At 73.4% G+C, this 52,048-nt stretch carries 44 protein-coding genes and 1 riboswitch (1 of these 45 only partly in view); of the genes, 28 read left to right on the top strand and 16 right to left on the bottom strand.

Features of this window, described 5'->3' with window-relative positions; all coding sequences use genetic code 11:
• The 5 genes from ACFV2J_RS08130 to ACFV2J_RS08150 form a co-directional block, all read right to left on the bottom strand.
• Nucleotides 1-352: the 5' end (the start) of an LLM class flavin-dependent oxidoreductase gene (locus tag ACFV2J_RS08130; protein ID WP_385437740.1), read on the bottom strand. The gene continues 821 nt to the left of window position 1, outside the view; 352 of the gene's 1,173 nt are visible here — the first part of the coding sequence; the start codon lies at nucleotides 350-352; its stop codon lies off the left edge, out of view.
• A gap of 1 nt (nucleotide 353) precedes the next feature.
• A complete protein-coding gene (locus ACFV2J_RS08135) occupies nucleotides 354-1,382 on the bottom strand; it encodes an ABC transporter substrate-binding protein (protein ID WP_385081861.1) in 1,029 nt (342 codons plus the stop codon).
• Between the two features lie 94 nt (nucleotides 1,383-1,476).
• Complete coding sequence (locus tag ACFV2J_RS08140; protein ID WP_385081860.1) at nucleotides 1,477-2,394, bottom strand: ABC transporter ATP-binding protein; 918 nt, start codon at nucleotides 2,392-2,394, stop codon at nucleotides 1,477-1,479.
• The gene (locus ACFV2J_RS08145) at nucleotides 2,367-3,263 is read right to left on the bottom strand and encodes an ABC transporter permease (protein WP_385081859.1); all 897 of its coding nucleotides are present in this window, start codon (nucleotides 3,261-3,263) and stop codon (nucleotides 2,367-2,369) included. The genes ACFV2J_RS08140 and ACFV2J_RS08145 overlap by 28 nt, the downstream gene beginning before the upstream one ends.
• A gap of 151 nt (nucleotides 3,264-3,414) precedes the next feature.
• Complete coding sequence (locus tag ACFV2J_RS08150) at nucleotides 3,415-3,498, bottom strand: putative leader peptide (RefSeq protein ID WP_349817350.1); 84 nt, start codon at nucleotides 3,496-3,498, stop codon at nucleotides 3,415-3,417.
• A 123-nt stretch (nucleotides 3,499-3,621) separates the two neighbouring features.
• On the opposite strand from ACFV2J_RS08150, the gene ACFV2J_RS08155 reads away from it, so the two are divergent.
• Together ACFV2J_RS08155 and ACFV2J_RS08160 are read left to right on the top strand one after the other, a co-directional pair.
• Nucleotides 3,622-4,044, top strand: coding sequence for a secondary thiamine-phosphate synthase enzyme YjbQ (locus ACFV2J_RS08155; protein WP_385081858.1), 423 nt, complete (start codon nucleotides 3,622-3,624; stop codon nucleotides 4,042-4,044).
• Between the two features lie 212 nt (nucleotides 4,045-4,256).
• On the top strand, nucleotides 4,257-7,631 hold the full coding sequence (locus tag ACFV2J_RS08160; RefSeq protein WP_385437744.1) for a pyruvate carboxylase: 3,375 nt from the start codon (nucleotides 4,257-4,259) through the stop codon (nucleotides 7,629-7,631).
• Between the two features lie 204 nt (nucleotides 7,632-7,835).
• Here ACFV2J_RS08160 and ACFV2J_RS08165 read toward each other — a convergent pair whose 3' ends face one another.
• A complete protein-coding gene (locus ACFV2J_RS08165) occupies nucleotides 7,836-9,056 on the bottom strand; it encodes a saccharopine dehydrogenase family protein (RefSeq protein WP_385088791.1) in 1,221 nt (406 codons plus the stop codon).
• A 132-nt stretch (nucleotides 9,057-9,188) separates the two neighbouring features.
• Between ACFV2J_RS08165 and ACFV2J_RS08170 the strand changes: the two genes are divergently transcribed.
• From ACFV2J_RS08170 to ACFV2J_RS08190, 5 genes are all read left to right on the top strand, one after another.
• Nucleotides 9,189-9,899, top strand: coding sequence for a TetR/AcrR family transcriptional regulator (locus tag ACFV2J_RS08170; RefSeq protein WP_385088789.1), 711 nt, complete (start codon nucleotides 9,189-9,191; stop codon nucleotides 9,897-9,899).
• A 335-nt stretch (nucleotides 9,900-10,234) separates the two neighbouring features.
• Nucleotides 10,235-10,870: a GNAT family N-acetyltransferase gene (locus ACFV2J_RS08175; protein WP_385088787.1), complete on the top strand. Its 636-nt coding sequence runs from the start codon at nucleotides 10,235-10,237 to the stop codon at nucleotides 10,868-10,870.
• A gap of 236 nt (nucleotides 10,871-11,106) precedes the next feature.
• Entirely contained in the window at nucleotides 11,107-12,051 is a 945-nt protein-coding gene (locus tag ACFV2J_RS08180) for a hypothetical protein (protein WP_385088785.1), read from the top strand.
• 235 nt (nucleotides 12,052-12,286) lie between these two features.
• Nucleotides 12,287-12,462: riboswitch (cyclic di-AMP (ydaO/yuaA leader) on the top strand.
• 59 nt (nucleotides 12,463-12,521) lie between these two features.
• Nucleotides 12,522-14,252 carry a C40 family peptidase gene (locus ACFV2J_RS08185; RefSeq protein ID WP_385437747.1) on the top strand — a complete coding sequence of 577 codons (1,731 nt, stop codon included), beginning with the start codon at nucleotides 12,522-12,524 and terminating at the stop codon, nucleotides 14,250-14,252.
• Between the two features lie 609 nt (nucleotides 14,253-14,861).
• Nucleotides 14,862-16,265 (top strand): lamin tail domain-containing protein, encoded by a 1,404-nt coding sequence (locus ACFV2J_RS08190; protein ID WP_385093786.1) that lies wholly within the window; start codon nucleotides 14,862-14,864, stop codon nucleotides 16,263-16,265.
• 144 nt (nucleotides 16,266-16,409) lie between these two features.
• Here ACFV2J_RS08190 and ACFV2J_RS08195 read toward each other — a convergent pair whose 3' ends face one another.
• The gene (locus ACFV2J_RS08195) at nucleotides 16,410-17,780 is read right to left on the bottom strand and encodes a diacylglycerol/lipid kinase family protein (protein WP_385437750.1); all 1,371 of its coding nucleotides are present in this window, start codon (nucleotides 17,778-17,780) and stop codon (nucleotides 16,410-16,412) included.
• A 414-nt stretch (nucleotides 17,781-18,194) separates the two neighbouring features.
• On the opposite strand from ACFV2J_RS08195, the gene ACFV2J_RS08200 reads away from it, so the two are divergent.
• From ACFV2J_RS08200 to ACFV2J_RS08215, 4 genes are read left to right on the top strand one after another with little or no spacing between them, the layout of a single operon-like run.
• On the top strand, nucleotides 18,195-18,899 hold the full coding sequence (locus ACFV2J_RS08200; protein ID WP_385093781.1) for a response regulator transcription factor: 705 nt from the start codon (nucleotides 18,195-18,197) through the stop codon (nucleotides 18,897-18,899).
• Nucleotides 18,896-20,380: a sensor histidine kinase gene (locus ACFV2J_RS08205; RefSeq protein ID WP_385437752.1), complete on the top strand. Its 1,485-nt coding sequence runs from the start codon at nucleotides 18,896-18,898 to the stop codon at nucleotides 20,378-20,380. The genes ACFV2J_RS08200 and ACFV2J_RS08205 overlap by 4 nt, the downstream gene beginning before the upstream one ends.
• A gap of 47 nt (nucleotides 20,381-20,427) precedes the next feature.
• On the top strand, nucleotides 20,428-20,826 hold the full coding sequence (locus ACFV2J_RS08210) for a hypothetical protein (protein ID WP_385437754.1): 399 nt from the start codon (nucleotides 20,428-20,430) through the stop codon (nucleotides 20,824-20,826).
• On the top strand, nucleotides 20,823-21,029 hold the full coding sequence (locus ACFV2J_RS08215) for a hypothetical protein (RefSeq protein ID WP_385086712.1): 207 nt from the start codon (nucleotides 20,823-20,825) through the stop codon (nucleotides 21,027-21,029). The genes ACFV2J_RS08210 and ACFV2J_RS08215 overlap by 4 nt, the downstream gene beginning before the upstream one ends.
• A gap of 360 nt (nucleotides 21,030-21,389) precedes the next feature.
• Here ACFV2J_RS08215 and ACFV2J_RS08220 read toward each other — a convergent pair whose 3' ends face one another.
• Nucleotides 21,390-22,595: a PP2C family protein-serine/threonine phosphatase gene (locus ACFV2J_RS08220; RefSeq protein WP_385086754.1), complete on the bottom strand. Its 1,206-nt coding sequence runs from the start codon at nucleotides 22,593-22,595 to the stop codon at nucleotides 21,390-21,392.
• Nucleotides 22,596-22,841: 246 nt separating this feature from the next.
• Here ACFV2J_RS08220 and ACFV2J_RS08225 point away from each other — a divergent pair, with 246 nt between their 5' ends.
• Together ACFV2J_RS08225 and ACFV2J_RS08230 are read left to right on the top strand one after the other, a co-directional pair.
• Nucleotides 22,842-24,206, top strand: coding sequence for an FAD-dependent oxidoreductase (locus ACFV2J_RS08225; protein ID WP_385086715.1), 1,365 nt, complete (start codon nucleotides 22,842-22,844; stop codon nucleotides 24,204-24,206).
• Nucleotides 24,207-24,428: 222 nt separating this feature from the next.
• Nucleotides 24,429-25,058: a dihydrofolate reductase family protein gene (locus ACFV2J_RS08230; protein ID WP_385086718.1), complete on the top strand. Its 630-nt coding sequence runs from the start codon at nucleotides 24,429-24,431 to the stop codon at nucleotides 25,056-25,058.
• A 295-nt stretch (nucleotides 25,059-25,353) separates the two neighbouring features.
• Here ACFV2J_RS08230 and ACFV2J_RS08235 read toward each other — a convergent pair whose 3' ends face one another.
• The gene (locus ACFV2J_RS08235; RefSeq protein ID WP_385086721.1) at nucleotides 25,354-25,971 is read right to left on the bottom strand and encodes a TetR/AcrR family transcriptional regulator; all 618 of its coding nucleotides are present in this window, start codon (nucleotides 25,969-25,971) and stop codon (nucleotides 25,354-25,356) included.
• Between the two features lie 290 nt (nucleotides 25,972-26,261).
• Between ACFV2J_RS08235 and ACFV2J_RS08240 the strand changes: the two genes are divergently transcribed.
• Genes ACFV2J_RS08240 through ACFV2J_RS08255 form a run of 4 tightly spaced genes read left to right on the top strand, consistent with a single transcriptional unit; the run spans nucleotide 26,262 to nucleotide 31,213 of the window.
• Nucleotides 26,262-26,927: a (2Fe-2S)-binding protein gene (locus ACFV2J_RS08240; protein ID WP_385086724.1), complete on the top strand. Its 666-nt coding sequence runs from the start codon at nucleotides 26,262-26,264 to the stop codon at nucleotides 26,925-26,927.
• Nucleotides 26,924-27,916, top strand: coding sequence for an FAD binding domain-containing protein (locus tag ACFV2J_RS08245; protein ID WP_385437757.1), 993 nt, complete (start codon nucleotides 26,924-26,926; stop codon nucleotides 27,914-27,916). The genes ACFV2J_RS08240 and ACFV2J_RS08245 overlap by 4 nt, the downstream gene beginning before the upstream one ends.
• Nucleotides 27,913-30,048, top strand: a complete 2,136-nt coding sequence (locus ACFV2J_RS08250) for a xanthine dehydrogenase family protein molybdopterin-binding subunit (protein ID WP_385086727.1) — start codon at nucleotides 27,913-27,915, stop codon at nucleotides 30,046-30,048. The genes ACFV2J_RS08245 and ACFV2J_RS08250 overlap by 4 nt, the downstream gene beginning before the upstream one ends.
• Nucleotides 30,041-31,213, top strand: coding sequence for an XdhC family protein (locus ACFV2J_RS08255; protein ID WP_385086730.1), 1,173 nt, complete (start codon nucleotides 30,041-30,043; stop codon nucleotides 31,211-31,213). The genes ACFV2J_RS08250 and ACFV2J_RS08255 overlap by 8 nt, the downstream gene beginning before the upstream one ends.
• Before the next feature lie 185 nt (nucleotides 31,214-31,398).
• On the opposite strand, the gene ACFV2J_RS08260 is transcribed toward ACFV2J_RS08255, so the two are convergent.
• The 3 genes from ACFV2J_RS08260 to ACFV2J_RS08270 form a co-directional block, all read right to left on the bottom strand.
• Nucleotides 31,399-32,115, bottom strand: a complete 717-nt coding sequence (locus ACFV2J_RS08260) for an HAD family hydrolase (RefSeq protein ID WP_385437759.1) — start codon at nucleotides 32,113-32,115, stop codon at nucleotides 31,399-31,401.
• A 178-nt stretch (nucleotides 32,116-32,293) separates the two neighbouring features.
• A complete protein-coding gene (locus ACFV2J_RS08265; RefSeq protein ID WP_385437827.1) occupies nucleotides 32,294-32,770 on the bottom strand; it encodes an Lrp/AsnC family transcriptional regulator in 477 nt (158 codons plus the stop codon).
• A 131-nt stretch (nucleotides 32,771-32,901) separates the two neighbouring features.
• On the bottom strand, nucleotides 32,902-33,729 hold the full coding sequence (locus tag ACFV2J_RS08270) for an oxidoreductase (protein WP_385086739.1): 828 nt from the start codon (nucleotides 33,727-33,729) through the stop codon (nucleotides 32,902-32,904).
• A gap of 599 nt (nucleotides 33,730-34,328) precedes the next feature.
• Between ACFV2J_RS08270 and ACFV2J_RS08275 the strand changes: the two genes are divergently transcribed.
• Both ACFV2J_RS08275 and ACFV2J_RS08280 read left to right on the top strand, forming a co-directional pair.
• Entirely contained in the window at nucleotides 34,329-34,706 is a 378-nt protein-coding gene (locus ACFV2J_RS08275; protein ID WP_385086742.1) for a hypothetical protein, read from the top strand.
• A 5-nt stretch (nucleotides 34,707-34,711) separates the two neighbouring features.
• Complete coding sequence (locus ACFV2J_RS08280) at nucleotides 34,712-35,605, top strand: universal stress protein (RefSeq protein ID WP_385437762.1); 894 nt, start codon at nucleotides 34,712-34,714, stop codon at nucleotides 35,603-35,605.
• A gap of 5 nt (nucleotides 35,606-35,610) precedes the next feature.
• On the opposite strand, the gene ppk2 is transcribed toward ACFV2J_RS08280, so the two are convergent.
• On the bottom strand, nucleotides 35,611-36,414 hold the full coding sequence (gene ppk2 / locus ACFV2J_RS08285) for a polyphosphate kinase 2 (RefSeq protein ID WP_385086748.1): 804 nt from the start codon (nucleotides 36,412-36,414) through the stop codon (nucleotides 35,611-35,613).
• A 47-nt stretch (nucleotides 36,415-36,461) separates the two neighbouring features.
• Between ppk2 and ACFV2J_RS08290 the strand changes: the two genes are divergently transcribed.
• Both ACFV2J_RS08290 and ACFV2J_RS08295 read left to right on the top strand, forming a co-directional pair.
• Nucleotides 36,462-38,861, top strand: a complete 2,400-nt coding sequence (locus ACFV2J_RS08290) for a phosphoketolase (protein WP_385437764.1) — start codon at nucleotides 36,462-36,464, stop codon at nucleotides 38,859-38,861.
• Nucleotides 38,862-39,204: 343 nt separating this feature from the next.
• Nucleotides 39,205-40,965: a GAF domain-containing protein gene (locus tag ACFV2J_RS08295; RefSeq protein ID WP_385437766.1), complete on the top strand. Its 1,761-nt coding sequence runs from the start codon at nucleotides 39,205-39,207 to the stop codon at nucleotides 40,963-40,965.
• A 168-nt stretch (nucleotides 40,966-41,133) separates the two neighbouring features.
• On the opposite strand, the gene ACFV2J_RS08300 is transcribed toward ACFV2J_RS08295, so the two are convergent.
• Complete coding sequence (locus ACFV2J_RS08300; RefSeq protein ID WP_385094451.1) at nucleotides 41,134-41,835, bottom strand: response regulator; 702 nt, start codon at nucleotides 41,833-41,835, stop codon at nucleotides 41,134-41,136.
• Nucleotides 41,836-41,981: 146 nt separating this feature from the next.
• Nucleotides 41,982-42,446 carry a cyclic nucleotide-binding domain-containing protein gene (locus ACFV2J_RS08305; RefSeq protein ID WP_385094454.1) on the bottom strand — a complete coding sequence of 155 codons (465 nt, stop codon included), beginning with the start codon at nucleotides 42,444-42,446 and terminating at the stop codon, nucleotides 41,982-41,984.
• A 513-nt stretch (nucleotides 42,447-42,959) separates the two neighbouring features.
• On the opposite strand from ACFV2J_RS08305, the gene ACFV2J_RS08310 reads away from it, so the two are divergent.
• The 6 genes from ACFV2J_RS08310 to ACFV2J_RS08335 all read left to right on the top strand — a co-directional run bounded on the left by ACFV2J_RS08310 (nucleotide 42,960) and on the right by ACFV2J_RS08335 (nucleotide 49,967).
• Nucleotides 42,960-43,673, top strand: a complete 714-nt coding sequence (locus ACFV2J_RS08310) for a helix-turn-helix domain-containing protein (protein ID WP_385094457.1) — start codon at nucleotides 42,960-42,962, stop codon at nucleotides 43,671-43,673.
• Nucleotides 43,673-44,113 carry a pyridoxamine 5'-phosphate oxidase family protein gene (locus ACFV2J_RS08315; RefSeq protein ID WP_385094460.1) on the top strand — a complete coding sequence of 147 codons (441 nt, stop codon included), beginning with the start codon at nucleotides 43,673-43,675 and terminating at the stop codon, nucleotides 44,111-44,113. The genes ACFV2J_RS08310 and ACFV2J_RS08315 overlap by 1 nt, the downstream gene beginning before the upstream one ends.
• A 50-nt stretch (nucleotides 44,114-44,163) precedes the next feature.
• The gene (locus ACFV2J_RS08320) at nucleotides 44,164-45,087 is read left to right on the top strand and encodes a carbamate kinase (protein WP_385094463.1); all 924 of its coding nucleotides are present in this window, start codon (nucleotides 44,164-44,166) and stop codon (nucleotides 45,085-45,087) included.
• Between the two features lie 200 nt (nucleotides 45,088-45,287).
• Nucleotides 45,288-46,787, top strand: a complete 1,500-nt coding sequence (locus ACFV2J_RS08325; protein ID WP_385094465.1) for an FUSC family protein — start codon at nucleotides 45,288-45,290, stop codon at nucleotides 46,785-46,787.
• 961 nt (nucleotides 46,788-47,748) lie between these two features.
• Entirely contained in the window at nucleotides 47,749-48,858 is a 1,110-nt protein-coding gene (locus ACFV2J_RS08330; RefSeq protein ID WP_385097717.1) for a nitric oxide synthase oxygenase, read from the top strand.
• Between the two features lie 62 nt (nucleotides 48,859-48,920).
• Nucleotides 48,921-49,967, top strand: coding sequence for a lactonase family protein (locus ACFV2J_RS08335; RefSeq protein WP_385097715.1), 1,047 nt, complete (start codon nucleotides 48,921-48,923; stop codon nucleotides 49,965-49,967).
• 147 nt (nucleotides 49,968-50,114) lie between these two features.
• On the opposite strand, the gene ACFV2J_RS08340 is transcribed toward ACFV2J_RS08335, so the two are convergent.
• On the bottom strand, nucleotides 50,115-51,038 hold the full coding sequence (locus ACFV2J_RS08340; RefSeq protein WP_385085383.1) for a sirohydrochlorin chelatase: 924 nt from the start codon (nucleotides 51,036-51,038) through the stop codon (nucleotides 50,115-50,117).
• 228 nt (nucleotides 51,039-51,266) lie between these two features.
• Between ACFV2J_RS08340 and ACFV2J_RS08345 the strand changes: the two genes are divergently transcribed.
• A complete protein-coding gene (locus ACFV2J_RS08345; protein ID WP_385085381.1) occupies nucleotides 51,267-51,944 on the top strand; it encodes a uracil-DNA glycosylase in 678 nt (225 codons plus the stop codon).
• The last annotated feature ends 104 nt before the right edge of the window (nucleotides 51,945-52,048 follow it).

The raw sequence follows: 52,048 nt of genomic DNA on the forward strand, positions 1-52,048 counted from the left end.
GGAGCAGTCGTCCCCGGGTGATCCGCTGGTAGGTCGCGGCCATCTGCGCCGCGAGCGTCGGCGACACGACACCGGGCCGGAACGCCACCAGGAACTTCAGCCGTTGGGTGTGCTGGGCCAGCGCCACCGTCGTCAGCCACGCGTCCTCGCACCACGTGCCGGTGGGCGTGAGCACGGCCTCGAAGCCCAACTGCTCTGCGGCCTTGGCGATCTGGGCCAGGTACTCGATGTCGGGGGCCCGGACCCCGTCGGCCCGTCGGCGGCCGACGGCGTTGGACGCGTACGCGTGCCGGTCCACCAGGGTGCGGCCGTCGCCGCCGGTCGGCAGGAACCAGTGGAGATGGACGGTCATGTCACGACTCCTTGTAGACGCGGGGGGTGGTGGTGGACGGCGGCAGGCCGCCGTTGAAGCGCGGGTCGACGAACGCCGAGAAGTCGACCTCGTGTGGGATGAGCCCGAGGCCGGTGAAGGTGTCCGCGATCCGCTGCTCGGAGGCGATGAGGGGCTTGTCGACGGCGACCGCGACGCGGCTGGCGTTGGTGCGCTTCACCGAGGCGAGCGCCACCCCGTACGGCAGCCCGGTGTCCTTCGCCCACACCTTCGCCCAGGCCTCCGGGTGGTCGTAGACCCAGTCCTGGGCGCGCCGCAGCCGCGCCAGGTAGTCCCTGACCGCCGCCGCCTTCCGGCGGTCCTTGAGCGCACCGGGCGCGGCCACCTGGAAGCTGAGCCCGTTGACCACCCCGTCGCCGTCCGTCAGGATGCGGCCCTGCCCCGCCTCGACCACCTGCGAGGTGTACGGGTCCCACACCGCCCACGCGTCCACCTTGCCGCCGGTGAACGCGGCCAGCGCGTCGGCGGGCTGAAGGTACTTGACCTTCACGTCGCTCAGCTTCAGACCGGCCGCCTTGAGCGAGGCGATCAGCTGATAGTGCGCGGACGAACCCTGCGCCACGGCTATGGACCGGCCCTTCAGCTCCTCGGGGCGCTTCAGCGACGAGCCCTTCGGTACGAGGACGGCCTCGCCCTTGGACGTGCCGTGCCAGGCGGCCACCACCGAGATCTTCGAGCCGGCGCCGGCCGCGAAGACGGGCGGGGTGTTGCCGACGCCGCCGATGTCGACGGCCTTGGCGTTGACGGCTTCCAGGAGGGGCGGCCCGGAGGTGAAGGTCGACCATTTGATCTTGTAGTCGAGGTTCTTGAGCTCCCCGGCGGCCCGCAGCACCGCCTCCGAACCACCCTTCTGGTCACCGACGTCGAGCGTGAGGGAACCCTTGCCGTCGGTTCCGGCGCCCACGGCGGTGTCGGCGGCCGAGGTGGCGCCGCAGGCGGTGAGGAGCAGGGCCAGGGGGAGGAGAGCGGCGGGGGCGAGGTGTCGTCGCATGGCGTCTTTCCGTTCGGTCGGTCCGGGTGCGGAGGGTGGGTCCGGGTGTCGCGCGGCCCGGGGAGGCGGGGCAGGGTGCTGGGGCGTGCGGCGTTCAGGACGTGCCGTCGACGCCCAGGCGCTCCAGGAGCCCGGCACGCAGGCCGGCGAAACGGGGGTCGGCGATGTCGCGCGGGCGGTCCAGCTCGACCCGGGTCTCGTACGCGATCGCGCCCTCGTCCATGACCAGGACGCGGTCGGCGAGCAGCACCGCCTCCTCCACGTCGTGCGTCACCAGCAGGACCGCGCAGCCGCGCCGCCGCCACACCTCACCGACCAGGCGTTGCGCCGTGATCCGGGTGAGGGCGTCGAGCGCCCCGAACGGTTCGTCGAGCAGCAGCAGATCGGGCTCGCGTACCAACGCGCGTGCCAGCGAGGCACGTTGGGCCTCACCCCCGGACAGCGTCCTGGGCCAGGCGGCGGAGCGCTCGGTGAGACCTACCTCGGCCAACGCCCTTTCGGCGACGGGCCGTTCGGGCTTGCCGGGCAGTCCGAGCAGGACGTTGCGCCACACCCTCTTCCACGGCATCAGCCGCGGCGCCTGGAACGCGACGGCCTTGCGGCGCGGGACGAGGACGGAGCCCTCGATCTCCCGGTCGAGCCCGGCGAGGATGCGCAGCAGCGTGGACTTGCCGCAGCCGCTGCGGCCGAGCAGCGCCACGAACTCGCCCGGTCGCACGTCGAGATGGAGGTCGTCGATGACGGCGCGGCCGTCGAAGGCACGGGTGAGCCCCTGGACGCGTACGGCCGGGAGCGGTGCCGGTGCCTCCACCCGTGCCGGTGCCGGTGGCTGCGTCGGCGACGCCGTCCGCGTCCGGCCCTGTGTCTGATTCTCTGTCTGTGCCGCTGTCTCGGCCGTTGTCTGTGCGGCCGACCGCGCCGGTGTCTGTGCGGGCGTCCGTGTCCCCGCGGGTGTGGATGCCGCCGCCGCGGCCTTCTCCGCGGTCATCGGCCTGTGAACGTCGGTCGCCATTGCAGCAGCAGCCTTTCGAGGGAGCGGACGATGAAGTCGGCGAGCAGGCCGAGGAAGGCGTAGACGATCAGACAGACCACGATCACGTCGGTCCGCAGGAAGTCGCGGGCCTGCACCATGAGGAAGCCGATCCCGGCGTCCGCGTTGATCTGTTCGGCGAAGACCAGCGCGAGCCACGCGATGCCGAGGGAGTAGCGCAGCCCGGTCAGGGCGCCGGGCAGCGCGCCGGGCAGGACGACGTGCCGTACGAGCCCCCAGCGAGAGAGCCCGAGCGACTCCCCGGCCTCGATCAGCTGGGTGTCGACGCCGCGGATACCCGCGTACACGTTCAGGTAGAGCGGGAAGGAGACGCCCAGCGTGATGATGGCGATCTTCGGGGCCTCGCCGATCCCGAACCAGATGATGAACAGCGGGATCAGTCCGACGAAGGGCACGGTCCGCAGCATCTGCACGCTGGCGTCCACCAGGTCCTCGCCGACGCGGAAGAGCCCGGACACGAGGGCGAGACCGGTGCCGATGACCGTCCCCGACAGGAGCCCGAGGGCGACGCGTCGCAAGGAGACGCCCATCGCGTTCGGCAGCGATCCGTCGGTGATCAGCCCGGCGCCGACCCGCGCGATGGTGCCGGGCGAGGCGAGGACGCCGGGGGCCAGTACGCCCGTACCGCTGAGGAGTTGCCAGAGAGCCAGCAGCAGGAGGGGGCCGGAGGTGCGGCGCAGCCAGCGGGGGACGCGGGCACGACGCGTGGAGCTCGGGACGATCGGGACGAGTTCGGGCGGCACCGGTGGCAGCGCGGTGTGTTCGGCTGCCGCGGCTATACCGGGAATGTCGGACTCGGAAGGGCCGGGCGGGGCATGGCTGATGGTCATGGATGCTCCACGGGGAGGAGAGCGGCCGGAGAGGGGTACGCCGGAGCTCCGCCGCGTCAGGAACCGGGTGCGGGCTCGTGACGTGCGGGTGGAGCGGAGCGCGGGCGCGCCGGGAGGGGAGAAGGCCCTAGGGGCGGGGAGTGAAAGGGCGTCAGCAGCCGCGGCGACACGCGGCGGAGGCCACCCGCAGCAGGTCGATGTGACCGCGCGTGGTGAGCAGGGCTGAACGCAACATGCGGCAGAAAGTAGTCAGGTCGCCGACGCCCGGTCAATGGTGTCTCGCGGAATGGACCGCTCGTACCCCGGGACGACCGGCCGGTCGTAGGCACAGCCCGGCGCGCGGGTGAGAATCGGGGGCATGTCCGATGCCTTCACCACCCGAGTCCTGAACATCACCACCGGTTCCGCGGAGACGGTCGTCGACCTCACCCGTGACTGCGAGGCCTTCCTGCGGGAGGCGGCGGCCGGACGCGACGGCCTGCTGAACGTCTTCGTGCCGCACGCCACGGCCGGTGTCGCGATCATCGAGACGGGCGCCGGCAGCGACGACGACCTCCTCGCGGCCCTGCACTCCCTGCTCCCCTCCGACGACCGCTGGCAGCACCGCCACGGCAGCCCCGGTCACGGCCGGGACCACGTGCTTCCCGCCTTCGTCCCGCCCCACGCGACGCTGCCGGTGATCGGCGGGCGACTGGAGCTGGGGACCTGGCAGTCGGTGTGCCTGGTGGACACGAACATCTCCAACCCCGAACGCCGTGTGCGGTTGAGCTTTCTGGGCTGATCGTGCCCGCACCGGGAAGACCTCCGGACACGACGTCCGGCGGAGGACGCCCGGGCCGGCCGCCATACGAAGATGATCTTCACGATGCCGCGGATGAGCGACCGGCCGGTGGTGATTCGGCCCAGGCTGTTCTTGTCCGGGTGTAGACAGGGCAACAGTCACGAGGGCGCCCGTCGGGCGCGCCCGTCGCGAACGTCAGGAAGGGACTGTGCATGTTCCGGAAGGTACTTGTCGCGAACCGTGGTGAGATCGCCGTCCGCGCGTTCCGCGCCGCCTATGAACTGGGCGCGGGAACAGCGGCGGTGTTCCCCTACGAGGACCGCGGCTCGCTGCATCGTCTCAAGGCGGACGAGGCCTACGAGATCGGCCGGAGAGGGCACCCGGTGCGTGCCTACCTGTCGGTCGAGGAGATCGTGGGGGCGGCGCGCAGGGCCGGGGCGGACGCCGTCTACCCCGGGTACGGATTCCTGTCCGAGAACCCGGAGCTGGCCCAGGCCTGCGAAGAGGCCGGGATCACGTTCATCGGCCCCAGCGCCGACGTCCTGGAGCTGACCGGGAACAAGGCGCGGGCGGTCGCCGCGGCCCGCGCGGCGGGCGTACCGGTCCTCGGGTCGTCGCAGCCGTCGAACGACCTGGACGAGCTGACGGCCGCGGCGGGGGAGGTCGGCTTCCCGCTGTTCGTCAAGGCGGTCGCCGGCGGCGGCGGACGTGGCATGCGGCGCGTGGACGACCCGGCGCACCTGCGTGAGTCCATCGAGGCGGCGTCCCGCGAGGCCGAGTCCGCCTTCGGCGACGCCACGGTGTTCCTGGAGAAGGCCGTCGTCGACCCCCGCCACATCGAGGTGCAGATCCTCGCCGACGGCGACGGCAACGTCATCCACCTGTACGAGCGGGACTGTTCGGTGCAGCGGCGCCATCAGAAGGTCGTCGAACTGGCCCCGGCGCCCAACCTCGATCCCGCCCTCAGGGACCGCATCTGCGCCGACGCGGTCGCCTTCGCGCAGAGCATCGGCTACCGCAACGCCGGAACCGTCGAGTTCCTTCTCGACCGCGACGGCAACCACGTCTTCATCGAGATGAACCCGCGCATCCAGGTCGAGCACACGGTGACCGAGGAGGTCACCGACGTCGACCTGGTCCAGGCGCAACTGCGCATCGCCTCCGGTGAGACCCTCGCCGACCTCGGCCTCGCGCAGGACCGCATCCAGCTGCGGGGCGCGGCATTGCAGTGCCGGATCACCAGCGAGGACCCGGCCAACGGCTTCCGGCCCGACACCGGCACCATCAGCGCGTACCGCTCGCCCGGCGGTTCCGGGATCCGGCTGGACGGCGGCACCGCCTTCGTCGGCTCGGAGATCAGCGCCCACTTCGACTCCATGCTGGTGAAACTGACCTGCCGGGGCCGGGACTTCGCCACCGCGGTGCGGCGCGCCCGGCGTGCGGTGGCCGAGTTCCGCATCCGCGGCGTGGCCACGAACATCCCGTTCCTGCAGGCGGTCCTCGACGACCCGGACTTCCAGGAGGGCAGGGTCACCACCTCGTTCATCGAGGAACGCCCGCATCTCCTGACGGCCCGCCACTCCGCCGACCGCGGCACCCGCATGCTCACGTACCTCGCGGACGTCACGGTCAACAAGCCGCACGGCGAGCGCCCGCACCTGATCGACCCCACGACCAAACTGCCGGACGTACCGGCCGGCGAACCGCCCGCCGGATCGAAGCAGCGGCTGACCGAGCTGGGGCCCGAGGGCTTCGCGCGATGGCTGCGGGAGTCGACCTCGGTGGCCGTCACCGACACCACCTTCCGGGACGCCCACCAGTCGCTGCTGGCCACCCGGGTGCGGACGAAGGACCTGCTGGCCGTCGCCCCCGCCGTGGCCCGGACGCTGCCGCAACTGCTGTCGCTGGAGTGCTGGGGCGGCGCCACCTACGACGTCGCCCTGCGCTTCCTGTCCGAGGACCCGTGGGACCGGCTCGCCCGGCTGCGCGAGGCGGTGCCCAACCTCTGCCTGCAGATGCTGCTGCGGGGCCGCAACACGGTCGGCTACACCCCCTACCCCACGGAGGTCACCACCGCCTTTGTCGAGGAGGCCACCCGGACCGGCATCGACATCTTCCGCATCTTCGACGCGCTCAACGACGTCGGCCAGATGCGGCCCGCGATCGACGCCGTGCGTGAGACCGGATCGGCCGTCGCCGAGGTCGCCCTCTGCTACACCTCGGACCTGTCCGACCCGGCCGAGAAGCTCTACACGCTCGACTACTACCTCCGGCTCGCCGAGCAGATCGTCGACGCCGGCGCGCACGTCCTGGCGATCAAGGACATGGCCGGACTGCTCCGGGCACCCGCCGCCGCGAAGCTGGTGACCGCGCTGCGCAGGGAGTTCGACCTGCCGGTCCACCTCCACACCCACGACACGGCCGGCGGCCAGCTGGCCACCTACCTCGCCGCGATCGACGCGGGTGCCGACGCCGTGGACGGAGCGGTGGCCTCGATGGCGGGCACCACCTCGCAGCCGTCGCTGTCGGCGATCGTCGCGGCCACCGACCACTCGGCGCGGCCGACCGGGCTGAGCCTGCGGGCGGTCGGCGATCTCGAACCGTACTGGGAGATCGTCCGCCGGATCTACGCGCCGTTCGAGGCGGGCCTGGCCTCGCCCACCGGACGCGTCTACGACCACGAGATCCCCGGCGGCCAGCTGTCCAACCTGCGTGTCCAGGCACGGGAGCTGGGCCTCGGCGACCGCTTCGAGGACATCGAGGCGATGTACGCCGCCGCCGACCGGATGCTCGGCCGCCTGGTCAAGGTGACGCCGTCGTCCAAGGTGGTCGGGGATCTCGCCCTGCACCTCGTCGGCGCGGGCGTCCCGCACGAGCGGTTCGCGGCCGACCCCGGCGCGTACGACATCCCGGACTCCGTGATCGGGTTCCTGCGCGGCGAGTTGGGCGACCCGCCCGGCGGCTGGCCGGAGCCGTTCCGCAGCAAGGCCCTCAAGGGCCGTGCCGCGCCCAGGCCGGTCGTCGAGCTGTCCGACGAGGACCGCGACGGACTGGAGAAGGACCGCCGGGCCACCCTCAACCGGCTGCTGTTCCCGGGTCCGGCGAAGGAGTTCGAGGCCCACCGGGACGCCTACGGCGACACCGGCGTCCTGCCGAGCAAGGACTTCTTCTACGGTCTGCGGCCGGGGGAGGAGCACGAGGTGGACCTCGACCCCGGGGTGCGGCTGCTCATCGTCCTGGAGGCGATCGGTGAAGCGGACGAGCGCGGCATGCGTACCGTGATGGCCACGCTCAACGGCCAGCTCCGGCCGATCCAGGTGCGTGACCGCTCGGTGGCCTCGGAGCTGCCGGCGGCGGAGAAGGCCGACAAGTCCGACCCGAAGCACGTCGCCGCGCCGTTCGCCGGAGTGGTGACGCTGTCGGTCACGGCCGGGGACAGCGTCGAGGCGGGCGCGACCATCGCGACGATCGAGGCCATGAAGATGGAGGCCGCCATCACCGCCCCGGTCGCCGGGACGGTGGGGCGTCTGGCGATCAACTCCGTCCAGCAGGTCGAGGCGGGCGATCTCCTGATGGTGATCGCCTAGGAGTCGTCGGACGCCGCGGGACACCTCTGGGCCCCGTCGGACCCCGCGAGGTCGGTCGCCCGAGTCCCGGAACCGTGCCGCCACCCGGCCGGCTTCGGGACTCCTGGCTCCAGGACACCCCGGGGCCGGCCCCCCAGCTGAGCCCGGGGCGCCCCGGAGCCCTGGTCCCGGGGCCGCACGGGGTCGACGGGCGGGCAGGGCGGGTCACTGCTCCCGTATGCCCCACGGCGAGCCGTACGCGGTGAGCAGGTCGAGGAAGGGGCGGGCGGGGAACGCCTCCGGGCCGAGGACCCCCGAGCCGGTCCACGCGCCCGTGGCCAGGAGTTCGAGGGCGACGACCGGGTTGACGGCCGTCTGCCACACCACCGCCTGGGAGCCGTACTCGGCCATCGACCACTGGTTGTCGACCACGTGGTAGAGGTAGACCTCGCGCGGCGCGCCGTCCTTGGTGCCCCGCACCCAGGTGCCCGCGCAGGTCTTGCCGTGCATGCGCTCGCCGAGCGTCGCGGGGTCCGGCAGACAGGCGGCCACGACATCACGGGGCGACACGGCCACCGGGCCCGCCGCGCTCGGCACGGTCACCGGATCCGTGCGGTCCAGGCCCAGCAGGTGCAGCGTCCTGAGGGTCTGGATGAACTCCTCGCCCAGGCCGTACTTGAAGGTCACCCGCCGCGCGTCGACCCAGCGCGGTACGAGCAGCACCTCCTCGTGCTCCACGTTCACGCACTCCACCGGGCCGATGCCCTCGGGGAAGTCGAAGACCTCCGGCTCGCTGAACGGCGCCGTGGTGAACCAGCCGCGGTCCGCCTCGTAGACGACCGGCGGGTTGAGGCACTCCTCGATGGTGGTCCAGATGCTGAAGGACGGGGCGAAGTCGAAACCGTCGACGGTGAGGTTCGCGCCGTCGCGGATGCCGATCTCCTCGATCTCGTCGAAGAGTTCGTCGGCCGCGTACCGCGCGAAGACGTCGGACAGACCCGGCTCCACCCCCATGCCGACGAGGGCCAGCGCGCCCGCCTTCTCCCATTCGACCGCCTGCGCGAACTGCGCGTCGCCGAGCATGACCCCGCACTCGTCGTACGGCCTCTCGGGATGCGGGCGCGACAGGGACATCGCCATGTCGAGATAGGTGGCGCCGGCGGCGCGTGCCGCCTGGAACAGGGGCATCACGAACCGCGGATCGGTGGCGTTGAGCAGGACGTCGCACCCGTGCCGGCCCAGCAGCGCGGTCACCGCGTCCTGGTCGGAGGCGTCGACGCGCTCGGCGCGGAAGCGGGCCGCGGCGTCCGGGAGGGCGGCCACCGCGGCCTCGGCCCGGCTCAGGTCGTAGTCGGCCACGACCATCTCGTCGAAGAAGGGACGACGGGCCGCGATCCGGGTGATGGCGGTACCCACACCGCCGGCTCCCACAAGCAGAACACGCATGACACGGACTTCCTCTCTGCGGAGAAGGGACGTGCCCGCGCGGACCGGAGACGCGGCGCCCCTGGCGGGAGATCCAACGCCGGGCCCTCGGATAAGGTCAATGGCGTTGGCATAAGGAGCGAGGAGGCGGCGGTGCCGAAAGCGGTGGTGCCCGAGGAGAAGCGACGGCGTCGGCGCCCCACCAGGAGCGGCACCGTCCTGTCCGAGCGGCTCATCGTCGACACCGCCCTGCGGATGCTGCGGGAGCACGGCAGCGCGGGACTCACCGCCCGCCGTCTGGGCCTGGCTCTGGACGCCGATCCCAGCACCCTCTACCGGTACTTCCGTGGCATGGACGACCTGACCCTCGCGATCGGCGACGCCCTGATCGGACAGGCCCTGGACGGCTGGCGGCCCACGGGGGAGTGGCGGTCGGATCTGCGCGGCCTCGGGCTGCGTATCCACGCGGTGTACGTCGGGCATCCGCAGGCGGCCCTGCTGACCGCGAACCGGGTCACTGGCCGGGCCCACGAACTGGCGGCCGACGAGGCCATCCTCGACGTCCTGCGCACGGCCGGGTTCCCGCTGCCGGACACGGTACGGATCTACCAGGCCTTCATCGACCAGACGCTGGCCTTCGCCGCGCTCGACGCCGCCTCGCTGGCACTGCCACGCGAGAGCCGCAGCGCCGACGAGGACATGTGGCGTTCGACGTACGCCCGGCTGCCGCGCGCCACCCATCCCCGGATCGCGGAGGCGGCGCCCCTCCTGGCGACCCGCATGGTCGACAGCGCCTATCCCACGGCCCTGGAGATGCTGCTGGACAGCGCCGGGGCGCAGTGGGAGACGCTGCGCGCCGGGTGACGGCGTCGGCCACCGCGTCACGATCGCGCGCCGGTACGGTTCCCTGGCCGGGAGCCGGGAGCCGGGAGCCGGGAGCCGGGAGCCGGGAGCCGGGAGCCGGGAGTGGGGAGTGGGGCGCCCGACTCCGGAGGCCGTGAGCCGGACGCCGGATAGCGGGAACCGGACCGCGGGCGGTTCGAGCGGGTCGACGGGCGGGCGGACGGGCCGGAGCGGAAGGCCCCGCAGGCGGAGACGGGCCGGTCGGGCGGGGACGGGCCGGACCGGCGAAGCGGTTCGAGCGGTTCGGGCGGTTCGGGCGCTGGCGGGAGCGCTCCCATGCCGGAAGGATACGGCCCATGACTCACCAGCCGACGATCCGCCCGTACAAGGCCGAAGACCGTGCCGCGGTGGGGCACGTGTGTGTGATGACGGCCCACGAAGGAGGCGACTCACGGGCTCTGTATCCCGACCTGGAACTGATGCCGACCTTGTTCGCGTACCCCTACTGTCATCTCGAACCGGAACTCGCCTTCGTGCTCGACGACGGGACGGGCCGGGCGGTCGGCTACGTCCTCGGCACCGCCGACACCGCGCGGTTCGCCGGCGACCTCCGCGCCGTCTGGATACCGACGGTCGCCACGCGCTATCCACGGAGCACGACGCCACCGCGCACGCCGGGCGACACGATGATCGACCTGCTGCACCGCCCCGAACGCATGGTCCTGCCCGAACTGGCCGCCCATCCCGCGCATCTGCACATCGACCTGCTCCCGGACTGGCAGCGAAGGGGCCACGGGCGGGCGTTGATGGACACCTTCCTCGACGCGCTCGCCGATCGCGGTGTCCCGGCCGTCCACCTCGGCATGGTCACCGCCAACACGTCCGCCCGCGCCTTCTACGATCGTCTCGGCTTCCACGAGATCCCCGTACCGGAACCGGGCCCCTTGACCTATCTGGGCAGGCCGACGGGCCGCGCGCGCCGCACGTCCTGAGCCGCGCGGGTCGTGGAGGTGGTGCGGGCCGTGCGGCCCGTGGGGTCGAGCCCGCGACAGGGAGAGGGCGCGGCCGGAGTCAACCTTATGAAGATCTCGTCCCTCTATACGAGGAGACGTCCTGCGGGTGGTGGGGGGAGAGGGCATTGCTTAGGGCGGTGGAAGAGCGTCGCGGCGATGTCGGCAACGGTCATGCACGGACGGCGGGGCCCGATGGGGGGCCGCCGCCGTCCGCCGTGCGCGACGGCGCACGCGGGCGGCCGGGCGGCACGCCGTACCGGCTGGTGTCGTTCGTCGGCCGCACCCTGCGCGGTGAGTGGCACGGCATCGTCGTCGAACCGTTCCGGCAACTCGTGCGGCGCGGACTGTCCGGACTCGTGCTGGCCTTCGTGGCCGCCTTCGGGGTCATCTTCTTCCACGCGATCGCCCAGCATCCGACCGGCGCCACGGTGGTGCGGCTGACCGGCGGGGTGAAGGCGTCGCTGCCGCTGCCACTGGCCCTGTTGCGCACTCCCGTGTCGCTGTACGTCCCCGCCCTCGACCTGCCGGTGTGGGCGGGCATCACTCAGCTGTTCCTCGCGTTCGCCCTCGCCGAACTCGCCCTCGGCCGGGCCCGGACCCTGGCCATCGCCTACGTCACCACGCTGGCGGGCACCCTCACCGTCCGCGTGATGATCGCGATGGGCCCGGGCTGGTGGGGTCTGGGGCTGCCCCCCGAGATCGGGCAGGTGCTGGACACCGGCCCGTCCGCCGCGGTGGTGGGCCTGTTCACCTACCTCGCGGTGGTCCGACGCGCACCCGTGGTGTTCGCGCTCACCGGGGGCTCGATGGTGTGGGAGTCGATCGTCAGACCCAATCTGGCGGGTCGGGAACACCTGATAGCCGTGGCGGCCGCGATCGTCCTGGGGCTGCTGCACGGACGCGCGCGAAGACCCTTGCGGGCCCTGGCGGTGCTGCTCGCCTCGCGCCGAGCGGACCCCGGTCCGGCCGGCGGCGGTCCGGACCCGGACCCGAACCCGGACTCGGTGGAACCGCCGGTGCCACCGTCCACGACGGGGACTCCGTCCGTGGCGGGAACAGGGTCCGTGACCGCATCGTCGGCCCGGCCCGAACCGTCGGCTCCGGCGATCCCGCCGGACCCCGCGATCCGCGCCGACGAGCCGCGTGCCCAACTGTGCTGACGCGGGCCGGGAGCCGCTCCGTGCGGCCGCACGGCTTCAGAGGCCACGACGAATCGGGCTGTGCCGCCGAGGACTTGAGCCGGTGGCCGGTGCGCAAACTCACCCGAGATCGGGAGTACGACGAAGGTCACAATTACATATCGGACACTTCGCACTTCAATCTTCACGCGAGGTACACAAGTTGGCTAAGTTGGCGCCAGGCCACACGACTTCCTCCGGCGAACCTCGCCGGGTCGCTTGGCCTCCGCCTAATCCGGTGCGGCCTCACGGCGACCGGAGCCGGGGACCCAACCGAAATTTTGGGGTGAATCGGCCCGACTGCCCCACCGGGCAGGGGCCGTAGGGCATACCTTCCGGATCTGTCCGCCCGAACCCGACAGCTAACTCGGTAGGCGGAGCACGGAAGGAGTACGTCTGCCATGGCGCCGGAACGCACCCCGGGCCCTGGAGGCAGCAGCAGCCTCCCCGGCATGCCCAGCTCCGCACCCGCGACAGTGGCCCGCTCCTCGGCGGACCTGTTCCCGCAGAGCCCCGACTCCGCCTCCCTCGCCGGAGGCGACGCTCCGAGCCGCGAAGAGGTCCAGCAGCGGATCAGCTCCCTCTACGACCGGGCCGAGGCCGCGACCGGGAACTACAACGCGACCCGCGCGATGACCACCGGTTCGCGCAGTCGCGTCAACCCGGCCCGGGACGCCGGGCGCAGGGGCGCCGACGCCGCCGGGGCCGACGTGTCGCGGCCCTGGTTCGACGTGGGCCGCGCCCGGCTGGGACCGACCGTGCCGGCCCGGCTGCCGGCCGACCGCACGCCGAAGCGCCCGGCCGAGGCGCTCCCCGCGCCCGCCGCGAAGCGCCTGGAGGGCGGCCCTGCCGCCCGCGCCCTGGAGACCGCGGCTCGCCCCGTGCCGGAGCTGACCGCCGGACCGGGAGCGGGGCCCGTGGCCGCGTTGACCGCAGGACCGGCGACAGGGTCCGTGGCGGAGCCGGCCGCCGGGCGGGCCCTCGCGGCGCTGCCGGCCGGCGGCGGGGCGCGGCAGGAGGCCGTCAAGGCGCTGCCCGCGCCGACCGCCGAGTCCGGCCACTCCTCGCTGAAGCACCGCAAGGAGCAGAACCGGCGCAAGCTCGCACTCGCCCGTGAGCTGCTGTCCCGGCACGTCGTCCAGCAGCGGAGCACCCCGGTCGCGGCGATCGAGGCGCCGCCGGTTCAGGAGGTCTGGCCCACCCCGGAGGAACAGGCCCGTCGCGAGGCCGAGGAGCAGTGGCGGCGTCAGCAGGCGGCGGGCCCGGGCATGGGCGCGTCCCTGAACACGGCCGCGCCCGCGGGCATGAGCGCGTCCGCCGGTTCGGACGCGTCCCTCGGTGCGGGCACGCCCCTCACCCCGGACATGACGTTCACCTCGGGCATGACCTTCGTCCCGGACACGGCGTTCACCCCGGAGACGACGTTCGCCCCGGGCGCGTTCACCCCGGACACCACGTTCGCGTCGGGCATGACGTTCACCTCGGACACGGCCTTCGCGTCGGGCACGGCCTACGCTCCTGAGCTGTCCTACGCACAGGACGTGGCCTACGCTCCCGGCGGGCTCCCAGTACCGGACCTGCTCGGTGCCCCGGACCTGCTCGGTGTCCCGGACCTGCCGTTCCCTCCGGAGCCCCCCGTCGCGTCGGCGACGGCGTACGTCCCCGCCATGGCCGTCGCCCCGGCCCCGTCGGTCGGGTCGGCTCCGTTCGCCCCGTCCGTCGTCCCCGACCCGTCCTTCCTCCCGGCCGCGACGGTCGACGCGGGGATGTCCGCCACCGCGGGCGCGGTCATGGGCGGCGGCGACACGTCGGGCTCGGGGTACGACATGAAGGCCGCCAAGGCGGTGGCCTTCGCCCGTGCCCAGATCGGCAGGCCGTGTGTCTGGGGCGCGGCAGGTCCGGGCTCGTACGACTGCGCGGGCCTCACCCGGGCCGCGTGGACGGTGGCCGGGGTCGCGCTCCCGCGTACCGCGCGCGACCAGGCCACGGCCACCACGCCGGTCCCGCTCACCGACATCCGCGCCGGCGACCTGATCTTCTTCTACGGGGACGTCAGTCACGTCGGCCTGTACATCGGCAACGGCATGATGATCCACGCGCCGAGCCCGGGGGCGTCCATACGCGAGGAGTCGATCTTCTACGCCGGACAGACGGCGATCCACAGCGCCGCGCGGCCCGCGTAAGGGGCCGAGCGGGATCGCGCAGGGCCGGCGTCCCACGGCCGCCGGCGCGGGTGCCGAGGCGGCCGGTACCGCAAGCCCGTCCGACGCCCGTGCCGACCCGGCACGGGCACCGGGCCGCTGCCCAGGGGAGACACGGCGCCGGGCACCCGCCTGGGCCAGGCGCGCGTACCCGTGCGAAGTCGCCCAACGGGTGCACGTGCACGGCTACTTGTCCGGGACGGTCGTGCACGACGCGGTCCCGCTGACCCCATGAGGTCCTGAGGACAGGCGAGTTGAACGCGGAAGCGACCAGCCGCGCCGCGCCGGTGCCTCGTCCCTCGGCGCGCGGTTCCTACGTCGGCCGAGTGACGGCCGCTCGTCCCTGGCGTATGCGACGGCATGCGTGTCGAGGTGCCGGCGCCTGGGCGTCGGCACCGATCCTGGCGCACAACTCGCGCCGGTAGATGCGGCCTTGGCCCGGCCGAGGGCCCAGTCGATCAAGTCCGTTCGGCGTGTACCCGCTCTGTTCGCGGCGTGTTCAGTCCGTGGTCGCCGGTGTGCCCGAAGCTGCGCCGGGAGCGTGAGCGCGCTCCTTGTCTGCCCGACCCCCTGAAAAGAGGACCGGCCACCTTGCGTACGCACTGGCGTAGACAAGCCCCCATCACCGCCGCCGCCCTGATCCTCCTCGCCCTCGGCCTCTCGGGTGCGCCGGCTTCGGCGCAGGACCCGTCCACGGTGCGGATCAACGAGGTCGAGTCGAGCGGCGGCAGCCCCGGCGACTGGATCGAACTCGTCAACACCGGGACCGCCGCGGTCGACGTGTCCGGGTGGATCGTCAAGGACAACGACAACTCCCACTCCTACAAGGTCGGCAAGAAGACGTCCATCGCTCCGGGCGCGTTCCTGGCGCTGGACGTCGAGTCGTCGTTCGGGCTGGGGAGTTCGGACTCCGCGCGACTGTTCCAGACGGACGGTTCCACTCTGGTGGACTCCTACACCTGGACCGATCACGCCAGTACCACGTACGGGCGGTGCGCGGACGGCACCGGCGCGTTCACGACCACGACCGCGTCGACCAAGGGCGCGGCGAACGCCTGCGGCACCACCGGCGGCGGGAGCACCACGTGGCCGGGCGGCACGGCGGTCACCGTCGCCGACGGTTCGAACGTGTTCGGGGAGAACCTCAGCGGCCTGTCCTTCGAGAGCGCGGGCGTGCTCTGGGCGGTGGACAACGGCCCCGGAAAGCTCTACCGGCTCGTGCCCAACGGCGCGACGTGGCGCCCCGACCCGGCCGCCGGCTGGGGATCCGGCAAGGCGCTGCACTACGCGGGCGGCAGCGGTGATCCAGACGCCGAGGGCGTGGTCGTCACCCCCGACGGCATGTTCGTCGCCACCGAGCGCGACAACGGCAACGGCTCCACCAGCATGCCGAAGATCCTGCGCTTCGACACGTCCTCCACCGCCTCCTCGCTGAACGCGACGGCCGAGTGGAACCTCACCTCCGACCTGCCCTCCCTGCCGGCCAACGCCGGGCCCGAGGGCATCTCATGGATCCCGGACACCTTCCTGACCGCACACGGACTGCGCGACGAGCACACCGGCGCCGCCTACGACCCGGCTGGCTACCCCGGCCACGGAAGCGGCCTCTTCTTCACCGGCGTCGAGGACAACGGCACCATCTACGCCTACGCCCTCAGCCAGTCGGGCGGCGGATACACCCGCGTCGCCACCATCACCAGCGGCTTCCCCGGCGTGATGGACCTGGAGTTCGAGCCCGCCACCGGGCACCTGTGGGCGGCCTGCGACGACACCTGCCAGGGCCGGACCTCGACCCTCGACATCAACGCCCAGGGCAAGTTCGCCGTCACCCACACCTATGACCGGCCCACCGGCATGTCCAACTACAACAACGAGGGCTTCGCCCTCGCCCCCCAGTCCGCCTGCGTCTCCGGCCACAAGCCGGTCATGTGGTCCGACGACTCCAACGACGGCGGCCACGCACTGCGCGCCGGCACGCTGAACTGCACCCCCTGACACCATCGGGAAGGGGCGGGGCGCGACAGCCGCTCCCTGCCCCGCCTCCCCTGTCGGACGACCGCGGGGGAGGCGGGGCCCTCCGTACGGGACGTGGGCGTCGTGCCGTCCCCTGGGCCGTCCCCGAAGCAAGTCGGACCGGTTTCAGGCGCGCCGGGCCGTGTCCTCGGCCTGAACGGGCCCACGGGTGTGGGGCGTCCGGCCCGCTGTCGTCGCGAGCTCGCGCAACCGGCGCCAGTTCAGGGGCGGTCGGAGATCGGGCACGCCGGGACGCTTCCTCGGGACCCGGACGCGCAGTGCGCCGGGGGCGACGCGGCAGTGGACCGGGGTGGGCAGCATCAGGGCCTCGCCGTCGACGCCGGCCTCGATCTCCGGTCGGTCCGCGTCGACGACCACCTCGCGGGTGGTGAGGACCGCGAGTCCCTCCGCAGCAGGGTCGAGCACCAGGGCCGCCGCCTCGGCCGCGCTGTCGACCTTGATCCCGAGGACGCCGAGCAGCCCGGAGTCGAGGCGTTCGCGGCGGCCGATCCCGGCCGGATCGTTCGTACGGTAGGGGTTGTTGCTCACCAGCACGGCCTGCGGGGCGTCGAGCGTCACCCCGTCGGTGCGGGCGGTGAGCCGTGCCCCGCGTCGGCGGGTGAGCAGCTCGGGCAGGAGCTCCAGGATGGTGCCGACCTTGTCGTCGCGGTACGCCGGGCTCTGCACGACCGCCGCGTAGGCGCCGAAGGAGGCGTTGTTGACGAACGGATGCTCCGCGGCGAACCCGAGGTCCACGCGGAGTTCGACGCCGTCGGTGAGTGCGTCGAGGCAGCGTGCGGGGTCCTCGCGGTCGAGTCCGAGGTCCATCGCGAAGTGGTTGCGGGTACCCGCGCAGATGACCAGGAACGGCAGACCGTGTTCGGCGGCGACGGCCGCGACGAGGGCCTGGGTCCCGTCACCGCCCGCGACGCCCAGCAGATCGGCGCCGTCGGCGACGGCCGCGCGCGCCAGCTCGGTGACGTCCTGGTGCTCGTCGGGGTCGAGGAGGACGACCCGCGCGCCGAGCCGTTCGGCCTTCTCCACCAGGCCGAACCTCGTCACCTTCCCGCCGCCGGAGCGGGGGTTCATGACCAGGAAGGGGCGGCGCGGGGGCGCCGTCCTGCGTTCCCGTGCCCGCCGAGCGCGGGGGCGGTCGCCGCGCAGCGCGTGACGTCCGCTCCAGACGGCCACGGCCCACAGCAGCAAGGACACCGGCGCGGCCCAGAGCAGGGAGACCGCGAACAGGGCGACGACGGCGGCGGGCGTGGCCACCGCCAGCAGGGCCGCGATCCAGCGCAGCGGGCCGCGCCGGGTCAGCGTCCACCATGCCGCGGCCGCCGTGACGATCACTCCGACCAGCGCGAGCGCGAGCAGCAGTACGCCGCTCAGGCCGCCCTTGGCCAGCGGCAGCAGCACCGCCAGCGCCGCCGCGGCCAGTGCGGCTCTGGCCGCCCATCGTTGTCCGCCGCGGGGCGCGCCGCTCGTGTCCTCGGTCATCGTTCCTCCAGGGATGCACGGATGCGCCGGTGCACGGACACGCCGGTACGCCGACGCGCCGGTGCGGGGATGCGCGAAGGCACGGATCGACGGTGCCCGGGCCGGTGCGGCCCACTCCACCACAGACGGCGCGCGGAGTGATCGAGGACCCGGTACGGGCGCGGGCCGTCACCCGGGAAGGGGATCCGGACGGACCGGTCGGACCGGTCGGACCGGGCGGACCGGGCGGTGGGCGGCAGTCGGCGGTCGGCGAGGCGCCGTCGGTACCCCTCGGGAACGGGTCCGGCACGACTGATGCACGATGGGCGGCGGACCCCGCCGAACACGGGGCCCGGTGCACCCCGCCGTACCGGAGGGAACAGCGGCACCGAGGGACGGCGGCGCGAAGGACAGCGGCACGGAGGGACAGTGGCGATGAGCTCAGACCGGGGCCGGGTCCTGGTCGTCGACGACGACGCGGCGATACGCCGCTCGCTGGAGCGCGGACTGCGGCTCGGCGGATTCACCGTGGACCTGGCCGACGGTGGCCGCCCGGCGCTGGCCGTGGCCCGGACGAGACCACCGGACGTGATCGTGCTGGACATCTCGATGCCGGACCTCGACGGCATCGAGGTGTGCAGGACACTGCGGGGCGAGAACAACGACGTACCCGTGCTGATGCTCTCCGCGCTCGACGAGACCGCCGACCGGATCGCGGGACTCCAGGCCGGCGGCGACGACTATCTCGTCAAACCCTTCGCGTTGCAGGAGCTCGTGCTGCGCCTGGAGGCACTGCTGCGCCGCAGACCGCCGCGCGACACCGACACCGTACGGGTCGGCGGCCTGCTGATGGACCCCGCGGCCCGCCGGGTCAGCCTCGACGGACGGCCGGTGGACCTGACCCGGCGTGAGTTCGAGCTCCTGCACGTCCTCGCGCGCAACGCCGGCCTCGTACTCAGCCGGGACCAACTCCTCGACCGCGTATGGGGATACGACTTCGACGTGCGCACCGACGCGGTGGACACCTTCGTCAGCTACCTGCGCCGCAAACTGGAGTCCCCGGACCGCGCCCGGATCATCCACACCGTACGGGGCGTGGGCTTCGTCCTGCGGGACGACCGGACGGAGGAGGAGCGGTGAGGCTGTCCACGCGGATCGCGCTGGCCGTCGGCGCCACCGTGCCCGTCCTGGTCCTGGCCACCGGCTGGCTGTTGCTGCGGCTGGTCGCGGCGGATCTGCACGACCAGCAGGACGCCCATCTGCGCGAGCGCGCGGCGACCGTGGCCAAGGACGCCCGGGGACTGCTGCGCGCGAGTGCCGCCGACCGCTCGGCCGCGGTCGAACAGGCGCGGCAGCGAAAGCTGTTCACCTCGGCCCTGGACGTCGGCGTCCGCCTGATCGGCCCGGACGAGACCTTCACCGGCGGTCCGCAGCCGGACGCCGGAGCACCGTTGCCTCCGAGCGCGCCGGTCCCGGTCACCCTCCGGGCCGACGGCCACAGCTGGCGGATCCTGTCGACCCGGGTGTCGGGCGGCCGGCCCGGAGTCCGCGGCACGCTCTGGCTGTTCGCGTCGGACACCGCCGCCGACACCCAACTGCGACTGGTCCGGCGGCGCGCGGTGTCCGTCGCGCTCCTCGCGGCGCCGCTGTCGGGACTGCTCGCCTGGGGTGTCGCCGCCCGGGCGAGCCGGCCGCTGCGCCGTCTGCAACGCCGTGCGAGCGGCCTGGACCCGCGGTCCAGCCCGACCCGTCTCGACCACACCCCGACACGTATCGCCGAGGTCGACGACCTCGCGTTCACCCTGCGGACCGTCCTGGCCCGCTATGACGAACAGGCCGCGAGAACGGCCGAGGCACTGGCCACCGCCCGCTCCTTCGCCTCCGCGGCCTCGCACGAACTGCGCACTCCGCTGATGAGCATGCAGACCAATCTGGAGATCCTCACCGGGCATCCGGAACTCGCCGGAGCCGACCGCGACGAGGTGCTGCACGACCTGCGCCGCGAGCACGCCCGGCTGCTGGGCCTCCTGGTGATGCTGCGCGACCTCGGCCGCGGGGACCTTGTCGAGGCCGACGCCTTCGGTCCGGTGGACCTGGCCGACGTCGTCGAGGCGAGCACGGAGGAACAGCGGCGGCGCCACCCGCGCGCACGGCTGTCCGGCCGCTGCGCGCCGGGCCTGCGGGTGTACGGCTGGGAGCCCGGACTGCGGACCGTGGTGGACAACCTCCTCGTCAACGCCCTGGTGCACGGGAGCGGGGAGGGGCGGCCGGCGCAGGTGGAGGTGAGCCTGTGGGCGACCGGCACCGACGTGCTCCTGGTCGTCGACGACCAGGGCCCCGGCATCCCGCCCGACCTGCGCGCGCAGGTCTTCGAGCGCTTCAGACGCCGGCCCGACAGTCCGGGCTCCGGCCTCGGACTCACCCTGGTCGCCCAGCAGATCGCCCTGCACCGGGGCCGTGTCCGGGTCCTGGACCGGCCGGCCGGTCCCGGTACCCGGGTCGAGGTCACGCTGCCGCTCCTCAACGGCGTGGCGGGCGAGGGGAGCACGCTGCCGCTCCGGCGCAACTGGATGATCGAGGCCGCCGACCGGCCACAAGAATTCCACAAGGACGGCTCCTAGTTTCCGCGGTGTGCGGGCAACCGCCCGTGAACACGGAGGAGTTCGTCATGCAAAGCACCAGGAAGACCGTGGTCTCGTTGGTCGCCGTGGGCACGCTGCTCGGCGCCGCGGGTGTCGCCGCGGCGGACACCGCGTCCCCCGCGCCGTCCGGAGCGCCCACGGGCGACGGCGCGGCGGCGCTGTGCCGGCGCGCGCCGAAGACCGACCAGCGGATCGACCGGATCCTCGACCGGCTGCACGGGGACGCGTCCCGGCGCGGTTCCGTCGCCCGCCTCGAACAGCGCGTCGCCAACGCCAAGGCGGCGGGACACACGGAGATCGAGAAGTACCTCAACGACCGGCTCACCTTCCGGCGCTCCCTGATCCCCACCCTGGAGGCACGCCAGAAGGACCTGTCCCAGGTCGAGAAGTGGTGCGACGCCAACGACGACGGGAAGGCGAAGTGAGGGGCGCGCGCCGCGTCGCGCCGGCCGCCGTGGCCGCCGCGGCCGTCCTGCTGCTGGCCGGCTGCGGTCACCACGGGGACACCGGGCAGCCGGCGCCCGCCTCGCCCTCCTCCTCCGCCACGGACCTCGGCCACCTGCGGAAGCTGGTCGACGACGCCGATACGGCGGCGGGCAAGGCGGAGTCGGACATGGCCCGGGAGTGACCGGGGCCGGCTCGGGACCGCCCGCGGGTCCGGGGTCGGCTGCGGCGGTGCGGGTCGGTCCGCGGGCCCGGGAGTGACCACGGCCCCGTGCTCCTCCTCGTCGGCTTCGGCCGGTCGCACCGCGCGTCGCAGGAGGCGCGGGGCGGGGGGGCGGGGGGAGGCCGGATCCGCCGGCGCCCGGACGCGACCGCGCGCCACCGCGGAGGGCCGCCGGGCGGCGCCGGGCCGTGGCGTCGTACCGCGGTCCGGTCGGCACACCCGTCACCGTGACCGGGCACCGTGACCGTCACGGTCACCGGCACCGTCGCGGCTGTCCCGGGCCGCCCCCCGGCCGCCGCGGCATCGGCCGCCGGCGCCGGATCAGGTCAGCGTCCCCGGGCCGGGCGGGGCCCCCGGGGCGGGTGGTGGACCGCCGGGGCGGATCCGGTGGTGGCCGTCGACGGGGTGCGTCGTGCGATGCGGCCGGTGCGGATGCTCGGAGGCGGTGCGTTCGACGATCAGGAGGGCAGCGTCGTCGGAGGGCCGGTCGCCGACGTGGGCGAGGAGGTCGTCGTGGATGTACCGCAGCAGGGCGTCGGGTCCGGCCCCCCGGAACGTGGCCACCCGCTCGGTGAGCGGGTAGAAGGCGCCCGTCGGTGACCGGGCCTCGATGACGCCGTCGGTGTAGAGCAACAGGATGTCGCCCACCTCGAAGGCGAACGGGTCGGTGCGGTGCCGCGCGGCGGGCATCTCACCCAGACCGAGCGGGGGCACCGGGTGCCGGGCGTGCAGGATCTCGATCTTGTCGTCGTGCAGCAGAAGGGGCGAGGGATGACCACAGTTGATCATCTCGACCTGGGTGCCGTGATCGGGGATGTCGAGGACGAGCGCGGTGATGAAGTGTTCGCCGGGATCGTGCTCGGTGTCGGCCACCTCCTCGAGGTCCCGGCACACGCTCGCCTCCAGCGCCGCCGTCAGTTCGGGCAGCGTGGCGTACCGCTGGGCGCCCTCCCGGAACGCGCCGAGCGCCACCGACGCCTCGCCGATCGAGGACATGCCCTTGCCTCGGACGTCCCCGATGACCAACCGGGTGGACGCCTGGGCGGAGCGGGCCACCGCGAAGAGGTCGCCCCCTATCCGGGCCTCGTCCTCGGCCGCCAGATACAGCCAGGCCACCCGCAGCGGCCCGATCCGACGGGGCGGAGGCCGCAGCAGGACACGCTGCGCCGTCTCGGCGACCGAGCGTGACCGGCTCAGCTCAAGTGCTCGCCGCTCGCGTACGTGGCATACGAAGACCACCAGGGCGGAGAGCACGCTGAGGGCGATGATCTGCGCGATGTGGTTGGCCGTGCCCAGGCCGCCGTGCAGCACCGCGATGCACACCTGGGCGGCCACGGCCAGCACACCGACCAGGGCGGTCAGCCGTGGTCCGGCGAGCGAGGCGGTGAGCGCGGGCGCGATGACCAGCAGGGGGCCGAGGTGGACGTCGGCGGGAGAGTGGATGTCCACCACCGTGATCACTACGATCAGCGCGACAGGGATCACCACCAGTCCGCGGCCTGACGGCTGCTCCACGAGGCGGTCCACTGACACGCGCCGGACGCTCACCTCCCCATTTTCCCCCGGACCCGGAGCACCTGCTCCCCGGCGCCGGGCGCGGCGTCGTGCCGGGGAGTCCCGCGCAGGCTTCCGGAGTCTAGGGATGTCCTCAGAAGCAAGGGGTCATAAGTCGCCCTTATGTGGTCATAGATCCAACCCGAGTACTGACTAAGGCATGCCTTAGCTTAGGCTTCCGGGCGAGTCACCCCTGCCCCCTTCGAAGGGAATCTGATCATGCCTCGCCCTCTGCGGGTAGCCATTGTCGGAGCCGGTCCCGCCGGCATCTACGCCGCCGACGCGCTGCTGAAGTCCGCAGTGGCCGTCGAGCCCGGTGTGTCCATCGACCTCTTCGAGCGGATGCCGGCCCCCTTCGGCCTGATCCGCTACGGCGTCGCTCCGGACCATCCGCGGATCAAGGGCATCATCACGGCCCTGCACCAGGTGCTCGACAAGCCGCAGATACGTCTCTTCGGCAATGTCGACTACCCGGGGGACATCAATCTGGACGACCTGCGTGCCTTCTACGACGCGGTGATCTTCTCCACGGGCGCGACGGCGGACCGGGCCCTGGACATACCCGGCATCGGCCTCGACGGCTCGTACGGCGCGGCGGACTTCGTCTCCTGGTACGACGGTCACCCCGACGTGCCGCGGACCTGGCCCCTCGAAGCGGAGAAGGTCGCCGTCCTCGGCGTCGGCAACGTCGCCCTCGACGTCGCGCGCATCCTGGCCAAGACCGCCGACGAACTGCTGCCGACCGAGATCCCGCCGAACGTCCACGAGGGGCTCAAGGCCAACAAGGCGCTGGAGGTGCACGTCTTCGGCCGGCGTGGCCCGGCGCAGGCCAAGTTCAGCCCGATGGAGCTGCGGGAACTGGACCACTCCCCGAACATCGAGGTCATCGTCGACCCCGAGGACATCGACTACGACGAGGGCTCGATCGCCACCCGGCGCGGCAACAAGCAGGCCGACATGGTCGCCAAGACCCTGGAGAACTGGGCCATCCGCGACGTCGGCGACCGGCAGCACAAGCTGTTCCTGCACTTCTTCGAGTCGCCGACCGAGATCCTCGGTGCGGACGGCGAGGTCACCGGCCTGCGCACCGAGCGCACCGTCCTCGACGGCACCGGCAACGTCAAGGGCACCGGCACCTTCAAGGACTGGGACGTCACGGCCGTGTACCGGGCCGTGGGCTACCTGTCCGACAAGCTCCCGAAGCTGCCCTGGGACGTCGAGTCCGGCACGGTCCCGGACGCGGCGGGCCGGGTGATCGAGGAGACCGGCGAGCACCTCCGGTCGACGTACGTCACCGGCTGGATCCGGCGCGGACCGGTGGGCCTGATCGGCCACACCAAGGGCGACGCCAACGAGACCGTCGCGAGCCTGCTCGACGACCACGCGAGCGGCCGACTGCTCACGCCCGCCGCTCCCGAGCCGGAGGCCGTCGACGCGTTCCTGAAGGAGCGCGACGTCCGCTTCACCACGTGGGAGGGCTGGTACCGGCTGGACGCCGCGGAGAAGGCGCTCGGCGAACCGCAGGGCCGCGAGCGGGTGAAGCTCGTCGAGCGCGAGGACATGCTCGGCGCCAGCGGAGCCTGATGCCCCGGCGCTGAACCGTCACCTCCGTGGGGGGTGTCCGTGCCCACCGGACCGGGTGGTACGGACACCCCCCACGGTCGTCGGGTGCCCTCCGGCCCGCACCCGTCCGGATCGGGCGGGTCCGACGTTCCTGGTGAAAGATGTCGGGGGAACTGTCGATGCGGGGGTTCCCCGTTCGACGTACGGGTGAGAGCAGGAAGACCCCACCTGAGGAGTACGACCGTGCCCAAGCTGCGCGTGCACAACCTGACCGTTTCCCTGGACGGCTTCGCCGCGGGGCCGAACCAGTGCCTGGAGCATCCGCTCGGCGAGGGCTTCGCGTCCATGCACACCTGGATGTTCGCCGCGATGCGGGACCACGAGGCGGGCAAGGGCGGCACGGACGTCGAGTACGTGGAGCGCGCCGAGGAGAACATCGGCGCCACGATCATGGGCCGCAACATGTTCGGGCCGCACCGCGGCCCCTGGCAGGACGAGTCGTGGCGCGGCTGGTGGGGCGACAACCCGCCGTACCACAACGACGTGTTCGTGCACACGCACCACCCGCGGCCTTCGCTGACGATGGAGGGCGGGACCTCCTTCCACTTCACCGACGAGCCCGTCACCACGGTCCTGGAGCGCGCCTTCGAGGCGGCGGCGGGCCGGGACGTGCGCCTCGGCGGCGGCGCGGCCACGGTCCAGCAGTACCTTCGCGCCGGCCTCGTCGACGAACTGCACCTGGCCATCGTTCCCCGGCTCGTCGGGCGGGGAGAGCGCCTGCTCGACCACCTGGGGGACGGGATCGACGGCTACCGCGTCGCCGAACTCGTGAGCTCACCGGCCGCCACCCATGCCCGGCTGCTGCGCCGCTGACGCGACATGACCCCGACGCGGGGAGCGGGGCGTCGGGGATGCCCGGGACGCGGTTCCACCTCCGTGCGTACGGCCCGGCGGGCATCCGGCGTCGGTGCGTGTGATCCGCGTCGCGCGGCCGCGCCACGGCTCAGGAATCCGGGGTTCCCCTCACCCGGCTGAGCCCCGTCGCGCGGTCGAGCTGGGGCCCTTCGGTCTCCGATATCGGTACGCGCGGTCGCGCGGTCGAGCCGGGGCCTCGGTCTCCGGTATCCGTACGCGCGGTCGCGCCATGGTGCCGGGTCCCCGTGAGCCCTCACTCCGCGTCGGCCGGCGTCGTTCCGGGTGCCGGTGTGCGGGGGCCCGGCGCGCCCGCCCGCAGACCGTCCATCACGAGGTCCAGCAGACGTGCGGCGCGCGGCTGCCAGTCCCCGTGCGCGTCCATCTGCCAGAGGCCGGCGATCGCGAGGACGAAGTCGTCGGGGGTCACCCCGGGGCGGATGGTGCCCGCCCGCTCGTTGGCGTCGAGCAGGAGCGAGACGGCCGAGGAGACCGCGCCGTGCCCCAGCCTGGTCAGGGTGCCCCGGGTCACGGTGGACGCGCGCAACGCCTCGGCCAGGCCCGCCTTGGCCATGGCGTACTGCGCGAGGCGGTCCATCCACTCCCGCAGGGCCCGGTCCGGGGCGCGGGTCTCCAGCAGCTGGGCCGCGGTGTCGGCGAGCTGCTGCACCTCGTAGCGGTAGACCTCCAGGACCAGCGCCTCGCGGTTGGGGAAGTTCCGGTAGAACGTGCCCTGTCCCACGCCCGCCTTCTTGGCGATCGCGCTGAGCGGAGTGTCCGAGGAGCGGGTCAGTTCCGCCAGGGCCACTTCGAGGATGCGCTCGCGGTTGCGCTGCGCGTCCGAACGCAGCGGGGCGTCCCTCTTCTGCTGCACTCGTCCCCCTTCCGGAAGCCATGGCACTCGTGGCGGAGGCCGGCCCTTGATAAGTGGACAGCTGTCCGCTAAGTTCGGAGCTAGTGGACAGCTGTCCACTTAGGTTCACCATAGCGCGAGATCCGGCCACCGTGGACTGTTCGGTGCCCCTGGAAACCGGCCCCGCCCTGCGCCCCGTGCAGGCGGCCCCGGTCCGTCAACCCCACATCCGCCACCGCACAGCACCGTTTCTTCCCCCGTGACCCACGTGACCCACGTGACCCCCGCGACTCGGCGAAAGAAGGCTGATCATGGCCCCATCGACGTCCAGCGCCATCACACTGAACATCAATGGCGAGAAGTACACGCTGCCCGTCGACCACCGCACCACCCTGCTCGACGCGCTGCGCGAGCATCTCGATCTGACGGGTACCAAGAAAGGCTGTGATCAGGGCCAGTGCGGCGCCTGCACGGTGCTGCTCGACGGGCGCCGTGCCGTCTCCTGCCTGCAACTCGCCGTGGCCGCGGAGGGCCGCGACATCACCACCATCGAAGGCGTGGCGGACGGCGAACGGCTGCATCCGGTGCAGCAGGCCTTCCTCGACCTCGACGGCTACCAGTGCGGCTACTGCACACCGGGCCAGATATGTTCGGCCCTCGGCGTGATCGAGGAGCACGCGGCGGGCTGGCCGAGTGCCGTGACCGCCGACGTACGCCCCGAGGCGGGCGTCCCACCGCTCACCGCGGAGGAGATCCGTGAGCGGATGAGCGGCAACCTGTGCCGCTGCGGTGCCTACGTGTCCATCGTGCAGGCCGTGGCCCGGGCGGCGGGGGACGGAGCGGTCCGCGCGGCGGAGTTCCGTACCCCGGAGTCCCGTACCCCGGCCTCCCGCGCCGCGGAATCCGCTGCCACGGGGACGGGAGCGGCCGAGGAACCCGATACGACCGGAGCGGATGCCAAGGGGGCCGCGGCATGAGGGAGTTCGGTTATGAACGCGTCTTCGACGTGGCCGGCGCGGTCGCCCTGCTGGGCGCCGACCCCGAGGCGCGGTGTCTCGGCGGCGGCACCAACCTCGTCGACCTGATGAAGAGCGGGGTGGAGCGGCCCGCGCGCCTCGTCGACGTGCGTGAACTTCCCCTGGACCGGGTCGAGTTCACCCAGGACGAAGGGCTGCGCATCGGCGCGACAGTCACCAACAGCGACCTCGCCGCCCATCCCGAAGTGCGGCGCCGCTACCCGGCGTTGGCGCAGGCCGTCCTGGCCGGCGCCTCGGGACAGCTGCGCAACATGGCCACGGTCGGCGGGAACCTGCTCCAGCGCACCCGCTGCGGCTACTTCACCGACCTGGCGAAACCCTGCAACAAGCGGGTCCCCGGCAGCGGTTGTCCCGCCATCGAGGGCGAGCACCACAACCACGCCGTCCTCGGCGCCTCCACGCACTGCGTCGCCACCCACCCCTCCGACATGGCGGTGGCCCTCACCGCCTTCGACGCCGTCGTCACGTACGAAACGCTGGACGGGCCCGGTGAGTTGCCGCTCGCGGAGTTCTATCTGCCGGTGGGTGACACTCCGCACCGGGAGACCGCACTGCCGTCCGGCGCGCTGATCACCGGCGTCACCCTGCCCGCCGCCCCGGTCGCCGCCCGCTCCCGCTACCGCAAGGTGCGCGAGCGCGCCTCGTACGCCTTCGCGATCGGCTCGATCGCCGCCGCGCTCGACGTCCACGACGGTGTCGTGCGCGAGGTGCGCCTCGCCTTCGGGGCGGTGGCGTCCCGGCCCTGGCGGGCCCGGGAGGCCGAGCGGGCGCTGCTGGGGGGACCGGCGGACGCCGACGCCTTCGCCGCCGCCGCGGACGCCGAACTGGCGGCGGCGCAACCGCTGCCGCACAACGGATACAAGGTGCCCCTGACGCACAATCTCGTCGTGGCGACGCTGACCGAGCTCACCGAGGAGGCCGCCCGATGACCACGACGACCACGACGACCACCGCGGTCCCGGCCGTCGGCACCGCGCACACCCGGGTGGAGGGTGTGGCCAAGGTGACCGGCGCGGCGCGCTACGCGGGTGAGATACCCCATCCCGAACTCGCCCACGGCTGGCTGGTGCTGTCCACCGTGGCCCGCGGCCGGGTCCGTGCCGTGCGGTCCGAGCCCGTCCTCGCGATGCCGGGTGTCCTCACCGTCCTGCACCACGAGAACGCGCCGCGCCTCAACGCCGGTTACACGAACGCCTTCGGCGTACCCGACCCGATAGTCCAGGTCTTCCAGGGGGACCGCGTACCGTACTCCGGCTGGCCGGTGGCCCTCGTCGTCGCCGAGACGCCGGAGCAGGCGAGGGAGGCCGCCGAGGCACTCGTCGTCGAGTACGACGCGGAGCCGCACGACGTCGTGTTCGCCGCCGGGCTCCCCGGTGCGTACACGTCCGAGAGCGCCCCCGCCGTGACGAAGGGCGACCTGGAGGCCGAACTCGCCGCGTCCGCCGTCGTGGTGGACGCCGAGTACAGCACCCCGGAGGAGCACCACAGCCCGATGGAGCCGCACGCGGCGGTCGCGCGCTGGGACGGTGGCCGGCTGGAGGTGATCGACTCCAACCAGGGCAGCAGGTTCGTGGCGGACGAACTCGCGAAGCTGTTCTCGCTCGACCCCGAGTCGGTCCGGGTGCGGTCCGAGCACGTGGGAGGCGGCTTCGGCTCCAAGGGGACGCGCCCCCACTCCGTCGCCGCCGCGATGGCCGCGACCGTGCTGCACCGCCCGGTCAGGGTCGTCATGACCAGGCGTCAGATGTTCTCCCTCGTCGGTCACCGCAGTCCCACGGCGCAGCGGGTCAGGCTCGGCGCCGACGCGGACGGGCGGCTGCGCGCGGTCGAGCACCGGGCCGAGAGCCTCACCTCGACCGTCCACGAGTTCGTCGAGCGCTGCGCCGAGTACGGGCGGGCGATGTACGGCTCCGACGCGCACCACTCCGTCAGCCGCGTCGTACGGCTCGACGTGCCGACGCCGAGCTGGATGCGGGCGCCGGGCGAGGCGCCGGGTTCCTTCGCGTTGGAGTCCGCGATCGACGAACTCGCCGAGAAGTGCGGCCTCGACCCGATCGAGCTGCGCCTGCGCAACGAGCCGGACGTGGGCCCCGTCTCCGGGCTGCCCTTCAGCAGCCGCAATCTGGTCGGCTGCTTCGAGGAGGGGGCCCGCAGGTTCGGCTGGGCGGGCCGTGACCCGCGTCCCGGAGTGCGCCGCGAAGGGCGCTGGCTGCTCGGCACCGGTACGGCAGCCGCCACCTTCCCGATGCTCTCCGCGCCGTCCACCGCGGCCGTGACGGCGGAGCCCGACGGCACCTTCACCGTACGGATCACCGCCTCGGACATCGGTACCGGAGCGCGGACCGCGCTCACCCTGGTCGCGGCGGACGCGCTGGAGACGGGGCCGGAGCGCATCCGGATGCGGATCGCGGACAGCGACTTCGGCCCGGCGATGATCGCCGGCGGCTCGATGGGCACCCGCTCCTGGGCCTGGGCGATCCGGGTCGCCGCGGCCGAACTGCGCGAGCGGCTGGTCCTGGGCGGCGCCGTCCCACCGGAGGGGATCACGGCACGCTCGGACACCTCCAGGGCGGTCGGCGCGCTGCCGCCGATGGAACGGCACACCTTCGGGGCGCAGTTCGCCGAGGTCGCCGTGGACGTGACCAGCGGTGAGGTGCGAGTGCGGCGGATGCTCGGCATCTTCGCAGCGGGCCGCATCGTCAACCCGCTGACCGCGCGCGGGCAGTTCGTCGGCGGCATGGTCTGGGGGCTGTCCATGGCGCTGCACGAGGAGGCGGTCCGGGACCGGGCCACGGGCGGCCACGTCGGCGCCGACCTGGCCGGCTACCACTTCGCCGCGCACGCCGACGTACCGCACGTCGAGGCGGACTGGGTGGACGACCCGGACCCGGACGACCCCGTCGGCATCAAGGGCATAGGCGAGATCGGGGTGGTCGGAGCCGCGGCGGCGATCGCCAACGCGGTCTGGCACGCGACCGGCGTACGTCACCGGCACCTGCCGCTCCGACCCGACCGGGTCCTGCGCGCGGGGATCCCGGCGGAAGGGGACACCGGTGCTTGACCTCGCCGGCGAGCTGCACCGCTGGGCCGACGAGGGCCGGGACTTCGCCGTCGCCACCGTCGTGAGCGTCGGCGGCAGCGCGCCGCGCGGTCCGGGCGCCGCCCTCGCCGTGGACGGCCACGGCACGGCCGTCGGCTCGGTCTCCGGGGGATGCGTCGAAGCGGCCGTGTACGAGCTGTGCGTCCAGGCGCTCCGGGACGGCCGGACCGTGCTCGAACGGTTCGGACACAGCGACGAGGACGCGTTCGCGGTGGGGCTGACCTGCGGTGGAGTGATCGATGTGCTGGTCACGCCGGTGCGCGCGGACGCGCCGGACCGCGAGGTGTTCGAGGCGGCGCTCGCGGCAGCGGCCCGCGGCGAGCCGGCCGCCGTCGCCCGGGTGGCCCGGGGACCCGCCGAACTGCTGGGCAGGGCACTGCTCGTCCGCCCCGACGAGACGTACGGGCCGTCGGTCGAGGGAGGTCTCAGCGGGTCCCGGGCGCTGGACGGCACCGCGGCGGGGGAGGCCCGTGGCATGCTCACGGCGGGGCGTACCGGCACGGTCGAGGTCTCCGAGGACGGCGCGCGGTGCCCCGGGGGCCTGACGCTGTTCGTGGAGTCGAGTGTGCCGCCGGCCCGTCTGATCGTCTTCGGCGCGGTCGACTTCGCCACGGCGCTGGTACGGGTCGGCAAGTTCCTCGGCTACCAGGTGACCGTGTGCGACGCCCGTCCCGTCTTCGCCACCCGGGTCCGCTTCCCCGAGGCGGACGACATCGTCGTCGACTGGCCGCACCGCTACCTCCGGCGGACCGGGACCGACGAGCGGACGGTCCTGTGCGTGCTCACCCACGACGCCAAGTTCGACGTACCGCTGCTGGAGGCGGCCCTGCGGATGCCGGCGGCGTTCGTCGGGGCCATGGGGTCGCGCCGCACCCACGAGGACCGTGCGCGGCGGCTGCGCGAGGCCGGCCTCACCGAGCGGGAACTGTCCCGGCTGAGGTCGCCGATCGGGCTCGACCTCGGGGCCCGTACGCCCGAGGAGACCGCGCTGTCCATCGCGGCGGAGATCGTCGCGGCGCGGGAGGGCGGCACGGGGGCTCCGCTGACGGGCTCGCGGACGCCGATCCACCGCGACGGTCCCCATGCCCCGGCCGGCGACGCGACCGGGACCCGGGAGGCGGCCTGACGGGTGGGTGGCCGCCTGACGGTGGCCGCCGGTGTCGTGCGCGTCCTGTCCCTCAGCCGGACCGGGCAGGCGTACGCGGCTGCGGAACCGGGCGCCGCCGCGGCGCGACCGTCCTGCGGGTCTCCTGGGGTGCGGCCCCGCCGAGGCGGCCCCGCGAAGCGTCGGGGTTCCGGCCGCGCGCGGGATCAGGACGTGCCGGTTGCGCGGGAGGAGGACGCCGCCGAGCGGGCGAGCCAGTCGTAGGCGGCCCGCGCCGTGAACTCGGCCTGGCCGCCGCGCAACAGCAGCTCCGCCGTGCCGAACGCCGGGTCGTCGGCCTGTGCGGTGACGTACGGGACGGCGAGGCAGCGCATCCCGGCCGCGTGCGCGGCCGCGGCGCCGGGGGCGGCGTCCTCCAGGACCACACAGTCCGCCGGCGCGGCCCCCAGGCGGGCAGCCGCCTCCAGGAACACGTCGGGTGCGGGCTTGCCGTGCGCCACCTCGTCGGCCGAGACGACGGTCGTCAGACGGTCCGCCAGACCGGTGCCCGTCAGGATCGCCTCGATGGCGGCGGCCGAGGAGCCCGAGGCCACGGCCATCGGGACGCCCTCGTCGGCGAGCAGCCCGACGAACCTCCGCATCTCCGGATAGACATGCGTGGAGGCACGGGCCAGCTCCAGATAGCGCCGGTTCTTGTCGGCGAGCAGGACCTCCAGCGGAGCGCGCAGACCGTAGCGCTCCTTCCAGAGGGCGAGCGTCTCCCGGGTGCTGATGCCGACGTACCGTTCGTGGTCGGCCCAGGTGAAGTCGGTGACGCCGTGCTCGGCGAGCGTCCGCCGCCCGGCCTCGAAGTAGTTCGGCTCGCTGTCCACGAGGGTTCCGTCGAGATCGAAGATGACCGAGGTGCGGCCGAGAGCGCTCATGGGTCCAGGATGCCAAGTCCGGCCGGGTCCCGGCCGGAGAGGGCCGAGGCGCTCCCCACGGCGCGAACACCGCAGCGGGCAACGGCAAGGGGGCAACCGGCAGCGGGGCAACGGGCAGCCGTTACCGGGCGGCGGTCACCCGTCACCCGTCACCGGGCAGTGCGGTACGCCGGTATCGTCAGCCGTTCGGCATCCGGCCGATCGACTCCACCAGCGGCAGCACCCGGTACGGAACACGTTCGCGCAGTGCCACCTCGGTGCGGGTGCGTACGACGCCGGGCATGCTGATGAGGGACTGGATCACGTCCTCCAGGTGGGCGTTGTCCCTGGCCACCACCCGGGTGAGCAGATCGCCGCCGCCCGTGATCGAGAACGCCTCGATGATCTCCGGTACGACGGCGAGCGCGTCGCCCACCTCGTCGAGATGGCCCTGGGTGACTTCGATGTGCACAAAGGCCAGCACGGGGTGGCCGAGCGCCGCGGGGGACAGCGAGGGGCCCACGCCGGTGATCACCCCGTCCCGTTCCAGCCGCTCCAGGCGGGCCTGGAGCGTGCCGCGGGCGACACCGAGCGTGCGGGCGTACTCCCGCACGCTGGTACGCGGCTGCTCCAGGAGCAGCCGCAGGATCCGGGTGTCGAGCTCGTCCACGGCCATGGTGCGCCGGCCTTTCCTGCCGCCTGAAGTGATCTTCACCGACTGTACCGACGGCCCGGCGCACGCCGGACCGGCACTGGCGGTCGCGCCGGACCGGCCCTGGCGGTGACCCTGACGGTGAGGACCCCGGGTCAGGTGTCGGGTCCCGCGGGGGACGACGGGGACTCGACCCGGTCCCAGCCGACGACCGGGCCGCCGTCCCGGGACAGCGGGGCGTCCTCCGGGCGGGCACGGTCGCCGTGACCGGCGCAGCCGTCCGGGAAGGCGTCGGGGGCCACCCGGATCCGCTCGGCGGGCAGGCCGCGTCCGAGCAGGGCGCCGGCGGCCGACCGGAGCGTCTCCACGGGGCCGCAGACGTAGGCGGTGGTGTTCCCGGGCTCGAACCGGGCCCCGTCCAGGAGAGCCGTGACCGCGCCGACGGGCCCCTCCCAGCCGGGGCCGGGGCGGTCGACGGTGATCGCGCAGTGCGGGGGGCCGTGCGCCGCCGACCAGGCGTGCGCCTGCTGGGCGTAGAGGATGTCGTCCGGGGTGCGGGCGCCGACCAGGACGTTCAGGTGTCCGTACAGCTGCGGTGCGGCGAGCGCGTCGAGGACCAGCGGGCGCAGTGCCGCCGGGCCGAGTCCGTCCGCGACGACCAGCAGGTCCTGCCCGGCGGCCCTGTCGAGTTCCCAGCCGGTGCCGAACGGGCCGCGCAGACCGACGCGGCCGCCCGGCCGAAGGGCGCACAGCGCGGCCGAGACCGCCTCCACCGACCGTATCGTCAGGGCGAGTTCGTGGCGGTCGATGCGGGACACCGGCACCGGGATCGTGCCCACCCCGAGGGCGTGCACCAGGGCGTAGCGGCCGGGCGTGAACGGCGCGAGCAGCCCGGTTCCCGTCGGCGCGAGGGTGAGGGTCACCGTGTCGGCGGTCTCGTCGCGCGCCTGGGTCACCTGATAGGGGAGGGGAACGTCGTCCATGGCCGGCCTCCGCTGCCGTAGGGACGTGCGAACCGGTACGAGGACCGTCCGGTCGCTCACCGGCGAGGGGCACCGGGTCGAGGGTGCTCCCTCCAGCGTGGACGCATGAGCGGGCGGGCACCACACCTCGCCCGGTCCCGGTCGTCGACGGGTCACGAACGGTTTCGCGAAACGCCTGGGAGTCGATGCCGTCCCCCCGTACCCACCGGCGTCCCGTCGCGCCTGTCCCGGGGCCGTCCCGCGCCTGTCCCGGGGCCGTTCGGCCCCCGCCGGGGACCTGCGGCCCCTGCATCGCGGTGCTTCGCGACCGCAGGCTGGAACGGGACGTCCGCCCGGCCGCTCGTACGGGCCACCGGGCGGTCCCTCGGGGGCGGCCCACCGACGAGCCAGCGACGAGCCACCGGGACCGGAGCATGCACGCAGACAGTGATCGTATGAACGTTCGATAAGTGTCAGGTCGTCGACATGCGGCCCGTTCCCGCGCCCCCGGGCAGGTCCGTGTCCGGCGGGTCACCCGTCCGGCTCCGCGAGGGGAAAGGGCCGGCCGGGACCGGTCACGGGGGACACGGGGGTGGGGCGAATGGAGGCCGTCCGGCGGGGTGATCTCGCGCGAGGAGGGAATCACCAAGATGGTGGAGGGAATCACCACCATGGTGGACGGGGCCGCGTTCGCGGTCTCCCACCCCGGGTTGCGGCACGGCGGGAAACTCGTGAGGGTGGCCGTGCCGGCGTACGGCACGATCCGGGCCCCGGTCCACGGCACGGTCCGCGACGCCACCCCGGTGACGGGCACCGGCCCGGACACGAGGCGGGGCCTCGCCGAGGTCTCTCGGCCGCGGGTCACGGGCCGGATCCGGGCCGTCCACGGGCCCCGTCCGCCCACGTCCGCCGACGAGCCCGCCGACCAGTCCACCGACGAGGTGCCGCGCCGCCGGGCCAAGGCCGGGATCGTCCGCGATCCCGGCACGGGAAGGTGAGGATCTTGGAGCTTCCCCTCGTCGTGGGCGTCGACGGCTCCGAACCGAGCCTGCGCGCCGTGGACTGGGCGGCGGACGAGGCGGCGCTGCGCGGTGCCCCGCTGCGCCTGGTGAACGCCTCACTGTGGGAACGCTACGAGGGAGTGTCCGCCGCCGGAGCGGACCGGCCCTCGGAGCAGGTGCTGGCCGAGAACGTCGTCGACGCGGCCATCCGGCGCGTCCGTGACCGGCGGCCCGGCGTGCGGGTGTCCGCCGAGGTCCTGCCCGACGACGCGGTGAGTGTCCTGCTGCACGAAGGACACCGTGCCTGCGCGCTGGTCATCGGCTCGCGCGGACGCAACGGCCTGATCGAGATGCTGCTCGGCTCGGTGAGCCTCGCGGTGGCCGCCCGTGCCGACTGCCCCGTGGTCGTGCTGCGCGGCGGCCACGAAAGCCCGGTCGCGGCCGGGGAGCACCGGCGGATCGTCCTCGGGGTCGGCGACGGCCCGCACAGTTCCGCCACCGCGCGCTTCGCCCTCCAGGAGGCGCAGGCCCGCGGAGCCGCCCTCGACGCGGTACGGGCCTGGCGCTGGCCCGGCCGGGAGCCGACGGACCAGCCGCCCGTCGAGGGGGAACCCGCCCGGCTGCACGAGCGGCAGGCGGTGGAGATCCTGGAGTCGGCGCTCGGCGGACCGGCGGCGGAGCATCCGTCGGTCGAACTCCGTCTGCGGGCCACCGAGGGGCCGGCCCGCGGCGTGCTGCTGGCCGCCTCGGCCGAGGCGGACCTGCTGGTCGTCGGTGCCGAGCGGCTCCATGGGCATGCGCACGTCGGGCTGCCGGTCGGCCGGGTCGCGCACGCCGTCCTGCACCGGTCCGACTGCCCGGTCGCCGTCGTCCCCGACCGGGCGGGAACGCCGTGACCGGCTCAGAGGCTCGCCGCGTGGTCGGGAACGTACGTCTGGAGATCGCGCGGCGGCCGCTCGTAACCGGTCGACGGCGGCCTGGGGGGCAGTTCGAGCACCGGCGGGGGCACCTCGCGGTAGGGCACCGAGCCGAGCAGATGGGCGATCATGTTCAGCCGGGCGCGACGCTTGTCGTCGCTCTCGACCACGAACCAGGGCGACTCCGAGATGTCGGTGTGCACCAGCATCTCGTCCTTGGCCCGGGAGTACGCCTCCCAGCGGGTGATCGACTCCAGGTCCATCGGAGAGAGCTTCCAGCGCCGCGTCGGATCCTTCAGCCGGCGCCGGAACCGGTCCTGCTGCACCGCGTCGCTCACCGAGAACCAGTACTTGCGCAGCACGATCCCCTCCTCCACGAGCATCCGCTCGAAGAGGGGGCATTGACGCAGGAAGAGTTGGTACTCCTCCTTGGTGCAGAAACCCATGACGTGCTCGACACCGGCCCGGTTGTACCAGCTCCGGTCGAACAGGACGATCTCCCCGGCGGCCGGCAGATGCTCGACGTACCGCTGGAAATACCACTGGGTGCGCTCGCGCTCGGTGGGTCTGGGCAGCGCCACGGTCCGTGCGACCCGCGGGTTGAGGTGCTCCGAGACCCTTTTGATCGTGCCGCCCTTGCCCGCCGCGTCACGTCCCTCGAAGACCACCACGAGCCGGGCGCCCTCGGCGCGCACCCACTCCTGGAGCTTCACCAGCTCCGTCTGGAGCCGCAGCAGTTCCCGCTCGTACACCGTCCCCGGAACCGTCGCCGTCCTTTTGCCGGCCATGCCTTCTCCTCTGCCCGCTGACCTGCCCCGATGACTTCGGAGTCACCATGCCCAAGGTCCAACCGTCCAAGGTCGAACAACAGGACGCCACCGTACTGAGCGACGAGGAACTGCGCACCCTGGACGCCCACTGGCGGGCCGCCAACTACCTTGCCGTGGGCCAGATCTACCTGCTGGCCAACCCGCTGCTGACCGAGCCCCTGAGCCCCGACCACATCAAGCCGCGGCTACTGGGCCACTGGGGCACCTCGCCCGGACTGAACCTCGTCCACACCCACCTCAACCGGGTGATCAGGGCCCGCGGCCTGGACGCGCTGTGCGTCTGGGGACCCGGTCACGGAGGGCCCGCCGTGCTCGCCAACTCCTGGCTGGAGGGCTCCTACAGCGAGACCTACCCGGACGTGTCGCGGGACGCGGCCGGCATGGAGCGGCTGTTCCGGCAGTTCTCCTTCCCCGGAGGCGTGCCCAGCCACGTCGCACCCGAGACACCTGGCTCGATCCACGAGGGCGGCGAGCTCGGCTACTCCCTCGCACACGCCTACGGCGCCGCCTTCGACAACCCGGACCTGCTGGTCGCCTGCGTCATCGGGGACGGCGAGGCGGAGACCGGCCCGCTGGCCGCGTCCTGGCACTCCAACAAGTTCCTCGACCCGGTCCACGACGGGGCCGTCCTGCCCATCCTGCACCTCAACGGCTACAAGATCGCCAACCCGACCGTGCTGGCCCGCATCCCCGAGCCCGAACTCGACGAGCTGCTGCGCGGCTACGGCCACGACCCCATCCACGTCACCAGTGACGACCCGCACCAGGTGCACCGGGCCATGGCCGACGCCTTCGACCGGGCCCTGGACCGCATCGCGCTGATGCAGCGCACCGCCCGCGAGGACGGCGTGACCGAGCGCGTGCACTGGCCCATGATCGTGCTCCGCACGCCCAAGGGGTGGACCGGACCCGCGGAGGTCGACGGCCTGCCCGTCGCGGGAACGTGGCGCGCTCACCAGGTCCCGCTCGCCGAGGTGCGGGAAAACCCGGAACACCTGCGCCAGTTGGAGTGCTGGCTGCGCTCCTACCGCCCCGAGGAGCTCTTCGACGCCGAGGGCCGCCCCGTCGCCGAGGTCCTCACCTGTGTCCCGGAGGGAGCGCGCCGGCTGGGCGCCACCCCCCACGCCAACGGCGGTCTGCTCGTCCGCGACCTGCCGGTCCCCTCCCTGGACCGCTTCGCCGTCCCCGTCGACAAGCCCGGCGCGACCGTGCACGAGCCCACCCGGGTCCTCGGCGGCCTCCTCGAACAGGTCATGAAGGACAGCGCGCACCGCCGCGACTTCCGGCTGGTGGGCCCCGACGAGACGGCCTCCAACCGGCTGGAGGCCGTCTACGGCGCCAGCGGCAAGGCCTGGCAGGCCCAGACCCTCCAGGTGGACGAACACCTGGACCGGCACGGCCGGGTCATGGAGATCCTCTCCGAACACCTCTGCCAGGGCTGGCTGGAGGGCTATCTCCTCACCGGCAGGCACGGACTCTTCTCCTGCTACGAGGCCTTCGTCCACGTCGTCGACTCGATGGTCAACCAGCACATCAAGTGGCTCAGGACGTCACGGGAGTTGACGTGGCGGGCGCCGATCGCATCCCTGAACTACCTGCTCACCTCGCACGTCTGGCGCCAGGACCACAACGGCTTCTCCCACCAGGACCCCGGCTTCGTCGACCACGTCCTCAGCAAGAGTCCGGAGGTCGTACGGGTCTACCTGCCGCCGGACGCCAACACCCTGCTGTCGGTGGCCGATCACGTGCTGCGCAGCCGCGACTACGTCAATGTCGTGGTCGCGGGCAAGCAGCCGTGTTTCGACTGGCTCTCCATGGACCAGGCCCGCGCCCACTGCGCCCGCGGCGCCGGGATCTGGGAGTGGGCCGGCTCGGCCGGCGCCGACCGCGAACCCGACGTCGTCCTCGCCTGCGCGGGCGACGTGCCCACCCAGGAGATCCTGGCCGCCGCCGACCTCGTCCGGCGCCATCTGCCCGAACTGGCCGTACGCGTCGTCAACGTCGTCGACATGACCCGGCTGATGCCGCGCGAGGACCACCCGCACGGGATGAGCGACCGTGAGTACGACGGACTGTTCACCACCGACAAGCCGGTGATCTTCGCCTACCACGGGTACCCCTGGCTCATCCACCGCCTCGCCTACCGGCGCACCGGCCACCCCCACCTGCACGTGCGCGGCTACAAGGAGATGGGCACCACGACGACCCCCTTCGACATGGTCGTCCGCAACGACCTGGACCGCTACCGACTCGTCATGGACGTCATCGACCGGGTTCCCGGCCTCGGTGTGCGCGCCGCCGCCGTGCGCCAGCGGATGGCCGACGTCCGCACCCGCCACCACGCCTGGATCCGCGAACACGGCACCGACCTGCCCGAGGTCGCCGACTGGACCTGGACCGGCTGACGGCCGGCCCGAGGGGCGCCGCCGTACCCCGTGCGCCGCGCGGTACGGCGGCCGCCGCCCCCGACACCGGCGGGTCGCTCCCGCGCGAGCCCCGTCCTCGGGGGCAACGGCCCTTCGACGTGGGGGGGGGGGGGCGGGGGGGGCCACCGCCCGCGCCGGAAGCCCCCGACGCCGGGGGGGCACACCCGCGGCCGACGTACGGCACGACGGCCGGCGGCACACCCCGGCGGGGCGAGGGACCCCTCCGAGGTCCTGGTGATGAGACCGGGGCTCCCGGCCAGTACCGTGAAGACACGAGAGCTGGTCCGAGCTGCCTTGTCTGCCCTGTCGGTCGGAGGAAGCGATGAACGCGGACGGGAGCCAGGGGTCCGGGCAGCACCTGCCCCGGCTGCGGCTCGATGAGCTGCTGGGCGAACTGCAGGTGCGTATCGACGCGGTGCGCGGCACCAGGGACCGCCTGCACAGCCTGCTGGAGGCCGTTCTCTCGGTCGGGCGGGAGCTGGATCTGCCGCAGGTGCTGCGCAGCATCGTGGAGGCCGCGGTGGTGCTCGTGGACGCCGAGTACGGGGCGCTCGGCGTGATCGGCGGGGACCGGAAGCTGTCCGAGTTCCTGACCGTCGGGATCGACGAGGACCGGCGCGCGCGGATCGGGGCGCTGCCCAGCGGTCACGGGCTCCTCGGTGAGCTGATCCGCCACCCGGTGCCGCTGCGACTGCCGGAGCTCTCGCGGCACCCGGAGTCGTACGGATTCCCGGCCCACCACCCGCCGATGCACTCGTTCCTCGGAGTGCCGATCAGGGTGCGCGACGAGGTGTTCGGGAACCTCTACCTCACCGAGAAACGCAGCGGCACGCAGTTCGACGCCGAGGACGAGTCGGTCCTGTCGACACTCGCGGTCGCGGCCGGGGTCGCCATCGAGAACGCGCGGCTGTACGAGGAGACGCGCCTGCGCGAGCGGTGGCAGCGGGCCAGCGGCAAGGTCACCAGCGTCCTGCTGACCGGCGCGCCCGGCGAGGAGGTGCTGGAACTGATCATCGACGAGGCACGGAAGATCGTCTGCGCGGACATGGGGATGATCGCGGAGCTGGTGCCGGGCGAGGAGGCGCTGCGCCCGGCACTGGCGGTCGGCCTCGGCGCGCGCGAGCGGGGCGGCCTGGTGCTGTCCTCCCGGGATGGCCTCGTGGGAGCCGCGCTGGCCACGGCCGAGCCGGTGGTCAGTACCGACATCGCGCACGACGCCCGGTCCGGTGCGGGCGAGGCCCCGTGGGCCGGGCTCGGGCCCGTGGTGGCGGTGCCGCTGGGGACCAGCGGGAAGGCGCGCGGAGTGCTGCTGCTGGGGCGGGAGCCGGGCGGGGTGCCGTTCGGTGACGCCGACACCGGTCCGCTGCTCGGGTTCGCCGACCAGGCGGCCCTGGCCCTGGAACTGGCCGAACGCCGCCGGGACGCGGAACAGATCGCGCTGCTCCAGGACCGTGACCGCATCGCCCGCGACCTTCACGACCTGGCCATCCAGCGGCTCTTCGCGGCGGGGATGACCCTCCAGAGCGCACAGCGCTTCATGGAACATCCCGAGGGGAGGGAACGCGTGACGCGGACCGTCGACGACCTCGACGACACCATCAAGATCATTCGATCGACGATCTTCGGTCTGCGCGCGCACGGCGCGGGTACCGGGGAGGACGGCGGGCTGCGCGGCCGGGTCTCGCAGGCGGTGACGGCGTCGGCCGGCTCGTTCGGTTTCCCGCCCGCGCTGCGGATCGAGGGGCTCGTGGAGACCGACGTCCCCGGGGAGATCGCCGATCACGCCGTCGCGGTGCTCGGGGAGGCGCTGAGCAACGCGGCCCGGCACGCCGGGGCCCGGGCCGTGGACGTGCGGCTCCGGTGCGACGGGGGCGAGTTGACGCTGACGGTGACCGACGACGGCCGCGGGGTGCCCCGCGGGGCCGTGCGCAGCGGGCTGCGGAACCTGGAGGAGCGGGCCGTCGCCCTGGGCGGATCCCTGACCCTCGGTGAGGGGCCGGAAGACGGCGGTACGCGGCTGGTGTGGCGGGTGCCGGTGGCACGGGCCGACTCGTCGACGGGGGAGGGGCCGGGGGGAGTCTGACGGGGTGGGCCGGCAGTGCCGGCGGTGCTGCGGTGCAGGCGTGCCGGCGGTGGTGCGGTGCCGGCGGTGGTGCCGGGTGGGCGAGGCCGACCCGTGGGGAGTTCCCCGTGCCTCCGACGGGACGCGGGACGCCGGGTCACGGGGGTACGGGGTCACGGGGGTACGGCGTCAGCGTGCCGAGCGGCCCGGGGCGTCCGGATTCTCCAGGTGGCTGGCCAGGACCGCCGCCTGGACGCGCCGCTGGACACCGAGTTTCGCGAGCAGCCGCGAGATGTGGTTCTTCACCGTCTTCTCCGACAGGTACAGCTTCTTGCCGATCTCCCGGTTGGTGAGCCCGTCCCCGATGAGCGCGAGGATGTCCCGCTCACGGGGCGAGAGGCCGGCGAGCTCGGGAGCGACGGCCGGCTCCCCGGCCGGATCGGCGCGCAGCGACCGCATCAGCCGGGCGGTCGTGGTGGGATCCAGCATCGACTGGCCGGAGGCGACCGTGCGTACCGCCGAGACCAGGTCGGAGCCCTTGATCTGCTTGAGCACGTAACCCGCGGCCCCGGCCATGATCGCGTCGAGCAGCGCCTCCTCGTCGTCGAAGGACGTCAGCATCAGACAGGCCAGCCCGGGCATCCGGCTGCGCAGCTCGCGGCAGACACCGATCCCGTCGCCGTCCGGCAGGCGTACGTCGAGCACCGCCACGTCCGGACGCAGCGCCGGGCCGCGCGCCAGCGCGTGTTCGACGCTGCCCGCGTCGCCGACCACCGAGATGTCCGGCTCGGCGTCCAGGAGATCGGTCAGGCCACGGCGTACGACCTCGTGGTCGTCCAGCAGAAAGACCCGGATCGGGTTCTGTTCCGTGAAGGCACGCGGCTCGGCCATGACGACCCCCTGCTCCTCGTTCCCGTTTCCCGGGGGCACTGCGGATCGCTCCCGGGTGGACCTCCACGATCATCGCCCGGCGGACCCGGGTGCACCAGGGCCGACCGGCTCACCTCACGCGTCGCGGCCGACGAGGGGCGGCGGCGTCAGCCGATCGGGCCGCTGCCGTAGGGCGCGTACAGGTCCAGCAGCCGTGTCCTGGCGGACCGCAGTCGCCGCGCGACGGTGTCCCCCACCCACTCGGCCACCGCCATTCCCAGCACCGGGTCGTCCTGGCACATGGCCCGTACCTGCTCGGCGTCGAACTCGAACGCGCGCACAGGGCTGGTCGTCTCGGCGCCGAGATGCCAGATGTGGGGCTGGAAGAGCCAGGACCAGCCGATGAGTTCGTTGTGCCCGAGGGTCTCGATGACGGCCGCGCGACGGCCCGGTACGCGCAGGTCGAGCGTGACCGTGCCGGTCCGGATGATCCAGAACCGGTCGGCGCGCCGGCCTTCCTCGAACAGACGGGTTCCCTGCGGGAACGACACCTCACGCGCGAGACGCATCAGGTGCTCGCGGTGTTCGGCGGGCAGTGCCCGCAGCCTGGTGTAGGTGGGGGAAGCGTTCATGTCCGTGTCTCTCCCTGGTCTCTTCCTGCCGCGCGGTCGAGCCGTCTCCAGGCTCTCGCCGTCCCGCGGCCGATGCCAGGGGCCATCCGGCCCCGGGGGCCGGGCCGGGTGGCATCGGCCGGGACGGCCGGCGCGGCCCGCTCCTCGGGGGCCCCGGACCGCGGGTGGCCGTCCTGCCCCGTCCGGTCCGGCGAAGGGGCCCGACCGGCCCAAGCGGATTCGCGTCCGCCACGGCCACGCTGGACGGACGAGGCCGGTCCGTACGACCGGTCCGCACAGCCGGTCCGTACGGCCTCTCCGCACGACCGGTCCGCACGGTCGCTCCGCACGGGCCGGTCCGCACGGCAGCTCCGCACCACCGTGCCGTTCGACCGCTCCGCACGACCGTGCCGTACGACCGCTTCCGCAGGGTCGCGACGATCGGAGCCCCGGGACAGGAGACGGGACAGGAGGCGACCCGGGCCCTCCGGCCGGACGACGACCTGGGCCTCCCGACAGGAAGAAGTGAAGGCCATGTCCCAACAGATCCCGCCGAACACGGTGTCCCCGGCAGTGGACGGCGCGCAGGACGGCGCGCAGGACAGCGCGCGGGGCGACATCGGGCGCCGTATCGCCCGACGACGTGAGGAACTGGGCCTGACCAGGGAGGAGACCGCCGCGCGGGCCGGCACGGCTCCCGGCTACATCAAGTACATCGAGGAGCAGCCCACCGCCACACCCGGCGTCGGTGTGCTCATCCGGCTCGCCGACGTCCTGGAGACGAGCGTGGCGGCCCTGCGCGGCGGTGGCGCCGACCGGCCGCCCGGCGTCGGCCGGGCCGCCCGCCACCCCCGACCGCTGGTGCTCGACCCCGAGGAGTGCCGGGCGCGGCTGTCGACGCACGGTGTCGGGAGGCTGGCAGTGGACACGCCCAGCGGCCCGTACATCGGCCCGCTGAACTACAGCGTCGTGGACGGAGCGGTGGTCTGCAGGACGGCGCCCGGGTCGACGACCGCCGCTGCCGACGGGGCCCGGGTCGCCTTCGAGGTCGACCACATCGACGAGGCGCTCAGCCAGGGCTGGAGCGTGCTCGTACGCGGCCGGGCCCGTACCGTGACGGACCCCGCGGCCGTCCGGCGCCTGGAGGAGCTCGCGTACAGCGCTCCCTGGGTGGGCGGCGAGGGTCTGGTGTGGCTGTCCATCGACACCGCGGACATCACCGGACGCCGGATCGAAGTCGACCGGTGATGAATCCCGACGACGGCTTCCGCGAACTGGACCGGCAGGAGTGTCTCGTCCTGCTGGTCAGGGCTCCCGTCGGCCGTATCGTGCACACACGGCACGCCCTGCCCGCGGTGCTGCCGCTCACCTTCTGCCTGGACGCCGACTCCGCCGTACTGCTGCGGACCGCGGCGGACTCGGATCTGGCCCGTTCGGTCGACGGCGTGATCGTGGCCTTCGAGGCGGACGAGGTCGACGCCCGTGCGCACTCCGGCTGGAGCGTCGTCGTCACCGGCCGCGCGACGGTGGTGACCGACCCCGCCGAGCACGGCCGGCTGTCCCGCACCGGCCCCCGCCCCTGGGTCGCCTCGCCCCGGGACGTCTTCATCCGCATCGAACCCGAACTGGTGACCGGTCGTGAACTGGTCGGAGGGCGCACGGCGTACGGAGCCGGCCTCTCCCTCTGAGCACTGCCTACCCGCCCCCGGAAGACCCTGACCCCGAGAAGGACCGACCCATGCGCATCGCCGTGGCGCTCGGTGGAAACGCCCTGCTGCACCGGGGCGAACGCCCCGACGCGGCCGTTCAGGAAGCCAACGTCGACCGGGTCACCACCGCCCTCGCCGCCCTCGCGCACGAGCACGAGATCGTCATCACGCACGGCAACGGGCCACAGCTCGGCCTGCTCGCCGGCGAGAGCGCGGCCGACCCCGCCCTGAGCGCCCCCTATCCGGTGGACCTCCTCGGTGCCCAGACCCAGGGCATGATCGGTTCCCTGCTGGCCCGCAGCCTGCACGACGCCCTGCCCGGCCGCCGGATCGTCGCACTGGTCACCCACACCCTCGTACGGGCGGACGACCCGGCCTTCGACCACCCCACGAAGCCCGTCGGCCAGGTCTATCCACGGGACGTGGCGGAGTCCCTCGCGGCCGGGCGCGGCTGGCACTTCGCCGCGGCCGGCACGGGCCGGCGGCGCGTCGTGCCCTCCCCGGAGCCCGAGCGGGTCTGGGAGACCGACACCGTTCACGAGCTGCTGAGCGGCGGCACTCTCGTCATCTGCGCCGGCGGCGGAGGCGTCCCCGTCACCGCCGACCACGACACCGGCGCGCTGACCGGCGTGGAGGCCGTCGTCGACAAGGACCTGACGGCGGCGCTGCTGGCCGAGGACCTCGCGGCCGACTTCCTGCTCATCCTCACCGACGTGCCCTGCGTCTACGCCGGCTACCGCACCCCCGGACAGCGGCCCCTCCCCGGCGCCACGCCCGCCGAGCTGCGCCGGGGCGGCTTCACCGAGGGCTCGATGGGACCCAAGGCCGAGGCCGCCGCGCGTTTCGTCGAGCGCACCGGCGGACCCGCCGCGATCGGCGCCCTGGACGCGGCGTACGAGATCGTCCACGGCAGGTCGGGCACGCTCGTGCGGCCGGACCTGCCCGTCGGGTGACCCCTCGTCCACCGGGTGGTCCGTTGGTCCATCGGTGGCACAGCGCCTGCCGACCTGAGTGGGCCAATGGTCCACCGGATTCGACCCGTGTTGAGCCAAGTGGGCCGTGGATGGTGTGATGTCCCCATCGACGGCGCTGCGGAATTCCGCGGCGCCTTTTTCATGCCGGTTCGGCCGGGCGGTGGTGAGAGGGCGGGGCAGTGCTCAAGAGGGTGTTCATGGCGCCGGATCCGGGGCGGCTGAGGCTGCGCAACGCCTCCCGGGCCGTCCTCGGCATCGGTCTGGCGCTGGCCCTGTGCGGCCTCGCGGGCCGGGGGCTCGTGGGGGCCGTGGCCGGCGGCCTCGCCGCGCTGCTCGCCCTCTTCACGGTGACCGACGCGACCGTGCGGGGGCAGGCCGTCACCACGGCCCTGCTCCCCGCCGTGGGCTTCCCCGTCCTCGCCCTCGCGGCCGGGCTGCACGACCACCCGGTCGCGCGGGACCTGGCGTTCCTGGCGGTCGTCGGCGCCGGCGTGTACGCGCGGCGCTGGGGACCACGGGGTCACTCCCTGGGCGTGTTCGCGTTCATGACCTTCTTCATGACGCAGTTCCTGCACGCCGTTCCCCCGCAGTTGCCCGGCCTGTACGGCGCGGTGCTGCTCTCCCTGCTGGCGTCCTCCGTGGTGCGCTTCGGCCTGTGGTGCTTCGAGAAGCGGCTGCCGCCCGGTGCGGCGCCCCCCGCACCGCACGGGAGGGGCTGGGCCAGACCGACCACCCGCCAGGCGTTCCAGGCGACCGTCGGCGCCTCCTTCGCGCTGGTGGTGGGCCAGTGGCTGTCCGAGGACCGCTGGTACTGGGCCGTGGGCGCCACCTGGTGGATCTTCGTGAACACCGCCTCGCGCGGCGAGACGCTGGTACGCGGCTTCCGACGGGTCCTCGGTACGGTCCTGGGCATGGCCCTGGGCCTCGGCGTCGCGGTGCCCCTGCACGGCGCGCCGGTCCCCAGTGCCGTTCTCGTGGCGGTGTGCGTCTTCGGGATCTTCTACGCGGCCGCCGTCTCGTACACCTGGATGATGCTCGCGGTGACGCTGATGGCCGAGTTGCTCTACGGCCTGCTCGGTGTGCTGGACCCGGGGCTGATCCTGCTGCGGCTCGCGGAGACCGGTGTCGGCGCGCTCGGCGCGGCACTCGCCGTCGCGCTGGTCCTGCCCCTCACCACCCACACGGTCACCGACCGCTGGGTCGAGCGGGCCCTGCACGCCGTGCACGGCTGCACCGCGGCGGCGGCGGCGCGGCTCGCGGGCGACGAGACCGCGGACCCCGCACCCCGTGCGGGGGAGCTCGAAGCACTCTTGGGGCGCGTACGGATGGCTCTCGCGCCCCTGGTCCATCCCCTCAACCCGATGCGGACGCGCAAGGAACGGGCCCGTCAGGTACTGGCGCTGCTCGACGACTGCGCCCGTGAGGCGCACGGTCTCGTGGCCGTCGCCGCGGACCCGGACGCCTCCCACGACGCCCGTCTGACGGCCGCCTGCCGACGCGTGGAGGCAGCGGTGGAATCGCTGGTCGGAGCGGTGCCGGAGGGTGCCCTGACGGCGGGCCCGGGGGTGCCGGGCCGGCACCCGGGCGCCGAGCAGGCGCTCGCCCATCTGCACGGCCTGGAACGTGCGCTGGTCGCGCTGGCGACACCGCTGCGCGGCTCCCGGCTCATGGGCGCCTGACCTCGCATGTGCGTCCGGCATGAGCCGGGGGCCGATGCGGTCCGCGGGTGAGGCGGATGTACGGGCCACACGGATGGTGGATCACCGGGCGGGCGGGGTAGCCCGGCGGCTATCAGACGCACGGGAGCCGTGGACCGTACGGGAGCGGCCCGCGGACGGAGCCGCTGGGGGTGGCACCATGCGGGACATGTCGCGCGGAACCGGACACGGTGAGCGCTTCGCGGACGAGGGGAGCAGGCCGTGGGCGGGCGGGCCGGGTGGATGGCTGGACCGGCTCCTGGTCCGGCGCAGGCGGGACGACGACGAGCCCGACGAGAAGCCCGACGAGAAGGCCGAGAAGGCCGAGAGGGCTGAGAAGGCCGAGAAGGCCGAGCAGAGGTCCGACGGCCGGTCCGGCGACCATCGGGACGGGCTTCCCGACGGCCGCCAGGACCGGCATGGGGACGGTCGGGGGGACCAGCCCCGGGGCGGCCGCCACGACCAGTACGGGGACGCCCGTGGAGGCCGCGAAGGGGACGCCCGCCGGGACCAGCACGTGGACGCCCGCCGGGGCCAGCCCTCGGGCGGCTGCCCGAACCAGTTCTCCGGCAGCCGCCGGGACCGGCTCCTGGACGGCCCCGGGGACCAGCTTCCGGGCGGTCACCGGACGGAGCGTGCGGAGCCCCGTGCGCCGCGCGCGCGGGCCGGCACGGAGTCCCGTACCCACCCGGACCAGGCTGTCCCGTCGCCCGCCGCGGACCCGGTGCCCATCCCGGACCCGGTCGCGGTGCCGGTCGCGGTCTCCGTCCCGGTGTCGGTGCCGGACCTCCAGGGCCGCTCGTCCGCCGGAGGCCGGACGGACGAGGCACGCTCCTGCCCGGTGCAGGCACCCCGCCCGGACCGAACCGTGCCGTGGACCGGCACCGGGACACCAGGCGCGACGGGACGGACCCACCGGGGTCCGCGCCGGACGGCGTACGAACTGCTCCGCGCCGCCGCCGAGTTCCTCACCCTCCATCACACGGAGCAGCGTCTCGGCGACCCGTCCCGGCGCATCGCCGCCGCCCGGGCGGAGATCGCGGAGACGGGCACGTACCGCCACACCACCGAGGAACTCGTCTTCGGTGCCCGCGTCGCCTGGCGTAACGCCAACCGGTGCATCGGGCGCCTCTACTGGCACTCGCTGCGGGTCCGTGACCGCAGGGAGGCGCGGACGGCGCAGGACGTCGCCGCCGCCTCGGCGGACCACCTGCGGGAGGCCACCCGCGACGGCCGCATCCGAGCGCTCATCACGGTCTTCGCGCCGGACGAGCCGGGCCGTCCCGGCCCGCGGATCTGGAACGAACAGCTCATCCGGTACGCCGGTCACCCGCGCCCCGACGGGGGCGTGACCGGCGACCCGCGCAACGCCGGCCTCACCGCGCTCGCCCGGCGGCTGGGCTGGCCAGGCGGCCCGGGCACCCCCTTCGACGTCCTGCCCCTGGTGGTCCAGGGCGCCGGTGAGGAGAAGCCCGGCTGGTTCGCGCTGCCGGACGACGCGGTGCTCGAAGTGCGGCTGGAACACCCCGAGCACCCCTGGTGGCGCTCACTCGGACTGCGCTGGCACGCCGTGCCCGCGCTGGCCAACATGTGTCTGGAGATCGGCGGCATCTGCTACCCGGCGGCCCCCTTCAACGGCTGGTACATGGGCACCGAGATAGGCGCCCGCAACCTCGCCGACACCGACCGCTACGACCTCCTGCCGTTCCTCGCCGAACGCCTCGGCCTCGACACCCGCACCGACCGCTCCCTGTGGAAGGACCGGACGCTCGTCGAACTCAACCGCTCGGTCCTGTACTCGTTCGACCGCGCGGGCGTCACCGTCACCGACCACCACACCGAGTCCCGGCACTTCCTCACCCACCTCGGCCGTGAGGAGCGCAAGGGCCGCCGCGTCGGCGCCGACTGGTCGTGGATCGTGCCGCCCATCTCCGGCAGCGCCACACCCGTCTTCCACCGCACCTACGAAACGCTGGAGCAGCGACCCGCGTACGTGCACCACCCCGAGGCGCACGACCGGGCGGCCGGCGGAGGTGGGGAGGTCCTGGTCTAGACCGCAGGCCGCCGACTGCTACCGTCGGCCCCGAGCAACGCGGGGACCGAGAGGGGTCGGCAGTGGCAGACGGCGGCAGGCGGGAACACCGGGCGTTCATCGGCTCGTTCACGGCGGCGGGGGGTCCAGGAGTCCTCACCGCCGCCGTGGACCGCGACAGCGGTGCGCTGACCCTCCTCAGCACGGTGGACGGGGTGCCCGACCCCTCGTACCTCGCGCTGTCGCCCGTGCACGACATGCTCTACGCGGTCAGCGAGACGGCCGAGGGCGCGGTGGCCGCGTACCGCGTCGGCGGCGACAAGCCGGAGCCGGCCGGACCCCTGGTGCCGGTCGGCGGCAGCGGCCCCACGCACCTCAGCGTCTTCGCCGGGCACGTCCTCACCGCCAACTACGGCTCCGGCAGCGTCACCGCCGTGCCCGTCCGCGCCGACGGCACACTGGCCGGCGCCGCCACGAGCGTGCTCCAGCACACCGGTTCCGGACCGCACACCCCGCGCCAGAAGGACCCGCACGCCCATCAGGTGCAGTCCGACCCGAGCGGGCGCTGGGCGGTGAGCGTCGACCTCGGGACGGACTCCGTGCGGGTGTGCACACTGGAGGGCGGCCGGCTCGCGCTGCACCGCGAGGTCGCGCTGCGCCCCGGCTCCGGCCCCCGCCACCTCGCCTTCCATCCCGGGGGCGAACACGCGTATGTGCTCAATGAGCTCGCGCCGACCGTCACCGTGTGCCGCTGGAACGCCCAGGAGGGCTCGCTGCGGCCCGTCGGCGAGACGCCGGTGCTCCCGGGTGTCCCGGACGGCGACGCGTACCCCTCGGGCATCGTGGTGTCGCCCGACGGCCGCTTCGTGTGGACCGCCACGCGGGGCCAGGACGTCGTCTCCGTCCTGACGCCCGACGCGGTGGGCGAGGGGCTGCGGCTGGTCGCCACGGTGCCCTGTGGCGGCGTCTGGCCGCGCGCGCTGGCCGCCGACGCCTCCGGACGGTTCCTCTACGTCGCCAACGAGCGCTCGGGGGACGTGACCTGGTTCGCCGTCGACCCGGACACGGGAGTGCCGCGCCGGGGCGGCTCGGTCCCGGTACCGGCGGCTTCCTGCGTGGTCTTCGGCTGAGCGGGCCACCGGCCGCCCGGCCGCCCACGGGGACCCGCCCGCCAGGATGCGAGGAGGCGGGCGGCTGCCCGTGGGACGACGGGAGAAGGGCCCGTTCCTGGGATCAGGAGCGGGCCCTTCGCGGTGCGTACGACGGTACGGGTCCGGTCAGCGGACCGGCGCGCCCTGCGGCTGCTGGGGGGCGATGCCCAGTGCCGCCGTGTACTTGGCCAGCGCGAGCTTGCCGATCGCCGGGTACGGGCCGAGCGCCTCGGCGGCGGAGCAGCCCGCCTCCTTGGCGGCCTCTTCCAGCAGGCCGGGGTCGATCTCCGGGCCGATCAGGTACGGCGCGAGCGCGAGCTGCTGGGAGCCGGAGCCGCGCAGCTGCTCGGCGGTGGCCGCGATCGCGCCCTCCTCGTCGAGCGCCGCAGCCATCACGGGCACGGCGAGGCGCGCGGCGAGCAGCATGCCGGTGATACCGGCGGCCTGCACGGCCTCCTCGCCGCCCACGGAGGCGAGGACGATGCCGTCGGCGGCGGTGGCCACGGTGAACAGCCGGGCGCGGTCGGCGCGCGCCAGACCCGCCTCGGACAGGCGCACGTGCAGCGCCTCGGCGAGCAGCGGGTGGGGACCGAGGGCATCGGTCAGGTCGGCCGCGACGCGGCTGTCCATGACGGCCTGGCGGATCCGGCGCAGCAGCGCGTTGTCCGGACCGGCGAGCAGCGGCACCACGACGGCGACGGGCCCGTCGGGCTCGGACACGTCGGCGCCGGCGGCACGCGCCTGCTCGAAGCGGGCGGTGCGCTCCTCCGCGGCGCGCGCGAGCACGGACTGCAGCGTGGGGAACTCGGCGTCGTCCCCGTCGAGGTACCCGATGCGGGCGTCGAGGCCGGGCAGCTCGGAGCGCGCGATGCTCACGACCTCCTCGGCGAGGCTGCGCGTGGCCGCGCTGGAGGTGCCCGGCACCGCGAGGACGAGCGCGGGCGCGCCCTCGGGAGCCGCCAGGGGCTCCGGACGGCGGTGCCGCCCGGGCTGGCGGGGTCGCGGCATTCGTACTGGCAGGCCGGACGCGGGCCCAGTGGGGGAGCTCATGGCGCCGCATGTTACTGGTTTCCTGGGCTCCCCTGTTCGGGGAGGGTGCAGGTGAGCGGTATCCGTCCGCTTTTGTCGGATGAGTTACGTGTGGATGGTAAATGATCAGTAATGCCATACCTGCCGATGCTGTGTCCCGTGACGGGCGGGGCGCGTGTCAACTGCGCCGCTGCGGCGGGCTTCCCTGTGTATGCAGGGCACCTGCATGTGCCAGTAGAGTGACGCACCGTGGCACCACGACCTTTGTATGAACTCGTCGAAGCCGGCTGGGCGAAGGCCCTCGAACCCGTGGCCGGAGGCATCACGGCGATGGGGGACTTCCTCCGGGCCGAGATAGCGGCGGGCCGGACGTATCTGCCGTCCGGGGCGAATGTCCTACGGGCCTTCCAGCAGCCCTTCGACGACGTGCGGGTCCTGATCGTGGGTCAGGACCCCTATCCCACACCGGGGATGGCGATCGGGCTGAGTTTCGCGGTCTCGCCCGAGGTGCGTTCGCTGCCGGGCAGTCTGGAGAACATCTTCCGCGAGATGCACTCGGACCTCGGGCTGCCGAGACCGTCGAACGGCGATCTGACGCCGTGGACGCGGCAGGGCGTGCTGCTCCTCAACAGGGCGCTGACGACGGCCCCGCGCAAGCCCGCCGCGCACCGGGGCAAGGGCTGGGAGGAGGTCACGGAGCAGGCCATCCGGGCACTGGCCGCGCGCGGCAAACCACTGGTGTCGATCCTGTGGGGCCGTGACGCGCGCAATCTCCGCCCGCTGCTCGGGGATCTTCCGGCGATCGAGTCCGCGCACCCCTCTCCGATGTCGGCCGACCGGGGCTTCTTCGGTTCGCGGCCGTTCAGCCGGGCCAACGATCTGCTGCTGCGGCAGGGCGCCCAGCCGGTGGACTGGCAACTGCCGTAGGCCGCGGCCCCGTTGCGGGGGGGGGGGGGGCCCCCCCCGCGCGGGTCTCCGCCAGGTGCGAATGAAAACAAAAAACCCCCCCCACCCCCCGGGTATAATGTATC

Source organism: Streptomyces sp. NPDC059668 (assembly GCF_042734135.1).
In the GTDB taxonomy this organism is placed as follows: domain Bacteria; phylum Actinomycetota; class Actinomycetes; order Streptomycetales; family Streptomycetaceae; genus Streptomyces.

Excerpts from the sequence above, each read along its gene's own strand:
- ACFV2J_RS08225 (WP_385086715.1), top strand. The coding sequence starts at position 22,842 with ATGCCTCGCCCTCTGCGGGTAGCCATTGTCGGAGCCGGTCCCGCCGGC.
- ACFV2J_RS08140 (WP_385081860.1), bottom strand. The coding sequence starts at position 2,394 with ATGGCGACCGACGTTCACAGGCCGATGACCGCGGAGAAGGCCGCGGCG.
- ACFV2J_RS08240 (WP_385086724.1), top strand. The coding sequence starts at position 26,262 with ATGGCCCCATCGACGTCCAGCGCCATCACACTGAACATCAATGGCGAG.
- ACFV2J_RS08340 (WP_385085383.1), bottom strand. The coding sequence starts at position 51,038 with ATGAGCTCCCCCACTGGGCCCGCGTCCGGCCTGCCAGTACGAATGCCG.
- ACFV2J_RS08245 (WP_385437757.1), top strand. The coding sequence starts at position 26,924 with ATGAGGGAGTTCGGTTATGAACGCGTCTTCGACGTGGCCGGCGCGGTC.
- ACFV2J_RS08290 (WP_385437764.1), top strand. The coding sequence starts at position 36,462 with ATGCCCAAGGTCCAACCGTCCAAGGTCGAACAACAGGACGCCACCGTA.
- ACFV2J_RS08165 (WP_385088791.1), bottom strand. The coding sequence starts at position 9,056 with ATGCGTGTTCTGCTTGTGGGAGCCGGCGGTGTGGGTACCGCCATCACC.
- ACFV2J_RS08270 (WP_385086739.1), bottom strand. The coding sequence starts at position 33,729 with ATGGACGACGTTCCCCTCCCCTATCAGGTGACCCAGGCGCGCGACGAG.
- ACFV2J_RS08320 (WP_385094463.1), top strand. The coding sequence starts at position 44,164 with ATGCGCATCGCCGTGGCGCTCGGTGGAAACGCCCTGCTGCACCGGGGC.
- ACFV2J_RS08295 (WP_385437766.1), top strand. The coding sequence starts at position 39,205 with ATGAACGCGGACGGGAGCCAGGGGTCCGGGCAGCACCTGCCCCGGCTG.
- ACFV2J_RS08155 (WP_385081858.1), top strand. The coding sequence starts at position 3,622 with ATGTCCGATGCCTTCACCACCCGAGTCCTGAACATCACCACCGGTTCC.
- ACFV2J_RS08160 (WP_385437744.1), top strand. The coding sequence starts at position 4,257 with ATGTTCCGGAAGGTACTTGTCGCGAACCGTGGTGAGATCGCCGTCCGC.
- ACFV2J_RS08260 (WP_385437759.1), bottom strand. The coding sequence starts at position 32,115 with ATGAGCGCTCTCGGCCGCACCTCGGTCATCTTCGATCTCGACGGAACC.
- ACFV2J_RS08150 (WP_349817350.1), bottom strand. The coding sequence starts at position 3,498 with ATGTTGCGTTCAGCCCTGCTCACCACGCGCGGTCACATCGACCTGCTG.
- ACFV2J_RS08250 (WP_385086727.1), top strand. The coding sequence starts at position 27,913 with ATGACCACGACGACCACGACGACCACCGCGGTCCCGGCCGTCGGCACC.
- ACFV2J_RS08305 (WP_385094454.1), bottom strand. The coding sequence starts at position 42,446 with ATGAACGCTTCCCCCACCTACACCAGGCTGCGGGCACTGCCCGCCGAA.
- ACFV2J_RS08315 (WP_385094460.1), top strand. The coding sequence starts at position 43,673 with ATGAATCCCGACGACGGCTTCCGCGAACTGGACCGGCAGGAGTGTCTC.
- ACFV2J_RS08135 (WP_385081861.1), bottom strand. The coding sequence starts at position 1,382 with ATGCGACGACACCTCGCCCCCGCCGCTCTCCTCCCCCTGGCCCTGCTC.
- ACFV2J_RS08145 (WP_385081859.1), bottom strand. The coding sequence starts at position 3,263 with ATGACCATCAGCCATGCCCCGCCCGGCCCTTCCGAGTCCGACATTCCC.
- ppk2 (WP_385086748.1), bottom strand. The coding sequence starts at position 36,414 with ATGGCCGGCAAAAGGACGGCGACGGTTCCGGGGACGGTGTACGAGCGG.
- ACFV2J_RS08185 (WP_385437747.1), top strand. The coding sequence starts at position 12,522 with ATGCCCAGCTCCGCACCCGCGACAGTGGCCCGCTCCTCGGCGGACCTG.
- ACFV2J_RS08200 (WP_385093781.1), top strand. The coding sequence starts at position 18,195 with ATGAGCTCAGACCGGGGCCGGGTCCTGGTCGTCGACGACGACGCGGCG.
- ACFV2J_RS08300 (WP_385094451.1), bottom strand. The coding sequence starts at position 41,835 with ATGGCCGAGCCGCGTGCCTTCACGGAACAGAACCCGATCCGGGTCTTT.
- ACFV2J_RS08195 (WP_385437750.1), bottom strand. The coding sequence starts at position 17,780 with ATGACCGAGGACACGAGCGGCGCGCCCCGCGGCGGACAACGATGGGCG.
- ACFV2J_RS08265 (WP_385437827.1), bottom strand. The coding sequence starts at position 32,770 with ATGGCCGTGGACGAGCTCGACACCCGGATCCTGCGGCTGCTCCTGGAG.
- ACFV2J_RS08175 (WP_385088787.1), top strand. The coding sequence starts at position 10,235 with ATGACTCACCAGCCGACGATCCGCCCGTACAAGGCCGAAGACCGTGCC.
- ACFV2J_RS08310 (WP_385094457.1), top strand. The coding sequence starts at position 42,960 with ATGTCCCAACAGATCCCGCCGAACACGGTGTCCCCGGCAGTGGACGGC.
- ACFV2J_RS08210 (WP_385437754.1), top strand. The coding sequence starts at position 20,428 with ATGCAAAGCACCAGGAAGACCGTGGTCTCGTTGGTCGCCGTGGGCACG.